49 protein-coding genes and 1 riboswitch (2 of these 50 running past the window's edge) are annotated in these 56,818 nt (G+C 66.5%); of the genes, 24 read left to right on the top strand and 25 right to left on the bottom strand.

Annotated elements, in window-relative coordinates:
- From ACR9Y6_RS10810 to ACR9Y6_RS10795, 4 genes are all read left to right on the top strand, one after another.
- Positions 1–1,152: the 3' portion of an aminotransferase class V-fold PLP-dependent enzyme gene (locus ACR9Y6_RS10810; RefSeq protein ID WP_481281284.1), read on the top strand. 96 nt of this gene lie to the left of the window's left edge; only the last 1,152 of its 1,248 coding nucleotides appear in the window; its start codon lies off the left edge, out of view; the stop codon is at positions 1,150–1,152.
- A gap of 17 nt (positions 1,153–1,169) precedes the next feature.
- The gene (locus tag ACR9Y6_RS10805; protein ID WP_481281283.1) at positions 1,170–1,703 is read left to right on the top strand and encodes a GNAT family N-acetyltransferase; all 534 of its coding nucleotides are present in this window, start codon (positions 1,170–1,172) and stop codon (positions 1,701–1,703) included.
- Positions 1,700–2,014, top strand: a complete 315-nt coding sequence (locus ACR9Y6_RS10800) for a non-heme iron oxygenase ferredoxin subunit (RefSeq protein WP_481281282.1) — start codon at positions 1,700–1,702, stop codon at positions 2,012–2,014. Before ACR9Y6_RS10805 ends, ACR9Y6_RS10800 begins: the two co-directional genes overlap by 4 nt.
- A gap of 100 nt (positions 2,015–2,114) precedes the next feature.
- Positions 2,115–2,897, top strand: coding sequence for a CPBP family intramembrane glutamic endopeptidase (locus tag ACR9Y6_RS10795; protein WP_481281281.1), 783 nt, complete (start codon positions 2,115–2,117; stop codon positions 2,895–2,897).
- On the opposite strand, the gene ACR9Y6_RS10790 is transcribed toward ACR9Y6_RS10795, so the two are convergent.
- Positions 2,894–3,658, bottom strand: coding sequence for a MipA/OmpV family protein (locus ACR9Y6_RS10790; protein WP_481281280.1), 765 nt, complete (start codon positions 3,656–3,658; stop codon positions 2,894–2,896). The genes ACR9Y6_RS10795 and ACR9Y6_RS10790 overlap by 4 nt on opposite strands.
- 133 nt (positions 3,659–3,791) lie before the next feature.
- Here ACR9Y6_RS10790 and ACR9Y6_RS10785 point away from each other — a divergent pair, with 133 nt between their 5' ends.
- Genes ACR9Y6_RS10785 through ACR9Y6_RS10770 form a run of 4 tightly spaced genes read left to right on the top strand, consistent with a single transcriptional unit; the run spans position 3,792 to position 7,833 of the window.
- Positions 3,792–4,505 carry an MtnX-like HAD-IB family phosphatase gene (locus ACR9Y6_RS10785; RefSeq protein WP_481281279.1) on the top strand — a complete coding sequence of 238 codons (714 nt, stop codon included), beginning with the start codon at positions 3,792–3,794 and terminating at the stop codon, positions 4,503–4,505.
- Positions 4,502–5,905 (top strand): aspartate aminotransferase family protein, encoded by a 1,404-nt coding sequence (locus ACR9Y6_RS10780; protein ID WP_481281278.1) that lies wholly within the window; start codon positions 4,502–4,504, stop codon positions 5,903–5,905. The genes ACR9Y6_RS10785 and ACR9Y6_RS10780 overlap by 4 nt, the downstream gene beginning before the upstream one ends.
- A gap of 16 nt (positions 5,906–5,921) precedes the next feature.
- Entirely contained in the window at positions 5,922–6,986 is a 1,065-nt protein-coding gene (locus ACR9Y6_RS10775) for a GNAT family N-acetyltransferase (protein ID WP_481281277.1), read from the top strand.
- Positions 6,964–7,833: an arginase family protein gene (locus ACR9Y6_RS10770; RefSeq protein ID WP_481281276.1), complete on the top strand. Its 870-nt coding sequence runs from the start codon at positions 6,964–6,966 to the stop codon at positions 7,831–7,833. Before ACR9Y6_RS10775 ends, ACR9Y6_RS10770 begins: the two co-directional genes overlap by 23 nt.
- 130 nt (positions 7,834–7,963) lie before the next feature.
- On the opposite strand, the gene ACR9Y6_RS10765 is transcribed toward ACR9Y6_RS10770, so the two are convergent.
- Positions 7,964–9,022: a YeiH family protein gene (locus ACR9Y6_RS10765; RefSeq protein ID WP_481281275.1), complete on the bottom strand. Its 1,059-nt coding sequence runs from the start codon at positions 9,020–9,022 to the stop codon at positions 7,964–7,966.
- 46 nt (positions 9,023–9,068) lie between these two features.
- Between ACR9Y6_RS10765 and ACR9Y6_RS10760 the strand changes: the two genes are divergently transcribed.
- A complete protein-coding gene (locus tag ACR9Y6_RS10760) occupies positions 9,069–9,944 on the top strand; it encodes a LysR family transcriptional regulator (protein WP_481281274.1) in 876 nt (291 codons plus the stop codon).
- Positions 9,945–10,048: 104 nt separating this feature from the next.
- Here ACR9Y6_RS10760 and ACR9Y6_RS10755 read toward each other — a convergent pair whose 3' ends face one another.
- The 5 genes from ACR9Y6_RS10755 to ACR9Y6_RS10735 all read right to left on the bottom strand — a co-directional run bounded on the left by ACR9Y6_RS10755 (position 10,049) and on the right by ACR9Y6_RS10735 (position 17,062).
- Complete coding sequence (locus ACR9Y6_RS10755) at positions 10,049–11,038, bottom strand: response regulator (protein ID WP_481281273.1); 990 nt, start codon at positions 11,036–11,038, stop codon at positions 10,049–10,051.
- Positions 11,035–11,604 (bottom strand): chemotaxis protein CheB, encoded by a 570-nt coding sequence (locus ACR9Y6_RS10750; RefSeq protein WP_481281272.1) that lies wholly within the window; start codon positions 11,602–11,604, stop codon positions 11,035–11,037. The genes ACR9Y6_RS10755 and ACR9Y6_RS10750 overlap by 4 nt, the downstream gene beginning before the upstream one ends.
- On the bottom strand, positions 11,601–12,440 hold the full coding sequence (locus ACR9Y6_RS10745) for a CheR family methyltransferase (RefSeq protein ID WP_481281271.1): 840 nt from the start codon (positions 12,438–12,440) through the stop codon (positions 11,601–11,603). Before ACR9Y6_RS10745 ends, ACR9Y6_RS10750 begins: the two co-directional genes overlap by 4 nt.
- A gap of 1 nt (position 12,441) precedes the next feature.
- Entirely contained in the window at positions 12,442–16,095 is a 3,654-nt protein-coding gene (locus ACR9Y6_RS10740; RefSeq protein ID WP_481281270.1) for a response regulator, read from the bottom strand.
- A gap of 61 nt (positions 16,096–16,156) precedes the next feature.
- Positions 16,157–17,062 (bottom strand): CPBP family intramembrane glutamic endopeptidase, encoded by a 906-nt coding sequence (locus ACR9Y6_RS10735; RefSeq protein ID WP_481281269.1) that lies wholly within the window; start codon positions 17,060–17,062, stop codon positions 16,157–16,159.
- A 133-nt stretch (positions 17,063–17,195) separates the two neighbouring features.
- Here ACR9Y6_RS10735 and ACR9Y6_RS10730 point away from each other — a divergent pair, with 133 nt between their 5' ends.
- Complete coding sequence (locus tag ACR9Y6_RS10730; RefSeq protein WP_481281268.1) at positions 17,196–18,854, top strand: FAD-dependent oxidoreductase; 1,659 nt, start codon at positions 17,196–17,198, stop codon at positions 18,852–18,854.
- A 25-nt stretch (positions 18,855–18,879) separates the two neighbouring features.
- Here the strand turns inward: ACR9Y6_RS10730 and ACR9Y6_RS10725 are convergent, their stop codons facing one another.
- Together ACR9Y6_RS10725 and ACR9Y6_RS10720 are read right to left on the bottom strand one after the other, a co-directional pair.
- On the bottom strand, positions 18,880–20,481 hold the full coding sequence (locus tag ACR9Y6_RS10725) for a peptide chain release factor 3 (protein ID WP_481281267.1): 1,602 nt from the start codon (positions 20,479–20,481) through the stop codon (positions 18,880–18,882).
- Between the two features lie 64 nt (positions 20,482–20,545).
- Positions 20,546–21,559 carry a cysteine synthase A gene (locus tag ACR9Y6_RS10720; RefSeq protein WP_481281266.1) on the bottom strand — a complete coding sequence of 338 codons (1,014 nt, stop codon included), beginning with the start codon at positions 21,557–21,559 and terminating at the stop codon, positions 20,546–20,548.
- 219 nt (positions 21,560–21,778) lie between these two features.
- Positions 21,779–21,891, top strand: a riboswitch (SAM riboswitch).
- 92 nt (positions 21,892–21,983) lie between these two features.
- On the opposite strand from ACR9Y6_RS10720, the gene metX reads away from it, so the two are divergent.
- From metX to ACR9Y6_RS10705, 3 genes are read left to right on the top strand one after another with little or no spacing between them, the layout of a single operon-like run.
- Entirely contained in the window at positions 21,984–23,021 is a 1,038-nt protein-coding gene (metX, locus tag ACR9Y6_RS10715) for a homoserine O-succinyltransferase MetX (protein WP_481281265.1), read from the top strand.
- Positions 23,022–23,024: 3 nt separating this feature from the next.
- Positions 23,025–24,218: a cystathionine gamma-synthase gene (metB, locus tag ACR9Y6_RS10710; protein ID WP_481281264.1), complete on the top strand. Its 1,194-nt coding sequence runs from the start codon at positions 23,025–23,027 to the stop codon at positions 24,216–24,218.
- Complete coding sequence (locus ACR9Y6_RS10705; RefSeq protein ID WP_481281263.1) at positions 24,215–25,282, top strand: homoserine dehydrogenase family protein; 1,068 nt, start codon at positions 24,215–24,217, stop codon at positions 25,280–25,282. The genes metB and ACR9Y6_RS10705 overlap by 4 nt, the downstream gene beginning before the upstream one ends.
- A gap of 81 nt (positions 25,283–25,363) precedes the next feature.
- Here ACR9Y6_RS10705 and ACR9Y6_RS10700 read toward each other — a convergent pair whose 3' ends face one another.
- Positions 25,364–27,034: an APC family permease gene (locus tag ACR9Y6_RS10700; protein ID WP_481281262.1), complete on the bottom strand. Its 1,671-nt coding sequence runs from the start codon at positions 27,032–27,034 to the stop codon at positions 25,364–25,366.
- A gap of 160 nt (positions 27,035–27,194) precedes the next feature.
- Here ACR9Y6_RS10700 and ACR9Y6_RS10695 point away from each other — a divergent pair, with 160 nt between their 5' ends.
- Entirely contained in the window at positions 27,195–27,575 is a 381-nt protein-coding gene (locus ACR9Y6_RS10695) for a hypothetical protein (protein WP_371022255.1), read from the top strand.
- Between the two features lie 122 nt (positions 27,576–27,697).
- Here the strand turns inward: ACR9Y6_RS10695 and ACR9Y6_RS10690 are convergent, their stop codons facing one another.
- Positions 27,698–29,080: an L-serine ammonia-lyase gene (locus ACR9Y6_RS10690; protein ID WP_481281261.1), complete on the bottom strand. Its 1,383-nt coding sequence runs from the start codon at positions 29,078–29,080 to the stop codon at positions 27,698–27,700.
- A 73-nt stretch (positions 29,081–29,153) separates the two neighbouring features.
- Between ACR9Y6_RS10690 and ACR9Y6_RS10685 the strand changes: the two genes are divergently transcribed.
- A complete protein-coding gene (locus tag ACR9Y6_RS10685) occupies positions 29,154–29,378 on the top strand; it encodes a glutaredoxin family protein (RefSeq protein WP_481281260.1) in 225 nt (74 codons plus the stop codon).
- A gap of 72 nt (positions 29,379–29,450) precedes the next feature.
- Here ACR9Y6_RS10685 and ACR9Y6_RS10680 read toward each other — a convergent pair whose 3' ends face one another.
- The 5 genes from ACR9Y6_RS10680 to ACR9Y6_RS10660 form a co-directional block, all read right to left on the bottom strand.
- Complete coding sequence (locus tag ACR9Y6_RS10680) at positions 29,451–30,794, bottom strand: DUF697 domain-containing protein (protein ID WP_481281259.1); 1,344 nt, start codon at positions 30,792–30,794, stop codon at positions 29,451–29,453.
- Between the two features lie 7 nt (positions 30,795–30,801).
- The gene (locus tag ACR9Y6_RS10675) at positions 30,802–31,362 is read right to left on the bottom strand and encodes a YceI family protein (protein WP_481281258.1); all 561 of its coding nucleotides are present in this window, start codon (positions 31,360–31,362) and stop codon (positions 30,802–30,804) included.
- A complete protein-coding gene (locus ACR9Y6_RS10670; protein WP_481281257.1) occupies positions 31,359–31,943 on the bottom strand; it encodes a cytochrome b in 585 nt (194 codons plus the stop codon). Before ACR9Y6_RS10670 ends, ACR9Y6_RS10675 begins: the two co-directional genes overlap by 4 nt.
- Positions 31,927–32,550, bottom strand: a complete 624-nt coding sequence (locus tag ACR9Y6_RS10665; RefSeq protein ID WP_481281256.1) for a YceI family protein — start codon at positions 32,548–32,550, stop codon at positions 31,927–31,929. Before ACR9Y6_RS10665 ends, ACR9Y6_RS10670 begins: the two co-directional genes overlap by 17 nt.
- 102 nt (positions 32,551–32,652) lie before the next feature.
- On the bottom strand, positions 32,653–34,107 hold the full coding sequence (locus ACR9Y6_RS10660; RefSeq protein WP_481281255.1) for a GTPase: 1,455 nt from the start codon (positions 34,105–34,107) through the stop codon (positions 32,653–32,655).
- Positions 34,108–34,220: 113 nt separating this feature from the next.
- On the opposite strand from ACR9Y6_RS10660, the gene ACR9Y6_RS10655 reads away from it, so the two are divergent.
- Positions 34,221–37,727 carry a hybrid sensor histidine kinase/response regulator gene (locus ACR9Y6_RS10655; protein WP_481281254.1) on the top strand — a complete coding sequence of 1,169 codons (3,507 nt, stop codon included), beginning with the start codon at positions 34,221–34,223 and terminating at the stop codon, positions 37,725–37,727.
- Between the two features lie 138 nt (positions 37,728–37,865).
- Here ACR9Y6_RS10655 and lptG read toward each other — a convergent pair whose 3' ends face one another.
- Together lptG and lptF are read right to left on the bottom strand one after the other, a co-directional pair.
- Positions 37,866–38,963, bottom strand: coding sequence for an LPS export ABC transporter permease LptG (gene lptG / locus ACR9Y6_RS10650; protein ID WP_481281253.1), 1,098 nt, complete (start codon positions 38,961–38,963; stop codon positions 37,866–37,868).
- Positions 38,963–40,066 (bottom strand): LPS export ABC transporter permease LptF, encoded by a 1,104-nt coding sequence (gene lptF / locus ACR9Y6_RS10645; RefSeq protein ID WP_481281252.1) that lies wholly within the window; start codon positions 40,064–40,066, stop codon positions 38,963–38,965. Before lptF ends, lptG begins: the two co-directional genes overlap by 1 nt.
- A 98-nt stretch (positions 40,067–40,164) precedes the next feature.
- Here lptF and ACR9Y6_RS10640 point away from each other — a divergent pair, with 98 nt between their 5' ends.
- Positions 40,165–41,655, top strand: coding sequence for a leucyl aminopeptidase (locus ACR9Y6_RS10640; RefSeq protein ID WP_481281251.1), 1,491 nt, complete (start codon positions 40,165–40,167; stop codon positions 41,653–41,655).
- A gap of 10 nt (positions 41,656–41,665) precedes the next feature.
- Positions 41,666–42,088, top strand: a complete 423-nt coding sequence (locus ACR9Y6_RS10635; RefSeq protein WP_426286975.1) for a DNA polymerase III subunit chi — start codon at positions 41,666–41,668, stop codon at positions 42,086–42,088.
- Positions 42,089–42,311: 223 nt separating this feature from the next.
- Here the strand turns inward: ACR9Y6_RS10635 and ACR9Y6_RS10630 are convergent, their stop codons facing one another.
- Entirely contained in the window at positions 42,312–45,065 is a 2,754-nt protein-coding gene (locus ACR9Y6_RS10630) for a valine--tRNA ligase (RefSeq protein WP_481281250.1), read from the bottom strand.
- A gap of 53 nt (positions 45,066–45,118) precedes the next feature.
- Between ACR9Y6_RS10630 and yoaA the strand changes: the two genes are divergently transcribed.
- Positions 45,119–47,044, top strand: coding sequence for a DNA repair helicase YoaA (gene yoaA, locus ACR9Y6_RS10625; protein WP_481281249.1), 1,926 nt, complete (start codon positions 45,119–45,121; stop codon positions 47,042–47,044).
- Positions 47,045–47,142: 98 nt separating this feature from the next.
- On the opposite strand, the gene ACR9Y6_RS10620 is transcribed toward yoaA, so the two are convergent.
- Positions 47,143–47,535: a cupin domain-containing protein gene (locus ACR9Y6_RS10620; protein ID WP_481281248.1), complete on the bottom strand. Its 393-nt coding sequence runs from the start codon at positions 47,533–47,535 to the stop codon at positions 47,143–47,145.
- Positions 47,536–47,741: 206 nt separating this feature from the next.
- Between ACR9Y6_RS10620 and creD the strand changes: the two genes are divergently transcribed.
- The 5 genes from creD (at position 47,742) to ACR9Y6_RS10595 (ending at position 53,364) form a co-directional block, all read left to right on the top strand.
- On the top strand, positions 47,742–49,079 hold the full coding sequence (creD, locus tag ACR9Y6_RS10615; RefSeq protein ID WP_481281247.1) for a cell envelope integrity protein CreD: 1,338 nt from the start codon (positions 47,742–47,744) through the stop codon (positions 49,077–49,079).
- On the top strand, positions 49,076–49,765 hold the full coding sequence (tsaB, locus tag ACR9Y6_RS10610) for a tRNA (adenosine(37)-N6)-threonylcarbamoyltransferase complex dimerization subunit type 1 TsaB (protein ID WP_481281246.1): 690 nt from the start codon (positions 49,076–49,078) through the stop codon (positions 49,763–49,765). The genes creD and tsaB overlap by 4 nt, the downstream gene beginning before the upstream one ends.
- Before the next feature lie 93 nt (positions 49,766–49,858).
- Positions 49,859–51,154, top strand: a complete 1,296-nt coding sequence (locus ACR9Y6_RS10605; protein WP_481281245.1) for an NHL repeat-containing protein — start codon at positions 49,859–49,861, stop codon at positions 51,152–51,154.
- Positions 51,155–51,245: 91 nt separating this feature from the next.
- Positions 51,246–51,881 carry a DUF1120 domain-containing protein gene (locus tag ACR9Y6_RS10600; RefSeq protein WP_481281244.1) on the top strand — a complete coding sequence of 212 codons (636 nt, stop codon included), beginning with the start codon at positions 51,246–51,248 and terminating at the stop codon, positions 51,879–51,881.
- Between the two features lie 190 nt (positions 51,882–52,071).
- Positions 52,072–53,364 (top strand): hypothetical protein, encoded by a 1,293-nt coding sequence (locus tag ACR9Y6_RS10595; RefSeq protein WP_481281243.1) that lies wholly within the window; start codon positions 52,072–52,074, stop codon positions 53,362–53,364.
- 18 nt (positions 53,365–53,382) lie between these two features.
- Here the strand turns inward: ACR9Y6_RS10595 and ACR9Y6_RS10590 are convergent, their stop codons facing one another.
- The 5 genes in view from ACR9Y6_RS10590 to ACR9Y6_RS10570 are tightly spaced (at most 38 nt apart) and all read right to left on the bottom strand, a layout consistent with a single transcriptional unit that may run on beyond the window.
- Positions 53,383–54,594 (bottom strand): DegT/DnrJ/EryC1/StrS family aminotransferase, encoded by a 1,212-nt coding sequence (locus ACR9Y6_RS10590; RefSeq protein ID WP_481281242.1) that lies wholly within the window; start codon positions 54,592–54,594, stop codon positions 53,383–53,385.
- Entirely contained in the window at positions 54,578–54,976 is a 399-nt protein-coding gene (locus ACR9Y6_RS10585) for a DMT family transporter (RefSeq protein WP_481281241.1), read from the bottom strand. Before ACR9Y6_RS10585 ends, ACR9Y6_RS10590 begins: the two co-directional genes overlap by 17 nt.
- Complete coding sequence (locus tag ACR9Y6_RS10580) at positions 54,973–55,332, bottom strand: EamA family transporter (protein ID WP_481281240.1); 360 nt, start codon at positions 55,330–55,332, stop codon at positions 54,973–54,975. The genes ACR9Y6_RS10585 and ACR9Y6_RS10580 overlap by 4 nt, the downstream gene beginning before the upstream one ends.
- 2 nt (positions 55,333–55,334) lie before the next feature.
- Positions 55,335–56,171, bottom strand: coding sequence for an alpha/beta hydrolase (locus tag ACR9Y6_RS10575; RefSeq protein ID WP_481281239.1), 837 nt, complete (start codon positions 56,169–56,171; stop codon positions 55,335–55,337).
- Between the two features lie 38 nt (positions 56,172–56,209).
- Positions 56,210–56,818 carry the 3' portion of a sensor histidine kinase gene (locus ACR9Y6_RS10570; protein WP_481281238.1) on the bottom strand. Its footprint extends 822 nt past the window's final position, so the window shows 609 of its 1,431 coding nt (coding positions 823–1,431); its start codon lies beyond the right edge, outside the window — the gene reads right to left on this strand; the stop codon is at positions 56,210–56,212.

Genomic DNA, 56,818 nt, shown 5'->3' with positions numbered 1-56,818 from the left:
TTGATCTATTTCGACAACGCCAACACCGGGCAGAAGCCGGTATCGGTGATCGAGGCGGTGGACCGGCACTATCGCGAGCACAACGCCAACGTGGCGCGTGCGGTGCACACGCTGGGCGAGGAAGCCACGGCGTCTTACGAGGCCGCGCGCGACGCCATCGCACGGTTCGTCAACGCGCCCTCGCGGGACGAGGTGATCCTCACCTCCGGGACGACGCAGGCGATCAACCTGGTGGCCTACAGTTACGCCTTGCCGCGACTGAAGGCGGGGGACGCGATCCTCACCACGGTGATGGAGCACCACGCCAACATCGTCCCCTGGCAGCTGGTGGCCGAGCGCACCGGTGCCACGGTGAAAGCCGCGCCGATCGACACGAACGGCGAGCTGATCGTCGAGAAGTACATCGAGATGCTGACGCCCGAGGTGAAACTCGCCTGCGTCGCCCACGTCTCCAACGTGCTGGGCACGGTGAATCCGGTCCGTGAGATCGCCCGCGAGTGCCGTAAGCGCGGTATCCCGCTGCTGGTCGACGGTTCGCAGGCGGCACCGCATCGCCGGATCGACGTCCAGGCGCTCGGCTGCGACTTCTACGCGATCACGGGGCACAAGATGCTGGCGCCCACGGGCACCGGCGCCCTCTGGGCGAAGCGCGAACACCTCATGGCGATGCCGCCGTTCTTCGGCGGTGGCGAGATGATCCGCGAGGTGCGCTTCGACGGCACGGTCTTCGCCGATCCGCCGCACCGGTTCGAAGCGGGTACACCGAATATCGCGGGCTTCGCGGGCATTCCGGCGGCGATCGCCTATCTGGAAGGTATCGGATTCGACCGGCTCAAGGCGTACGAGCAGGAGCTCCTGGCGTATGCCACCGACGCGATCGAAAACCTGCCGGGCGTACGCATCTTCGGCCGTGCGAAGGAGAAGGAGCCGGTCATTTCCTTCTTGCTCGAAGGAGCGCACGCCAACGACATGGCCACCTTGCTCGACCTGCAGGGCGTGGCCGTTCGCTCGGGCCACCACTGCGCCCACCCGCTGATGCAGTTTTTCGGCGTACCGGCCACGCTGCGGGCCTCGCTGGCCTTCTACAACACGAAGGCCGAAGTGGACGGCTTCATCGAGGCCGTCGGCCGGGTGCGCAAGCTGCTGCTCTGAACCGTTAAGATCCCCGCATGACCACCGACTACGCCTTCCGAATCGCGACCCTTGCCGACGTTCCCGTCATCGCGGCGCTCGTCGAATCCGCCTATCGCGGCGATGCCAGCCGCGCCGGTTGGACCACGGAAGCGGATTTCCTGCATGGCCGGCGTACCGACGCCACCGAGATACAGGAGTTGCTCTGGAGCGAGAACGGACGCTTCGTACTGTTCGAGCGGGAAGGTGACGTCGCCGCGTCCTGCTACGTCGAACGGCAAGGCGCGACCTGCTATTTCGGCATGTTCTCCGTGCATCCGCCGTTGCAGGGCACGGGAATCGGCCGGCGGGTGATCGAGGAAGTGGAGCGCATCGCCCGCGACGAGTGGGGTTGCGACCGCGTGGAAATGACCGTCATCGATATTCGCACCGAACTCATCGCCTGGTACGAGCGCCGGGGCTATGTCCGTACCGGGCGGACGAAACCATTCCCCTACGGCGACGAACGCCTCGGCCTCCCGCAGCGCGACGACCTGCGCTTCGAGTACATGGTGAAGGAACTGCGCACATGAGCGACTGGGTCAGGGTGGGCACGCGTAGCGAATTGCTTCCCGGCGAATACCGGGTGGTGTGGGATGGCGATACCGCGATCGCCGTGTACAACATCGACGGCGACCTCTACGCCATCGAGGACGTCTGCACCCACGATGGCGGCGAACTGGCCGGTGGGCCGGTGCATGGCTTCGAGGTGGAATGCGTACGGCACGGCGCGCGCTTCGATGTCCGTTCCGGCGAGGTTACCTGTCCGCCCGCCTACGAGCCGGTTCCGATCTTCCCGGTGAAGGAAGCCGAAGGCGCGATCTGGACTCGCGACGATCGCTGAAATCCATTCGCCGGCCCGTAAGCGGCGACCAAAATCCTATGGCGCGCAACGTCTTCGGGCCCTAAGCTTCGCGCAGGACAGACAACCTTCAGGGGATTCCATGGCACAGAGCGATCGTTGGCGTGCGGCACTCGCCTTCGCGATCCTGTTCGTTCTGTACCAGGCTGCCGAGGGGATTGGCGGGCGCTTGCTCGGCAGCTTCACGGTCCAGGCCGCCCTGATGGTGGCCGTGGTCGTGGCGGCCTGGCCGCTGGGTCGCTGGCTGGGTTTTCGTGGCTACGATGCCTACGCCCTGGAGTGGCGCCGGTCGGCCGGGGTCCTGCTGGCCGGCGGGCTCGCGCTGGCGCTGCTTCTCAAGTACGTGGCCGTGTGCATCGGCATGGTCTTCAACGTCTATGCCGCGCTAGCGCCGGAATCGCCACGGGTAGCCGCCGTCTCCTTCCTCTCGTCGATTCCATGGGCCCTTGTCGCGACCTTCGTGCCCTCCATCGCCGAGGACATCCTCACTCGCGGATTCCTCTACCGTGCGGCCCGTGTCCGCTGGGTGCCATGGGCTTTCGTACTCGTGTCCAGCGCGCTCTACGTGGCCAACCATATCTACCGGCTCGGTGCCGGCCCCGCGGAATGGGTGATGCTGTTCTGCTTCGGGCTCGCCTACGCCACGGCGGTGCTGCGCACCGGTTCGTTGTGGCTGGCGGTGGGCCTGCACTGGGGCTGGAACCTCGCCAACGTATTGATCGGCGACATCCTTCCTTACCAGGTGCTCTCGCAGGCATGGTCGCCGTTCCTTTCGGCCGCCGCCCACCTGGTGATGCTGGGCGTGCTGTTCGCGGTACCGGTGCCGCCGGAACGCGACGAACTGAATGCCGACGCCGCCGTCTAGAAGTGATAGACGAAGGCGAGGGTTTCCGTCACCTGCCGGGTCGAACCGAACTGGCGGACCAGCGGACTCTCCGCGGCGTTCCCGTATAGCCGTCCGTACGAAACGGCCAGGGCGAAGCCGGTCTGCCGCGAGGTGGGAATGAAGGCGTCGTATTCCAGGTCCGCCGAATGCCAGCCCGCCCCGGGACGCCATGCCTGGGTACCCAGGGTGGCCGCCTCGCCTGGGGTGATGCCGTAGAAGCGCCGCATCGCCGGGCCATTCATGCCCTCGACCTGCAGTTCGATCGAATGCTGGATGTACCACACGTCCGGCAATCGATAGTCGGCGTACAGCGCCGCATAGGCCCCCGCGCCGTTGGTGTCGTGGGCGACATGCCCACCCACGCTGAAGCGTTTGTCGAAGGCGTACTCCAGGTATCCACCGCCCTGGAAACGCGGCGACAGCGAGGCGATCTTGCCGCCGAGCTGCCCGAGGTCGCCGTGCGTGCGCCCCCATAACCAGTTGCCGTAGACGCCGCCGTGCCAGTGCTCGCCGGAAATCAGGTCGATGGTGAGGCCATCGGCGGTCGATAGTTCGCCCTTGCCGGGAAGATCGATGTCCACGTAGGGCAGCGGCTGGTCGCGCCGGTCCTTCGAGCCCTGCCATGCGGGCATCCGCTGCATGCCGGCGCCGAAGGCATAGCTGGGGGTGTCGTCGTCGCCGGCGTGGGCGGTCGCGGCCAGCAGGAGCAGGACGGGGAAAACGAGGCGCGAACGGCGCATGCGCGGAAACCGGAGCCGGATGAGCGCCGAAGCATGCCACACGGGTTCTTACATATGGCTTTCGATATGGGGAAAGGGCTTGGAAAGGATGCGGCTCTAGCCTTCGCTGCAAACTGGTCAACGGCGCATCCACGTGCTCAGCCCCTCCTGGAACATCCTCTGCGACTTCGACGGCACGATCGCCGTCGAGGACGTCATCGACTCGCTGCTGGACCGCTACGGGCGGCCTGGCTGGGAGATCCTGGAACGCGACTGGCGCGCCGGGACCATCGGCTCGGCGGTCTGCATGGCGGGCCAGGTCGCGTTGCTCGACATGAGCCACATCGAACTCCAGCGCCATCTCGGTGGCCTGCGCATCGACCATGGATTCGCCGCCTTCGTGAGCGCGACCGTCGAGCACGGCATCCCGATGGAGATCGTGAGCGACGGCATCGACCATGCGATCCACGCGATCCTGGCCAACCACGGCATTCCGCGCCTCCCTACGGTCGCCAACCACCTGCTGCAAGTCGGCGAGCGCGACTGGAACCTCACCTCGCCATACAGCGTGCAGGGTTGCCGCAGCGGTACCTGCAAGTGCGCGCGTGTCGACGCGGCGCGGGCGCGCGGCGGCAAGACCCTGCTGATCGGTGACGGCGCCTCCGACTTCTGCGCGGCCGACCGCGTCGATTTCGTCTTCGCCAAGAATCGCCTGATCGAGCATTGCCGCGCCGCCGGCATCCCGTATGCGCCCATCGCCAGCTTCGACGAGGCGCTCGAACTCCTTCCCGACCTTCTCGGCGGCCGCCTGCCACCGAGAACCGTCATGCCCATCCCCGCGGCGAACCCCCAGGAACTGCCTGCATGAACATCCTCACCAAGAACGCGCCCCTCGTCATCGACGATGCGACCCTGCTCGCCGACGAGGCGAAGTACTGCTCCTTTGGCGATACCGTGCATTACGTCGATCCGCCGAAGATCTTCCGTCACGCCGAAGGCAGCTACATCTACGACAGCGAGAACATCCCGTTCCTCGACCTGCAGATGTGGTACTCGGCGGTCAACTTCGGCTATGGCAACAAGCGGCTCAACGACACGCTGAAGGCGCAGATCGACCTGCTGCCGCAGGTGGCCAGCCAGTACCTTCACCAGGGCAAGATCGAACTGGCGAAGACCATCGCGGTCGACGCGAAGCAGAAGTTCGGTCTCGACGGCCGCGTGCATTTCAATGTCGGCGGCGCGCAGGCGGTGGAGGATTCGCTCAAGCTCGTGCGCAACGCGCGTGGCGGCAAGAGCCTGATGTTCGCGTTCGAAGGCGGTTACCACGGCCGCACCCTGGGCGCCTCCGCCATCACGTCCAGCTACCGTTATCGCCGCCGCTTCGGCCACTTCGGCGAGCGCGCGATGTTCATCCCGTTCCCGTATCCGTTCCGGCGCCCGAAGGGCATGACGGCGGAAGAGTATTCCGATGCCTGCGTGCGGCAGTTCGAGCGCCTGTTCGAAACCGAATACAACGGCGTGTGGGACCCGAAGGTCAACGAAGCCGAATACGCCGCCTTCTATGTCGAGCCGATCCAGGGCACCGGCGGCTATGTCATTCCGCCGAAGAACTTCTTCATCGATCTGAAGAAGGTGCTCGACAAGTACGGCATCCTGATGGTCGTGGACGAAATCCAGATGGGTTTCTGGCGCACCGGCAAGCTGTGGTCGATCGAGCATTTCGGCGTGACGCCCGACGTGCTCGTGTTCGGCAAGGCGCTCACCAACGGCCTCAACCCGTTGTCGGGTATCTGGGCCCGAGAGGAACTGATCAACCCGACGGTGTTCCCGCCCGGTTCCACGCACTCGACCTTCAACTCGAACCCGCTCGGCACGGCCCTGGGCCTCGAAGTGATCAAGATGGGTTACGAGCTCGACTACGGCGCCCGGGTGGCCGAGAAGGGCAAGCACTTCCTCGACGGCCTGCGCGACCTGCAAAAGCGCCACAAGGAAATCGGCGACGTGGACGGCCTCGGCCTGGCGCTGCGTGCCGAGATCTGCACGGACGACGGTTTCACGCCGAACAAGGCGCTGCTCGACCGCATGGTCGACATCGGCCTGGCCGGCGGTCTCACTCACGAAGGCAAGAAGATCGGTCTCGTGCTCGATGTGGGCGGCTGGTACAAGAACGTGATCACGTTCGCACCGTCGCTCGACATCAGCCACGATGAAATCGACCTCGCCATTGCGTTGCTCGACCAGCTCATCACGCTGGCCAAGCGCGGCTGATACCCGGCAGCCAACCATGGCGTTCGTGAACCAGCTCGAGCCGGATGCATTGCTCGGGCACTTCGAGCGTCATCCGCCGCACGGTTTCACCCCTGCCCGTGCGGTGGATGGCGCGCCACTTTTCGTGGCGCCGTTCGATCTGCTGACCACCGCCGACGACGACTTGCGGCGACGCGTGGCGGCCTTGCCCTTCCAGCGGCTGCTGAAGCGGCTGTTGACTCCCCGCACCTGCTTCGCCGGAACCACCGTCTCGGAGTATTCCCTGTTCGCCAGGGACAGCGATCCCGTCGCCGTCGCCGAGGCGCTGGCACGTGGTCCCGGTCGCGCGCATCCGTTGCTGGTGGTCAAGGATCTCGCCCTCGATTCGCCGTTGACCGGCATCGCCGACCGGGCGTGGACAGCCCGCTTCGCCGACGCCGCGCGTGCGCGCGGCTACCTGATCGTCGAGGGTCAGGCGCTCGCCTACGTGCCGATCGATTTCACCTCGATCGATGAATACCTCGGTCGCCTGTCGTCGTCGCGAAGGAAGAACCTGCGCCGCAAGCTTCGCTCGCGCGACCGGCTGGCTGTATCCGCGGTCCCTACCGGCGAGGCTTTCGCGACCGATGCCAGCGTGGATGCGTACTACGCGCTCTTCGAGAACGTGTATGCGCAGAGCGAAGTCCATTTCGACAAGCTCTCCCGGGATTTTTTTGCCGCCGCTTTGCGCGAGCCGGGTGGGGTGGTCATGTCCTACCATGCCGATGGCGCGTTGGTCGGGTGGAACCTTTGCTACGAACATCGAGGCAAGTTGCTCGACAAGTACGTCGGTTTCGCCTATCCAGCGGCACGCGAACTCGATCTTTATTTCGTGAGCTGGTTCGTGAACCTGGAATACGCGCTCGCGCGGGGATTGACCCATTACGTCGCGGGTTGGAGCGATCCCGCCGTGAAGGCGTCGCTGGGCGCGCGTTTTCACCTGACCCGGCATGCGGTGTTCGTGCGTAACCCCTTGTTGCGCTCGCTGCTGCGGCGCTTCGCGCATCGCTTCGAGCCGGATAGCCAGTGGGAGGTCCCCGATGCGGCAGCCCGTCGTACTTGACCTGGACGATTCCGTCGGGCCGTTGGCTGGGCGTGTCCTGTTGCCGCTGCGCGATTGGGAGGAGTCGATCCGCTTCGGTTGTTCCATGCGCCGGCTTCATCGCTTCAGCCAGTTGCTCGCCGGTACGCTGCCACGCGAACACGGCACCGTGTTCCTCGGCAGCGGCGATTTCCATCACCTCACGTTGCCGCTGGTGCAGCGCGTCCCCGGCGACTGGCGTTTCCAGGTGGTGGTGATCGACAACCATCCCGACAATATGCGCTTCCCGTTCGGCGTGCACTGCGGCTCGTGGGTGCGCCGGGTGGCCGCGTTGCCGCGTGTCAGCCACGTGCATGTGGTGGGAATCACCTCCGGCGACATCGGCCGCAAGCATGCGTGGGAGAACTACCTGGCGCCGTTGCGCGCGGGCAGGCTCACCTACTGGTCCGCTGGCGTGGATGTGGCCTGGGCGGCACGCTTGGGGCTGGGAGCGGCGTTTCGTTCGTTCGGCGGCACGGAGGCGATGGTCGAGGCTTTCGTCGACGCGCAGCGGGTTCAGCGCGAGCCGGTATACCTGTCGATCGACAAGGATGCCTACGCCCCCGATGTCGCGATGACGAATTGGGACCAGGGCACGCTGAGCGAGGCCGGCGGCGCGGCGATCATCGGTGCCGTGCGCGGCCGCCTCATCGGCAGCGATATCACCGGCGAGATCTCGCGGTATCGCTACAAGTCATGGTGGAAGAGGCGGTTGAGCGCGATGGATGGGCAGGTCGAGGCGGACGGGCAACGGCTCACCGAGTGGCAGGCGCAACAGCATGCGTTGAACCGGCGGTTGCTCGCCTTGATCGAGGGCAATCGCCGCTGAAGCGGCTCCCACCTTGGTTGCCGTGCCGTGGTAGCCCGCTACCGTTCCCGGGGCCGCCGCTGTTGTGAGAGCCGCTTCAGCGGCGATGCTCCCACATTACCGGAGGTAGCCGACCCTGTCGGCGATGCTCTTACCAGCGCCCGATAAGGTGCTGCACCAGCAGGCTCGTCAACGCCACCGCCGCCCAGACACCCAGCCCCAGCAGGATCGGCCGGGGCCCGGTCGACGCCATCCGGCGCAGGTCCGCGGACAAGCCGATGGCCGTGAGCGCCACGATGATCAGGCACTCGGCGGCGAAGTGGATCACGGGCAACACGGCCGCGGGAATCACACCCGCCGTGCGGATCGCCGATGCGACCAGGAACCACAGGATGAACCAGGGGAAGATCCTGGCCAGGCTGAAACCGGTGGCGCCGCCGCGCTTTTCGCGCCAGGCCACGACCAGGGCGATGACGAGGCAAATCGGAATGATCAGGGTCGCGCGCGTCAGTTTCACGATGGTCGCGTAGTCACCTGCGGCATGGCTGTAGCTGTAGCCGGCCGCCACGACGGAAGACGTATCGTTGATCGCCGTGCCCGCCCACAGCCCGAAGCCGAGGTCGGAGAGCCCCATCCAATGGCCGAGCGCCGGAAACAGCAGCACGGCGACGAGGTTGAACAGGAAGATCGTCGAGATCGCGAAGGCGGTGTCGTGTTCGTCCGGTTTCACGATCGGCACGATCGCCGCGATGGCCGAGCCGCCGCAGATGGCCGTGCCCACGCCGATCAGCAGCTTGAGGGTGTCGTGCACGCGAAGGAGACGGCCAAGCCCCCATGCCGCGAGACCGGCGGCGGCGACGGTCGCGAGGGTGACCGATAGCGACTCCAGCCCGGTACGGGCGACCTGCGTGATGCTGAGGCCGAAGCCGAGGGCGATGATGGACCACTGCAGGACCTGCTTCGACGCGAAGCGGATGCCGGGAAGGAAACGGGCCGACGGCGGTGCGAATTGGCGGACGAGGATACCCAGGACGATGCCGAACACCGCGCCACCCACCAGGGGCATGACGCGCCCCAGGCAGAACGCGACGACGGCCACGGCGAAGGCGAGGCCTATGCCCGGCAGACGAGAGGGGGAGAGGGAGGGAGCGGCAACGGCGGACACGGGACATCCTTGGCGGAGAACGAACCCATTCTCGGCGCCGGCCATCGATAAGCATATTGAAAATACCTTATCGAAGGTATAAGTATTACTGATGCATGCGATCAGCCCGCGCCAACTCGATGTCTTCGTGGCCGTGGCCACGGCCGGTAGCGTGCGCGCCGCCGCGGACCGGCTGTTTCTCAGTCAACCGGCCGTGAGCATGGCGCTCGCCGAGTTGGAACGGCAGATCGGCTCGCCGGTATTCGCCCGCGAGCGCGGGCGGCTGCGTCTCAACGATCGCGGTCGCGACCTGTTGCCGCTCGCACGCGAGCTGCTGGAGCGGCACGCGGAATTCGGTCGACGCGCGCAAGGCACGATCACCGAGCTCGCCGGGGAGATCGGCGTCGGCGCGAGCAATACCGTCGGCAATTACCTCGTCGGCGACCTGCTCGGGGCCTTCGCGGCGGCGCATCCGGGCGTGTCGCTTCGGCTGGGTGTCGCCAATACCGCACGCATCGCCCAGGGCGTGCTCGACCATGACTTCGACATCGGCTGCGTCGAGGGGCCGGTGGCGCATCCGGCGCTGGAGGTTCGACCATGGAAGGAGGATCGGCTGGTGGTTTGCGCGCGACCCGAGCATCCGTTGACGCGCAAGAAGCGGTTGCGCCGGGAGGATTTCGCCGGGGAGCGCTGGGTCTTGCGCGAGCGCGGTTCGGCGACACGCGCGTTGAGCGAACGCGCCCTGGCGGAACTGCCGGAAGGAAGCATCGTGCTGGAACTGGATCAGTCCGAGGCGATCAAGCAAGCGGTGATCGCGGGATTGGGCATCGCTTGCCTGCCCGAGGTGGCGGTGGGCGACGCGGTGCGGGCAGGGCGGATCGCGGTGCTGCCGACGCCGTTTCTCGACTTGCGGCGCACGCTGTCGGTGTTGCTGCATCGGCAGCGGTATCGTGGGGCGGTGCTTGAGGCGTTCTTGGCGACCCTGTAGCTCCATCGCCGACAAGGTCGGCTCCCACCAAAGCCTGCTCTGGTGGAGACCTGCTCTGTGTGGGAGCCGACCTTGTCGGCGATGGAGCCGCAGGTGGCTTCCGGTCACCCCAGGACGCAGCGGTTCTTCCCGCCGCGCTTGGCCTCGTACATCGCACCATCGGCCACGGCGACGATATCGTCGTAGCTTGTCCCCGCCTGGAACATCGTCACGCCGATGCTGGCGCCGACCCTGGCGGGGATGGGCATATCGCCCACATGCAGCATGTACGGTTCTCCCACCGCGTCGCATAACGCCTGGCAGCGCACGAGGGCGCCTTCCGCGTCGGCGGCGTCATGCAGCAGCACGGCGAACTCGTCGCCGCCCAGGCGGGCGACCGTATCGGTTCCACGCGTACGGGCGTCGATGCGTGCCGCGATCGCCTTGAGCAACTCGTCGCCGGCGGCGTGGCCATGGGCGTCGTTCACGCCCTTGAATCCATCGATATCGATGTACGCCAGGGCGAACGGTGCTCCGCCGCTGTCGCCCGCTTCGATAGCCGCTTCCAGCCGATCGCGGAACAGTACGCGATTCGGCAGGCCCGTCAGTGCATCGTGGGTAGCCTGGTGCCGTACCAGTTGCTCCATGCGCGTGCGTTCGGCCACCTCGCTGGTGAGCTGCCGGTTGCGCAGGGACAACTCGTCCAGCGCCTGCTGCAGCAGGGCGCGTGCGCGATAGAGTTCGAGGAAGATCTTGACCTTGGACTGCAGGATCACGTCGTTGATCGGCTTGGCGATGTAATCGACGGCGCCGGATGTATATCCCTTGATCCGGTTGATGTCGTCCGCGTAGGCGGCCGTGACGAAGATGATCGGCGTCTCGCTCAGGTGATCGGTTTCAGAGATGAACTGCGCCACCTCGAAGCCGTCCATCTCAGGCATGTTCACATCGAGCAACACCAGCGCGAACTGATGGTCCAGGCAGAGCGCGAGCGCCTCGTTGCCGCTGTTCGCCTCGAAGATATCGGCGCCCGCGCGGGCGAGAAGGCGACGCATGGCCACCAGGTTGGCGGGCGTGTCGTCGACGACGAGGATTTTGGGACGGAGCGGATTCATGGCAGGCACAATTGGTTGATCTTCGCGGCGATCGCGTCCAGTGGCAGGCAGGCATCCGCGCCCGCGAGTTCCAGCGCGGCCTGTGGCATCACATCGGCTTCGGCGGTCGCCGGGTCTTGTACGACAGCGTAACCGCCAGCCCGGCGCACGGCGGCGATCCCGTTCGCACCATCGGAATTGGCCCCGGTCATCAACACGGCGACCAATCGCTCGCGCCATGCCTCGGCGGCTGTTTCGAACAGCACGTCGATCGAAGGCCGCGCATAAGCCACGCGTGCATCGACGCTCAGGGAAAACCGGAAGTTATCCTCCACCAGCAAATGGTAGCCGCTGGGCGCCACATGGACCACGCCGGGATCGGCGGGCGCACGTTCTTGCGCTTCGGTTACCGGCAGCGGACAGACGCGCGCGAGCAACTCCACCAGCAGCGAGACATCGGACGAGCCCGTATGGCAACAAAGCACCACAGGCACCGTGAGATGGCGATCCAGGCCCGGCAGCACGCGTTGCAGCGCGGAGAGGCCGCCCGCACTGCAACCCATGACGACGGCTTCGTGCGTGATCATCGGGCCAGTGGCCTCGCACCCTGCCCACCTGCCTGATAGATGCGCATGGCCGGGTCGACATCGGCGAATCCCGCCGCCGCCGGGGAGAAATCGATGTTCTCGCGGGTGCCGAGGCAGAGGAATCCGCCACGGACGAGGCTGTCCCTGAACAGGCCGAGCGTGCGGTCCTGCAAGGCGTTGCTGAAATAGATCAGCACGTTGCGGCAGAGGATCAGGTGCGCCTCGCAGAACACCTTGTCCGTCACGAGATTGTGGTTGACGAAGGTGACATGGCGACGCAGATGCCGTTCGAGCTTGATGAACTCGTAGCGCGCGCTGTAGTAGTCGCTGAAGGAGTGCTTGCCGCCGGCTTCCAGGTAGTTGCGCGACCAGTCCCGCGCATCGCGCGCCGCATAGATGCCCTCGGCCGCGGCCGCCAGCGCGGCGTCGTTGAAGTCGGTGGCGTAGATCCGGGTGCGGTCGTAGAGGCCGGCTTCCTCCAGCATGATCGCCAGTGAATACACCTCCTGGCCGTGCGCGCAACCGGCCTGCCAGATATTGATCTCCGCATAGGAGGCCAGTACGGGGAACACCTTGTCGCGCAGGGCACGGAACACCGGCGGATCGCGGAACATCTCCGATACGGGGACCGACAGGCCTTCGATCGCCTTGCGCACGAAATTGTGGTCGTGCAACAAGCGCGTGGTGAGTCCACTGATGGTGCCGGCATCGTGCGTGCGCACGAGGTGCTGGATCCGGCGCTTCAGCGACGCGGGCGCATAGTCGCTGAAGTCGTATCCGTGGCGCAGCTGCATGGCGCGCACGAAGAGCTGGATCTCGATGTCCTCGACGTCCATGTCAGACCCGCGCCGGCAGCCATACGCGGATCATCGACAAGAGGCGGTCGACGTCGATCGGCTTGGACAGGTAATCGTTGGCACCCGCTTCGAGGCATTTCTCGCGATCGCCGCGCATGGCCTTGGCGGTGAGGGCGATGATCGGCACCTGCGACAGCGCGGGTTTCGCCCTGATGTGGCGCATGGTCTCGTATCCATCCATCACCGGCATCATGATGTCCATCAGCACGAGTTCGATGCCGGAGTCCTTGTCCAGCGTGTCGAGGGCCTTCCGTCCATCCTGGGCCATCACCACGTCCATGCCTTTCGCACGCAGCACCTTGGATAAGGCGAACAGGTTGCGCATGTCGTCGTCGACGAGGAGAAGGCGGTGGCCACGCAGGTCGCCGTCCTCGAGACCGTCCGCCGTGGCCGTTGCATCGGCGTGCGTCCTGCCACCATGGCGGATCGAATGCAGGAACAGGCTCACTTCGTCGAGCAGGCGCTCCGGTGAACGGGCGCCCTTGACGACGATGCTGTCGGTGTACTGGCGGATACGCATGCTCTCTTCGCGCGAGAGGTCGCGCCCCGAGTACACCACCACGGGTGGCGTGTGCCCGGCTTGCGACAGCCGTTCGAGGAACTCGAAGCCGGACATGTGTGGCAATCCGAGGTCGAGGACGATGCAATCGAACGGCTTTTCCGCGGTCATCGCGAGCGCTTCCTCACCGGAGGCCGCTTCCTCGATAAGGACGGAGTCATCCTTGAGCAGGCTGCGCACGGCGGCACGCGCGCTGGCGTCGTCGTCCACCACGAGGAGGTGACGCGTGCGGCCCTCGGCGAAATGCAGGAGGCGTTCGAAGGCCGCCGTGATCGATTCCCGGCTGACGGGCTTGGTGAGGAATCCCACGGCACCCAACTCCAGTCCGCGCGTTGCGTCGTCCGTGGCCGAGATGAAATGCACGGGTATGTGCCGCGTGGAGGGCTCGGCTTTCAGCCGTTCGATCACCGTCCAGCCATCCATGCCCGGCAACATCACGTCGAGCAGGATGCCGGTCGGGCGATAGCGCTTCGCCAGGGCGAGTCCCGATTCGCCGTCGGCCGCGGCGAGCACGCGATGACCCTTGCGGTGGATCATCGCCGCCAGGATGCGCGCGAAGGCCGGATCGTCCTCGACGATGAGGATGGCGGTGTCGCCGGGGTTCAACGACTCTCGATCGTCTTCGATCGTCTCGGCGAGCAGTCCGGGCGATATCGCGAGCGTGGCCTCCGCCGCGGCTTGCTGCAACGGGACGGGCGCCGGACGGCCGTCGCTTTCCGGTGCTTCCTCGGGCAGGTGGATCGTGAAGGTACTGCCTTCGCCCGGTGCGCTGCGCAGCGAGATGTCACCGCCTAGCAGGAGGGCGATACGCCGTGAAATGGCCAGGCCGAGGCCCGTGCCACCGAACTGGCGGCTGGTGCTGGCATCGACCTGTTCGAAGGCGTGGAAGACGCGTTGGAACTTGTCCGGGGGAATGCCGATACCCGAATCCGTCACGGCGATGGCGATCGCCTGTGCGGCGTCCAGCCCTTCCGGCAGGCGGGCATCGGCGGCCGGCCGCGAGATCGTCACGCCGACACGGCCGCTGGCGGTGAACTTGAACGCGTTGCTGAGCAGGTTGTTCACGACTTGCTCCAGCTTGCCGCCGTCGGTGCGTATCGTGGCCGGGAGAGCGGGATCGAGGTCGATCTCGAAGTCGAGCTTCTTCTCCTGGGCCACGTGCTTGAAGGTGCGCCCCAGCGTGCGCGCCAGGTCGGCCAGGGGAAGTGGTTCCACCACTAGTTCCATCTTTCCCGCCTCGACCTTGGAGAGGTCGAGGATGTCGTTGATCAGGCGTAGCAGATTGGACCCGGCATCGTGGATGATCCGTGCGGATTCGACCTGTTCGGCGTTGAGGTTTTCTTCGTCGTTGTCGGCCAGGCTGCGTGAAAGGATCAGCAGGCTGTTCAGCGGCGTGCGCAGTTCGTGCGACATGTTGGCGAGGAACTCGGACTTGTACTGGCTCGCGCGCGCCAGTTCCTCGGCTTTTTCCTGGGTCTCGCGCTGGAGCGCTTCGAGCGCATCCTTCTGCTGGTTCAGCGTGATGCTCTTTTCGCGCAACTCTTCGTTCGAGGCGTGCAGTTCCTCGGTCTGCACGCGCAGTTCCTCTTCCGAGGCGACCAGCCGTTGCGACTGCTCCTGCAATTCGGCGGTCTTGGCCTTCAGCTCTTCGTTGGTGCTGCGCAGGTCCTCCTGCTGGCTGCGCAACGCTTCCTCGGAAGCCCGCAGCTCGTCGGCCTGGCTTTGCGTCTGTTCGAGCAGGGCGCGGGTGCGCAGGGCGCGGGCGAGGTTTTCCAGCGATAGCGCGACGATGGGCGTCAACTCGTCGAGCAGGTGCTCCTGCACGTCGGTGAGATGGGTGAAGCTGGCGATCTCCAGCACGCCGAGCAGGGTGTCGCGCAGGAGCACCGGCACGACCACGACGCTGCGTGGCGGCGCTTCCCCGCTGCCCGAATGGATGCGCGTGTAATCGTCGGGGACGTCCTGCAGGACGATGCTGCGCCGTTCGATGGCCGCCTGCCCGACCAGCCCCTCGCCGAGGGCGTAGTCGGCGGTGACGTGGCGACGCTGCTTGTATCCGTAGCTGCCGAGCAATTCGAGCCGGCCGGTCTCCTCGCGGAAGACATAGAACACGCCCAGTCCGGCTTTCAGGCAGGGCACCAGTTCGGACAGCAGCGTATCGGCGAATTCACGATAGGAGGCGGTCGCCTGCAGACGGTTGGATATGCTCGTGGCGGTCGATTTGAGCCACGTCTGCCCGGCGGTCTCGATCGCCATTTCCTTGAAGATCTGGAGGGCGCGGGCGATCTCGCCGATCTCGTCCTTGCGTTCGAGCTGGCGTACCTCGATCGAATGGTCGTGGCCGGCCAGTCGCGTCATCAACCCGGTCATGCGCACGATCGGCCGCGTGATGAGGCGGGACGTCATGACGATCACCAGGCCGCCGATGACCACGCAAAGCACGAGCGAGGCGATGTCGACGTAACGGATCGCCTTGATTTCGGCGTCGAGGGCGGCATTTCGCTTGGCCAGCAGCGCGCGCTCGGTGTCCGCCATCTCGTGCATGTGCTTGCGGATATCGTCCATCAACACCGTTCGCTGCACGAAATAGCTCCGGCGGATAGCCTCGCGGGCGGCGACGCCTTCCGGTGTCGCCGCGTCGCCGATGGCCCGCATGGGTTCCAGCCCGACGGTCAGCACCTCCCTTTTCCAGTGGTCGAGCATCTCCTGCAGGCGGTCGATGCGGGACTGCTGCAAGGGATTGTCCGCGGTTTGCTGGCGCAGGCTCGCCATGTCGCGATCGAGTTCGCGATCGGCGGCCTCGAAATTGGCGTACTCGTCGTCCGATTGGCTGAGCATGTATCCGCGTGCGCCGGCCTGTCGGGTCTGCGCATCGTCGCTCACCTCGGCCAGCGTGAGCAGCACCATGTAGGTATGCGAGGACCATTCCCGCGAGTCGTCTTCCCGGCCCAGCGAGACGAGGTTGCTGATGCCGACCGCCACGAAGAGGATCAGCAGCATGCCGATGGCGAGCACGATCTTGCGCTGGAGGGGCTGGTTGGCCAGCCAGGAGTACTTCTTTTCAGTCGAAGGCATGGGACGGCCCAGGGAGGACGGAAGGGGCGTCTCGCCCCGGTTCATCAATTATCGAAGTGGCTCAGTCGGATTGCGCATGGTTCCGGCGCCACGGTGGTGGAACCAGTGTGCCACGGCGCACCGCGATGGCCAGGCAGCCTGCGGTGGCGACCGAACACAGGCACAGCGCCACCACGGATGCTTCGGCGCCGAACGCCCCGCCGGTGAGCCAGTCGGGCCCACGCATGTGCGAGGCAAGGAGGCCGTGCTGCTCGAAGCCAGACACGGGGACGCCGTAGACGGGTCCCTGCGCCACGTTCCAGGCCGCGTGCGCGCCCATGCAGATCCACAGCGAGCGGGTCACGTGATATAGCAGGCCGAAAAGCAGCCCCGCTTCGATGGCGATGGCGAGGGCGCTCCAGGCGGTGGCGTTGGGGTTCCACGCGTGCAGGCCGCCGAACACCGCGGCCGAGAGCAGCAAGGCGGCCCACGTGCCGAGGCCTTCCTCCACGATGCGGAAGATCACGCCGCGGCTGACGATTTCCTCGCCGACCCCCGCGCCGACGCCGAGGACCAGGATCGGGCCCAGCCAGGGCACGTCCTGGTTCACTCCGTCGACCACGAACGCCCCGAGGGCCCACAGCGCGCCTACGACGAGCGAAAAGAGCACGGCGCCGCCGGCGATGCCGAGGAGCACGTGTGGCACGGCCTTGCGCGGCGCGAGCTCGTCGACCCGACGGTTCTCGATGGTCCGGACCAGCAGCCAGTAGGCCAGCACCACCGGTGCCAGCCTGAAGAGTTCGATCAGCGGCGTGACGTCGCGGAAAGGGATGGCGCCCTTGGGCAGGCCGAGGCCATCGTAGATCCGGCCAAGGACCATGCCGATGAGGAAGGCTGTCACGGCGAAGGCCACGATCCGCCCCAAGGGGGAGCGGAGCAAGCGCAAGGGCAGGGCGGGGCGGGTCACGACGGTCGGATCGGCTGACATGGGCATCTCGCAGGGAGGGGCTTGCGCACGCAGTCTACGCAGGCATGATGGTGCTCCGATACAAGATAGTGCGATGCCGCTTCCGTTAAGGTCGCGGCCGTGGGCGGGCACGCCCGGACCTGGAATTCACGCGATGGCCATCCCCTCCGAAAACGACCCTTCCAGCCCGACGAACCGGCGCGAGCAAACGTTTCCCCATCTCAACGAAGAGATGGCGGCGCGCCTGGTGAAGTACGGGGTGGAGGAAGTCGTTCCGGCGGGTACGGTGCTGTTCCGGCGAGGCGACCGGCGGATCGACTATTTCTTCGTGATCGACGGTTGCATCGAGGTCTACGACATCGGCGAAGACGGCCATCCGAATGTCTTCACCGTCCATGGGCCGAACCAGTTCACCGGCGAGGTGGACTTGTTCAGCGAGCGGCAGATCATGGTGAACGGCCGGACCGGCTCCGATACGCGTCTGGTCCGCGTCGATCCACCGAGCTTCCGCAAGCTGGTCTCGGGGGAGCCGGACATCGGCGAGATCATCATGCGCGCCTTCATCCTGCGCCGCGTGGGCTTGATCCAGAGCGGGCAGGGCGGGGTGACCCTGGCCGGTTCCGCGCATGCCGCCGATACCGTGCGCCTGCGCAGCTTCCTGATCCGCAACGGCTATCCCTATCGCTTGCTCGATACCGACATCGATGAAGATGCCCGGCACCTGATCGATGGCTTCGGCTTGCATCCCTCGGAATGTCCGGTCGTGATCATGCCGGACCGCCGCGTGATGCGTTGCCCCACCACCTCCGAACTGGCCCATGAGCTGGGCATCACCATCGTGCTGGACAGCGATCACGTGCACGACGTGGCCGTGATCGGCGCGGGACCGGCCGGCCTGGCCGCGGCGGTGTACGCGGCGTCCGAAGGGCTGGACACCCTCGTGCTGGAGGCGCTTGCGCCGGGTGGGCAGGCCGGTACCAGCTCGAAGATCGAAAACTACCTCGGCTTTCCCACCGGCATCTCGGGCCAGGCGCTGGCGGGTCGTGCGCAGGTGCAGGCGATGAAATTCGGCGCGCACATGGCGATAGCACGCTCGGTGCAAGGCATGGATTGCTCCAGGCACCCCTACCGCCTGTTGCTGGACGACGGCACATCGGTGGCTGCCCGCGCGGTCGTCGTCGCCACCGGTGCGCGCTATCGCAAGCTCGACCATGTCGACTACGAACGATTCGAAGGCCAGGGTATCCACTACGCCGCCACGGCGATGGAAGCCACGCTTTGCGCGGGCGAGGACGTGGTGGTGGTCGGTGGCGGCAACAGCGCCGGCCAGGCGGCGGTGTTCCTGGCGCGCACGGTGGCCCATGTGCATATCCTCGTGCGTGGCGACGGCCTCGCCGCCACGATGTCGGATTACCTCGTGCAGCGCATCGCGCAATCGCCGCGGATCACCCTGCACACGCGCTGCCAGATCGACCACCTCGACGGCGATGCCTACCTGCGGGAAGTGGGCTGGAAATGTGCCGACGGGACGCAGGCGCGGATCAAGGCGGGCAGCCTCTTCGTGATGATCGGTGCCGAGCCGAACACGGGCTGGCTCGAAGGATGCCTCGACCTCGACCGCAAGGGCTTCGTCCTGACCGGGCGCGATGCCGACGGTTACGCCACGCCTTCACCGTTCGCGACGACCCTGCGGGGGGTGTTCGCGGTGGGAGACGTGCGCTCGGGCTCGATCAAGCGAGTGGCGTCCAGCGTGGGCGAGGGCTCGGTGGTCGTGCAGGCGATCCACCGATTCCTCAATCCGTCACCCGTTTGACCCTCGGGTTCGCCGGGCGGCGAACTCAGACTTCGACCGCTGACGCATGCTCGCGCGTGGCCGAGAAGCGCACCGCCGGCCAGCGTTCCTGCGCGAGTTGCAGGTTGACGCGGGTCGGCGCGAGGTAAACCAGTTCGCCCGCGCCATCGATCGCGAGGTTGCCGGCGTTCTTCTCGCGGAATTCCTCGAGCTTCCTGGCGTCGTCGCAATGGATCCAGCGCGCGGTGGCGACCCCTACCTGTTCGAACGTGGCATCCACGTTGTATTCGTCCTTCAGGCGATAGGCCACGACGTCGAACTGCAGCACGCCCACCGCGCCGAGGATGAGGTCGTTGGACATCAGCGGACGGAAGAACTGCGTGGCGCCTTCTTCCGACAACTGGGCGAGTCCTTTCTGCAACGCTTTCATCTTCATCGGATCGCGCAGCCGCGCGCGGCGGAACAGTTCCGGCGCGAAGTTGGGGATGCCGGTGAACGACAGCGGTTCGCCTTCGGTGAAGGTGTCGCCGATGGTGATCGTGCCGTGGTTATGCAGGCCGATGACATCGCCGGGAAAGGCGCGTTCGACGATCTCGCGGTCGGAAGCCATGAACGTGAGCGCATTGGCGATGCGCACTTCCTTGCCCGTGCGCGTCTGCTGCATCTTCATTCCGGCGGTATAGGTGCCCGAGCAAACGCGCATGAACGCCACGCGGTCGCGGTGGGCCGGGTCCATGTTCGCCTGGATCTTGAATACGAAGCCCGTGAGTTTTTCTTCCTCGGGTTTCACTTCGCGCGTGAGGGTTTCACGCGATCGCGGCGACGGCGCATGCTCGACGAAGAAATCGAGCAGCAGCTGCACGCCGAAGTTGTTCACGGCGGAGCCGAAGAACACGGGGGTCTGCTTGCCGGCGAGATAGGCGTCGATGTCGAACGGATTGGACGCGCCCAGCACGAGTTCGAGTTCGTCACGCAGTTCATCCAGCGCGGCCTGGCCGATGCGGCCGGCGAGGTCCGGATGATCGAGGCCCTTGAAGATGGTGGAGTCCTGGCGGGTGAAGTTCTTGCCCGGCTCGAAGACATGCACTTCGTCCAGCAGCACGTGGTAGACGCCTTTCAGGCGTGAACCCATGCCGATGGGCCAGGTGAGAGGCGCGCAGGCGATGCCGAGCACCGATTCGACCTCGTCGAGCAGTTCGATCGGCGGGCGGCCTTCGCGGTCCAGCTTGTTGATGAAGGTCATGATCGGCGTATCGCGCAGCCGGCAGACCTCCATCAGCTTGATCGTGCGTTCCTCGACGCCCTTGGCGCAGTCGATGACCATCAACGCCGAGTCGACCGCCGTGAGCACGCGGTACGTGTCCTCGGAGAAGTCGGCATGGCCCGGGGTGTCCAGCAGGTTGACGATGGCGTCGTTGTACGGGAACTGCATCACCGACGAGGTGACCGAGATGCCGCGCTCCTTTTCCAGCGCCATCCAGTCCGAGGTGGCGTGGCGCGCGGCCTTGCGGCTCTTCACCGAGCCGGCCATCTGGATGGCACCGCCGAACAGGAGGAGCTTTTCGGTCAACGTGGTCTTGCCGGCGTCGGGGTGGCTGACGATGGCGAAGCTGCGCCGACGGCGGGTTTCGGTGAGGTGTGAGGACATCGTTCTCGGGTCGCTGATTCTGGCTAACCCCCTATTCTATCAGGGAAGGTTGGGGAAGCCCGGGCTAGGGGAACGCCCGGTCCAGCCATTCGGGTACCGGGATGCCCTTGCCGCGCAGGAAGGACGGATTGAACAGCTTGGCCTGGTAGCGCATGCCGCCGTCGCAGAGCACGGTGACGATGGTGTGGCCGGGCCCGAGTTCCCGGGCCAGGCGCAGCGCGCCAGCCACGTTGACGCCGCTGGAGCCGCCCACGCAGTAGCCCTCGCGCTGGAGCAGGTCGTGCAGGACCGGCACGGACTCGGTGTCCGGGATCGTCCAGGCCAGGTCGACCGGGGCGTCGGCGAAGTTGGCCGTGATCCGGCTGCTGCCGATGCCCTCGCTGATCGAGGTGCCTTCGGCGACCAGTTCGCCGGTGTTGACGAAAGCCGCCAGCGCCGAACCGCCGGGATCGGCCAGGGCGATGCGGATCTCCGGTCGCCGGGCCTTCAAGGCCCGGCCCACGCCGGCCAGGGTGCCGCCCGTACCCGCGGCGCAGACGAAACCGTCCACCTTGCCGCCGGTCTGCTCCCAGATCTCGGGTCCCGTATGGGCCTCGTGCCAGTCGCGGTTGGCCGTGTTGTCGAACTGGTTGGCGAACCACGCGCTGCCCGGCGCCTGCTCGTTCATCTCCTCGGCCACGGCCCGGGCGACGTGCACGTAGTGCCCCGGGTCCTTGAAGGGAGCGGCGGGTACCAGCCGCACTTCGGCGCCGGTGACCCGCAAGGCGTCGATCTTCTCCCGGCTCTGGGTCTCGGGCATGACGATCAGCGTGCGGTGGCCCCGGCTGGCTCCGAGCAGGGCCAGGCCGATGCCGGTATTGCCGGCCGTGCCCTCCACCAGGACACAGCCCGGACGGATCAGGCCACGTCGTTCGGCATCGTCGAGCAGGCCCAGGGCGGTGCGGTCCTTCACCGAGCCGCCCGGGTTCAGGAACTCGGCCTTGGCCAGGATCTCGCAGCCGGTGGCCTCCGATGCATGGCGCAGGCGAAGGAGCGGCGTCTGGCCGACGGCGGCGGCGAAGGAGGTCTGGATAGGCATGGCCGGATGTTAACCCGCCCGGCCGTGAGCCGCCCAAGGCGCGCCCTGGTGGGAGCCGACCCTGTCGGCGATCCCGCGGCAGCGGGCCAGGTTACGGCAAGCACCCATCGCCGACAGGGTCGGCTCCCAACGGGGGTTGTTGGCAAGAAATGGAAGTATGGACATCTGGACGTCTAAACGTCTGTTGACACCCACCATGTCCAGGCGTATCGTCGGTTCCACTCATCGAGACCGGCTGAGGGACAGGCCCTTTGAAGCCGGGGCAACCTGCGGATTTCCGCGACGGTGCCAACTCCTGCGGGGCGTGTTTCACGTCAGCCGATAGATGGGATGTCCGTTTCGGGGCACGCCACCGCGTACCCGCCACGCCGACAGTCCGTACACGGTATCCGCAGGGCTCGATCCCGAACGCAGGAACCCGGACATGTCAGCTGAGCCCCTCAAAGTGATCTCCCTCCCCGAAGCGGCCGTCCCCGCCGCGCCGCGTTGCGCGGCCGATCTCACCGAACAACGCGGTACCCGCCGCGTGTCCTTCACGCCGAAGTACGGCAGCGACACCGTCGCGGTGGACGTGCGCTACCTCTGGTGCGGCGCGCCGCATGCGCCGACGGTGATCGTGCAGGGCGGTATCTCGGCCGACCGCGACGTCTGCGCCGGCCGCGAGCGCGCCGCCGGCTGGTGGCAGGAACTGGTGGGGCAGGGCGCCGCGATCGATCTCGCGGCATGCCGCGTGCTCTCGATCGACTGGCTGGTGCCGGCGGACCTGGGCGACGTCGCCTCGGTCTCCAGCGAAGACCAGGCCGCGGCGTTGGCCGCGCTGGTCGATGAACTCGGCATCGGCCGCGTGCATGCCTTCGTCGGTTCCTCGTACGGCGCGATGACCGGCCTGGCCTTCGCGGCGCTGTACCCGGAAAAGTTGAAATCGCTGGTGCTGCTCGCCGGCGCGCATCGCCCGCATCCGCTGGCGACGGCGCAACGTTCGGTGCAGCGCGGCATCGTGCGGCTGGGCATCGCTTCGGGCCGTACCGACGAGGCGCTGGCGCTGGCACGGCAGCTGGCGATGACCACCTATCGCGGCAGCGAGGAATTCTCGCGCCGCTTCGCCGCCGGCCCCGAGTTGCGCGACGGCCGCTTCCATTTCCCGGTGGAAGACTATCTGGAACACGCAGGTCGGCGTTTTGTCGAGCGGTTCGAGCCGGAGCGCTTCCTCGCCTTGTCCGAGTCGATCGACCTGCACGACATCTCGCCGGAATGTATTTCCACGCCAACCACGCTCGTGGGCTTTCCGTCGGATCGTCTCGTTCCGCTGGCCGACCTGTGTGAGTTGCAGCGTCGCCTAGGCGGCACCGCCACCCTCGAAGTCGTGGATTCGCCCTATGGCCACGACGCTTTCCTGAAAGAAACCGTGCAGCTCGCCCCCGTGCTGCGTCACGCACTCAACGACTGTCGCGGAGACCGCTAAGCCATGACCGATTCCCGTCTTTGTACCCGCGCCGTGCGCGCCGGCATCGAATCCGATACGCAGCACGGCGCGGTGGTACCGCCCCTGCATCTGTCCACGAACTATTCGTTCGACGGCTTCGGCCGCAAGCGCGCGTATGACTATTCGCGCAGCGGCAATCCCACCCGCGACCTGCTCGCGGACGCCCTCACCGAACTGGAAGAGGGTGCCGGCGCCGTCGTCACCGGTAGCGGCATGTCGGCGGTGGCGCTCGCGCTCGAACTGGTTCCCGCTGGATCGCTGGTGCTTGCCGCGCACGACTGCTACGGCGGTACCTGGCGCCTGCTCGATGCGTGGGCGAAGAAAGGCCGCTTCAGCGTGCGCTTCGTCGACTTCACCGATCCCTCCGCCCTTGCCGAAGGCCTCGCCGCGAAGCCTTCCCTGGTCTGGATCGAGACACCGTCGAACCCCCTGCTGCGGATCACCGACGTCCGCCATGTCGCACAGGCCGCGCATGCCGTGGGTGCGCTCGTGGTGGTCGACAACACCTTTCTTTCACCCGCGCTGCAGCAGCCGCTGAAGCTCGGCGCCGACCTCGTCGTGCACTCGACAACGAAGTACATCAATGGCCACAGCGATGTCGTCGGCGGTGCGGTGATCGCCGTGGACCAGGCCGTTGCGGAACAGCTGAAGTGGTGGGGCAATTGCAATGGCCTCACCGGCTCGCCGTTCGACAGCTACCTCACCCTGCGTGGCGTGCGCACGCTGGCCGTGCGCCTGCGCGCGCACGAGGAGAATGCGCGTCGCGTCGCCGACTGCCTCGACGCGCATGGCGCCGTGCAACGGGTCTACTATCCCGGCCTTGCCTCCCATCCCGGCCATGCCCTGGCACAGCGCCAGCAAGGGGGCTTCGGCGCGATGCTGAGCTTCGAACTCGATGGCGGCACCGATGCCATCGAGGCCTTCGTCGACGGCTTGCGCTTCTTCTCGCTGGCGGAATCCCTCGGCGGCGTGGAAAGCCTGGTGGCGCACCCGGCCACCATGACGCATGCATCCATGGCGCCGGAGGCACGCCGTGTCGCCGGCATCTCCGACAGCCTGCTGCGCCTGTCGATCGGTATCGAGGATGGCGACGACCTCATCGCCGACATCGAAGCCGGCCTGGCTCGCGCCGCCGCGGTGGCCTCGGCGACCTCCAAACGCAAGGTCGGCGCATGAGCGCGGTGGCGATCGCCCCGTTGGCCGAGCCCGTACCGCGCACCGCCATCGTGCTCCTGGGAACCGGCGTGGTCGGCCGCGCCTTGCTCACCTTGCTCGGTACGCCCGCGGCACGTTCGCTACGCCTGGTGGGCGCGGCGAACTCCCGGCGCCAGCATGTGCTGCCCGATGGCGTCTCACCCGGCGAGGTGGCCGAGCGCCTGGGCAAGGCCCGCGAGGGCCGGGACAACCTGCCCTTGCTGGCCGCGCTCGACGCGGCCGGCGCGACAAGGAAAGTCATTGTCGACGCCACCGCCTGCGCCATCGAAGCGAGCCGCCACGCCGAGTGGCTCGCTGCCGGTTATCACGTCGTGACCGCGAACAAGGCCCTGGCGGGCGGACACCTGTCCGGCTGGCGCGCGCTGCAAAGCGCGACGACGGGTGGCGCGGTATACGGCGACGCCGCCACGGTCGGCGCGGGATTGCCCGTGCTTTCGACCCTGCGCCGGCTACGTCATTGCGGAGATGCCCTGCTTACCCTCGAAGGCGTCTTTTCAGGCTCGCTGTCGTGGTTGTTCAACCAGTACGACGGCACCCGTCCGTTCTCGTCGCTGCTGCGCGACGCGCGGCGGTTGGGGTTCACCGAGCCCGATCCGCGCTCTGACCTCTCCGGCGAAGACGTGGCGCGCAAGCTGCTGATCATCGCGCGCAATGCGGGCTTCGCCCTCGGCAGCGATGAAGTGGAAGTGGAAAGCCTCGTGCCGGAAGCGTTGCGTGGCGTGGACACCAAGGCGTTCCTCGACCGCCTGGAAGAACTGGACGAACCCTTGCGTGAACGCCACGCGCAAGCCCGTGCGAACGGCAAGGTGTTGCGTTACCTGGCGCGGCTGAACCAGCGCGGCCGTGCGCGTGTCGGCCTGGTCGAGGTCGGCCACGATCATCCGGCCTCGCGGCTGTCGGGCACCGATAACCAGTTCGCGCTGACGACCACCCGCTACCACGCGACGCCGCTGGTCATCCAGGGGCCGGGGGCGGGGCCGGAGATCACGGCCCAGGCGTTGCTCGGCGATGTTCTGGCGCTATAAGGATCACTGACCCCGCCCGGCAAGCGAAACCTGGTGGGAGCCGACCCAACAAAAAAACCGCCCCGAAGGGCGGTTTTTTTGTTACCGGTGGCCGGTGATCTTCTCGGCCTCGTCCGCGCTTGGCGGAAGGTCCGGTTCACCCGGCTCCAGCTCGTCGTGGTGGAAGCGCGCGGCTTCCACCATCGGCGTGCGCCAGCCCGTGGCGATGCCCCAGAAGTAGAAGATCGCGCCGAGCACGGCGACCACGGCGAGGTCGTAGCCATAGGGAATGTAGTCGTGTCCGCCGAAGGTCTTGCTGCCCGCATAGGAAACCAGCGCGATCACCGGCAGGTAGACGATCAGCCACCACGCGCCCTGAAGGTGCCGGCGGAAGTCTTCCCATCCGCTCTTGGCGGTGTAATAGAAGTAGATCGGCAGGGCGACGACCATCAGCAGGATGATCTCGCCCGTGAGCGGCCACTTCGCCCAGTAGAGCAGTTCGGTGGCGAAGATGAAGGCCAGCGGGGCAAGTACCGACAGGCCGGGGATGCGCAGCGGGCGTTTCAGTTCCGGGGCGGTGCGACGCAGGGTCATCACGCTCACCGGGCCGGTGAGGTACGAGATGATCGTCGACACCGAGATCACCGCCGCCAGCGTGCCCCAGCCGCGGAAGAAGAACAGGAAGATGAAGCTCACCACGAGGTTCAGCCACATCGCCGGGCGGGGGATGCCGAAGCGCGGATGGATGTGACCGAAGATCTTCGGCAACTGGCCGTTACGCTCCATCGCGTAGATCATGCGTGCCGTGGTGGCGGTGTAGGTGGCGCCGGTACCGCTCGGGCTGACGAAGGCGTCGGCGTAAAGCAGGATGGCCATCCAGTTGATCATCAGCGCGGTGGCGAGCTGCGCGAACGGCGATGCGTATTCGAGGCCGGCCCAGCCGTTGCCGAGCTGGTCGGGCGGAACGGCGCCGATGAAGGCCACCTGCAGCAACACGTACACCACCGTGGCCAGCAGGATCGAACCGATCACGGCGAGCGGCACGTTGCGGCCCGGATTGCGCGCTTCCCCGGCGAGGTTCACCGGACTCTGGAAGCCGTTGAAGCTGAAGACGATGCCCGAGATGGCGACGGCGGTGAGGATCGACGAGATGTCGATCGCGTGGGTGCCGCCGTGGGCACCGATGTGGAAGTTGCCGGGGTTGTAGCTTGTCGCGATCAGCGCGACGCCGGTGGCCGCCGGGACGACGAGCTTGAAGACGGTGATCGCCGTGTTGCTCTTGGCGAACAGCTTCACGCTCCAGAAATTGAGGAAGAAGTAGACCAGCACCAGCAGGACGGCGATGGCGAGGCCGGGTGGCGTGAGCTCGCCATGGCCGTTGGTGACCACGTACAGGTCCTTGGTCCACGCGGCCCATTCCCACGGCCACGAGGCCATGTACTGCACCGAGGCCTCGGCTTCCACGGGGATCACCGAGACGATGGCGATCCAGTTCGCCCAGCCAGCGATGAAGCCGACCAGCGATCCGTGTGAGTAATGGCCGTAACGGACCATGCCGCCGGATTCCGGGAACATCGCTCCCAGTTCAGCGTAGGTGATCGCGATGAAGAGGATGATGACGGCGCCGATGATCCAGGCGTAGACGGCACCGGGGCCAGCCAGCTGGGCGGCGTGCCAGGCACCGAACAACCAGCCTGAGCCGATGATCGAGCCCAGGCCGGTAAGCATGAGGGCAAAGGCGCCGACGTCGCGGCGAATAGCGCTATGAGACATGGTGACTCCGGTCGGACGGGACGGGTGGACCCCGGCCCAGGGCGGCACAAGGGCCGGATGATGACAGCCCGGGACCTCCCTGTCAGCCAGTGATGGCCGTACCCCAACCGGCACCGCGTCGATATACACTGGCCGACGCGGTAGGGATCAAGGGGTTCGGATGCGTTCGAAGGCGGTCGCCAGCACCATGTTGTTCGTTGCCATGACGGCATGCGGCGTTGCCGCAGCCGCCGAGCAATGGAGCGACAAGGGCCGGCTGATCGATTCGGAGTCCTACGACCGTACCGCCAAGGGTTTTTACTTCACCCTGTACCCCGGCGAAGACCCCGTGGAAGCCGTGCGGCGCTGCGCCATCGCGATGCGTGAACTCGGCCACCTGGCATCGGTCTCGTGCTTCGCGTACACGAGCAAGCAGCGCTTCGATACCCGCCGGGGGAAGCTGCGCATCTGCTATACGGCGGTGGCCAACTGGTGGGGGGAAGACCAGCCTGTACGGGTCGAGACGGTCGACAGGCTGCCGAGGCTGTGCCCGTCGCGCTGAGGTTCATCGCAATCGCGGACAGGGTCCGCTCCCACCAAGGCAGAAGAGCACCGCCGGCTAGCCGGCTTCCCACCAGGTAACGGCTAACCCGGTGGGGGCGGACCCTGTCCGCGATTGCGCGGTCAGCACTCGATGACGTTCACCGCCAGGCCGCCACGCGAGGTTTCCTTGTACTTGTCCTTCATGTCGCGACCGGTGTCGCGCATGGTGGCGATCACCTTGTCGAGCGACACATGGTGCTTGCCGTCGGCCTTCAACGCCATGCGGCTGGCGTTGATCGCCTTGACCGCGCCCATCGCGTTGCGCTCGATGCAGGGGATCTGCACCAGGCCGCCGATGGGGTCGCAGGTGAGGCCGAGGTTGTGTTCCATGCCGATCTCGGCGGCGTTCTCCACCTGGGTCACGGTGCCGCCCAATGCCGCCGTGAGACCGCCCGCGGCCATCGAGCAAGCGACGCCCACCTCGCCCTGGCAGCCCACTTCGGCGCCGGAAATCGAGGCATTTTCCTTGTAGAGGATGCCGATGGCGCCCGCGGTGAGCAGGAACTCGACCACGCCGTCCTCGTTGGCGCCCGGACAGAAACGCCGGTAATAGTGCAGCACGGCGGGGACGATGCCCGCGGCGCCATTGGTCGGCGCGGTGACCACGCTGCCGCCGGCGGCGTTTTCTTCATTCACCGCCAGCGCATAGAGGTTGACCCAGTCGAGGATGGTGAGCGGATCGCGCAGCGCGGCTTCCGGCTGCGAGCGCAACTCGGCGGCCATCGTCGGGGCACGGCGGTTGACCTTGAGCCCACCCGGCAAGACGCCAGGGGAGCGAAGGCCACGCTCCACGCAGTCCTGCATCGCTTTCCATATCCTGAGCAGGCCGGCACGGGTTTCCGCCTCGGGACGCCAGATGCTTTCGTTGCGCATCATCAGTTGCGCGATCGTGAGGCCGTGTTCCTTGCACAGCGCCAGCAACTGGTCGCCGGACGCGAACGGGAACGGCTGCTCGCTGGTGTCCGCCACGATGCGATCTTCCGCCGCTTCGTCCGGATTCACCACGAAACCGCCGCCGACGGAGTAGTAGTCGCGCGTGGCCAGCTCGTTGCCCTCGGCGTCGTAGGCCGAGAACCGCATGCCGTTGGTGTGGAACGGGAGCTTCTGCCGCTTGTTGAAGACGAGGTCGGCTTTCTCGTCGAAGGCGATCTCGTGGCGGCCGAGGATGCGGATGCGCTTGTCACCGCGGATGCGCTCGAGTGTCGCCGGGATCGTGTCCGGATCGACCCGGTCGGGCCACTCGCCCTCCAGACCCAGCAGGACGGCCTTGTCGGTGCCGTGGCCACGGCCGGTCATCGCCAGGGAGCCGAACAGCTCGCAGCGGACGCGGGCCACGCGATCCAGCACGCCTTTTTCCTCCAGCCAGTGCTCGACGAAACGCGCCCCGGCACGCATCGGCCCCACGGTATGGGACGAAGACGGGCCGATACCGATCTTGAAGAGGTCGAAGACGCTGACTGCCATGGCTGCGGGAGGATTGGCTATGGGGAGCCCGCTATTCTACGCTGCGAGGCCCGACGACCCCATACACCGGCGCATGTCCCATTTCACCCTGTTCCAGCGCGACGATTGCCATCTCTGCGACCAGGCTCTGGCGGTACTGGCGGAGGCCCGGTTTCCGGATTTCGTTTCCGTATGGATCGACGATGACGACGGGCTGGAGGCGCGTTACGGCGCGCGGGTGCCGGTGCTGCGGCGGGGCGACGGGGTGGAGCTGGAGTGGCCCTTCGATGTGGAGGCGGCGCGGCGGTTCGCGGCCTGAATCGGCGACCGGGTCGGGTTCCATGGGGGCAGGGCAAGCACCCATCGCCGACAAGGTCGGCTCCCACCATGCCTACTTGCGCAGCCGCCGCAGGATTTCCTCGCGCGCTTCGCGCAGGATCGAATCCCGGTCAAGGCTGGCGACGATGTCCGCCACGGCGCGCTTGGCGCCGTGTTCGCCCCAGGATTTCCCGGTCACGAGGTAATGCTCGGCGGCACGGCCGATCAGTACCGTCGCATACCAGCCCAGGGCGCCCTGGGCCGCCGCGGTGACGACGACGGACAAGCCGCCGCTCAATCCTTTCAGTGCCGAGGCCACCAGTTGCACGCCCCAGACCGCGCCCATCAATGCGGCGAGCTGCGTGGTGATCACGGCGACCAGCCGGCCCGATTCGCTCCGCGTCAGGGGCAGGCCGTAGACTCGGCCAAGTTGCACGACCATGGCCGCGTCCAGCCCGCCGGCGAGCAGCAGGTCGGCCACCGGCACGGGATTCAATGCCACGGCGACGGCCTTGGCGATGCAGTACTGGCGGATGACGCCGGAGGCCACGTCGCGCCGGGTCGCTGCGATGCGTTCGCTCACCTGGTCGGTGAGCCGGCCAGCGAACAATCCGGCGTTGATCGCGGAGAGCGCCTTGCCTTCGCGTTCGGCGATGGCAAGCAGGCGCGCTTTCAATGCGGCCACATCGGCTCCCCGGGGCACGCCGACGCGATGTTCCTTGCCCGCCGCATCGACTTCCACGACATCGCGCGGGGACGGTCGCGCCGCCACCGCGATGACGTCCTCGCGCCGGACCAGGCCGGCCGCATGCTGGCGTAGCCGTTCCAGCAGTCCCTCGCGTTCATCGTCGTTATAACGGTCGGTCTTGTTGAGGGCCAGCAGCAGCGGACGGCGGGTGGAAGCCAATGTCCGCAACGCGTCGCGTTCCTCGCGGGTGAGGTCGCCGTCGGCGACGAAGACGATCAGGTCGCTCACCTCGGCGACCTCGAAGGCGAGTTTCTCGCGTGCTTCCCCGCCCAGTTCATTGATACCGGGCGTGTCGATCAGGACGAGGCCGGCACTGGTCGCCTCGTCGAGGCGCGCCGCGTCGGCTTCGGTGGTGGTGCCGTGGAGCACGCCCACTTCGAACGCCTCGCGGCCGAGCAGGGCGTTGCCCAGTGCGGACTTGCCGGCGGAAACGCGGCCGAACACGGCCACGTGCAGTTCCTCGTTCTCCAGGCGGTCGAGCATGCGCTCGACGCGCTGGAAGTCGGCGGCCATCGCCTCGCGGACATTGGACGGTATCGAGGGGTCCTCGAGCAGGCCGCGAAGGCTTGCCGCGACCGCGCCGCCACGTTCGTCGGTGGCGGGCAGGGCATTCCCGCCGCGGCGGAAGTAGCCGGCGATGCCGCGCAGGCGTTCGCGCCAGGCCGTCATGCGCCGCTTACTTCGGTTGCAGGTTCAACGTGCCGTTGACCAGCACCTCGTTGGCGATCGTCGAGGTGTCCTTGTAGTCGCCGCTGCCGACGCCGAAGTCGAGGCGTTTCAGCGTGCCCGTAACCGAAAGCCGCGCACCGCCGGCATTCGGCGAGAAGAGCACCTTGAGCGCCACCGGCCTGGTCACGCCGTGCAGGGTGAGGTTGCCGTTGGCGATGACATCGCCCTTGGCGTCCTTGCTGAAGCCGGTGGTGACGTAGTGCGCCTTCGGAAACTTCGAGGCGTCGAAGAAGTCGCTGCCCGGCAGGGCGCCGTCACGGTCGTTGTCGCCGGTCTTCGCCGTGGCGACGTCCACCGTCACGTCGAACTTCGCGATGGCGAGGTTGGCCGGATCGTAGCTGATCGCGGCGTCGAACTTGCCGAAGGCGCCATCGAACTGCTGGCCCTGGAACTTGCCGCTGAAGCCGAGCGTGCTGCCGGGACCGACCTTGTAGTCGGCGGCGGAAGCGGCGAAAGGCAAGGCCATTGCGAGACCGAGCACGGACAGGCGGCGGATCGTCGGATTCATGGCGTATCTCCGGGAGAAGTGGGGGTGGTTCGCTTCACGCGGCCGAACGGCAGCATGCGGCGGAGGGTGTCGTCGCGATCGATGATGTGGTGCTTCAGCGCGCCACCCACGTGGGCGACGAGCACGAGAAGCAGGAACCAGAACAGGTATTCGTGAACCGTACCGAGGAGATTGGAAAGTGTTTCGTTCTTCTCCAGCAGGGCCGGGAGGTTGAACTGCTTGAAATACTGCAGGGGATAGCCGTGCGCCGAATTGTACGCCCAGCCCGTGAGCGGGATCGCGACGATCAACAGGTAGAGCAACCCATGCACGACGTGCGCGGCGGCCTTCTGCCAGCCAGGCGCGGGTTCATCGGACGGGCGGCGATCGATCGTGCGCCAGAGCACGCGCAGCAGGAACAGCGCCAGGACGGTCAGGCCGATCGATTTGTGCAGCGCGAACATGTTGATCTTGTTCAGCGATGGCTTGAGGCCATCCATCCAGAAGGCGAACGCGCCGTTGCCCAGGATCAACAAGGCCATCGTCCAGTGGAAGGTCTTGGCGACGGGACTCCAGCGGGTCTGATCACCGCGCAGCGGCATGGTTCGTCTCCTTGCTTTGGTCGGCGGATTCACCGCCGCGGATGCCTTCGATCTCCAGCCATACCGACACGGCGGTACCGATCGAGTTGCGGTTGGAGGTCATGCCGTAGGTGGTGCGGTCGAGGATGACCTGGGCCGAGAAGCCGGCCACGGTGTGCAGCCCGTAGATCGTCTTGCCGATGCGGTTCACGCGGAACGGAATGTCCAGCGGCAACGTCGTGCCGCGCAGGGTGAGCTTGCCATGCACGACGCCCTCGTCATCGTTTCGTTTCTCCACGGATTCGCTGACGTAGCGTGCTGTGGCGGCACGGTCGCTATCGAGCAGGCTGGACCCGCGTACCGCCTTGTCCCATTCGCTGTCGCCCATGTCCACGGAAGTCAGGTCGATGGTCGCGTCGACCGACGACTTCGACCAGTCGTCGCGATCGAAGACGATCGTGCCGCTCGTGATGCGCAACCGGCCGAACGATCGTGAAAACCCATTGTGGTCGACATTGAAGACGACCTGGCTGTGCACGGGGTCCATGCGATACGTGACGGCTTCCGCGTGGGCCACTAGCGGCGCGGCGGCCAGCGCGAAAGGCAGGATGGAACGGACGAGACGCATGCGGGGTAGCCTGCTGCCTGGGGGCCGCCAGGCGGCCGATGGAAAGAGTGTGGCCGAGCCGCACGGCCTTGTCAGCCCGGTTGCCGCGAACGGATCGTTCACTCAGCGATCCCGCAAGACTTCGCCGGTCAATTCGGCGAGGCGGCGCAGGCGGGACGTCCCGGCGTCGGCGAGCAGTTCGCGCATCCGCTCGCTCGCATCGGCCTGGTCCAGCGTGCGCCGGTCCGCCAGCGTCGCCGCCAGGCCACGCCCGAAGCTGTCGAAAATGAGCGCGTAGGCAAAAGCGTGCAAGACACCGCCGCCAAGCGTGCCCAGGCCCGGGAAGGCCTTCATCGCGTTACCCGCCACGGCGAGCACCACCGAGGTTCCGGTGCGCAAGGTCATGCGAACCTGGCGCAGGAGATTGTCGATCTCGACATCGGTCACCCGGACGCCGTGGAGGTCGGCGAGGGCGCGAACCATGCCCGTGGCGAGGATGCCCTGGATGACCAGATCGCTTCCCGGCGCGACCGCGGCCATCGCGCCGACGACGGCGCGTCGCGCGTAGCGGTGGACGATGCGCTCCGACTCCACGGCGCGGTACGCGGCCTCTTGTTCCGCCGTGCGTTCGTGCAGGCCGGCGAGTACCGCGTTTTCGCGCAGCGCCTCCAGCGCCGCCGCGCCCGGCGCCAGGAGTCGGCGCAGCGCATCGAGCAGCGGCTGCACGTCGGCGGCGCGCCTCCGGGTGACGTCTTCGGTATCTCCACCGGGCAGGCGCCGCGTGAAGCGTTCCTCTCCACCGGCGCTGATCGCGACCACGGCATCCGGTATCCCGGCGGCCTGTTCGCGAACGCGGGCCAGGATGCGCTCGCGCTCGGCCGGTCCCCACTGGTCGGCCTTGTTCACCGCGAGCAGCAATGGCTTGCCGAAGTCGCCCAGCCAGCGCAATTCATCCGCCTGGGTGCGGGTAAGATCGCCTGCGCAGACGTAGATCACGGCGTGCGCACGCAACGCTTCGTGCCGGGCAAGCCGTTCGCGCGATTCACCATCCGCCTCGGCGGAGCCGGGCACATCGGCGATCGTCCAGCGTTCGCCCGCCGGGGTGTCGCCCTCGTAATGCGCGATTTCCCTCGTGGTTCCCCCGAGCACGTCGCTGGATGGCGAGGCGCCCGGTACTAGCGCCGCGATCAGCGTCGATTTGCCTGTGGATATCTCGCCGAACACCGCGACATAGACGTGCGCGCTCTCGCGGCGACGGTCGAGTTCGTCCAGTTCACTACGAAGTTCCTCAACGCCGGCGTCGGTTTCCCGCAACCTGGCGATACGCGCCTCGAGGGACGCACGGTCCGGTGCGACGACGGGGGCGCGTGGCTTGCGAGGGCGCAGCCACCATGTGGCGAGGCCCGCGCCGAGGACCGCCAGGGCGACCAGAAGACCGCCGACCACCCAGCGCAGACCCTCGGGCAATCCCATGAAACGCTGGGCGAGCGCGACTGCGCGGTCGAGTGCCGCCAGCAGCAGCCAGACAACGGCGGCGAAACCGATGGTTGCGACAAGGAGGCGGAGTCGGCCGGACATTCCCTCATTCTACGGGTAGCGGGTAGGCACGCACCTACACCCTCAGCCAGAGTCCGCCCATTTTGCCCCCGTCGCTGCCATGGCATCATCGGGCTCGTACCGGGAACCTGCGTATGCATCACACGCTCATCACGAGATGGATCCTCGTGGCCACGATCTTCGTGATCGCGGCCCCCCTCGCCACCCAAGCGGCCACCATGCCGCCGGTCCCCACGCCGCAGTTCCGCAGCTACGGATTGCATGAAGGCCTGCCCAGCAGCAAGGTCCAGGCCGTAGCCCAGGACGCCCGGGGCTTCATCTGGGTAGGCACGTCGGTCGGCCTGTCCCGTTTCGATGGCGTCGAATTCACCACCCCTGGCATCGGCCCGGACTTCACCCACCCGTTACCCACCGGTGGCGTGGTGGCCCTGCTGGTGGATTCCGCCGATCGCCTTTGGATCGGCGGACCCGAAATCGGACTCGGACGCTACGACCCCGCAAGCGGCGGTTTCGTGCAATGGCACGATAGCCTGGCCGACAACGACGTTCGCGCCATCGCGCAGGCGCGCGACGGTTCGATCTGGATCGGAACCGGTGGCGGTCTCGCCCATATGCAGGCCGACGGCAGCGCCTTCGAACATCGTCATGCGGGCGCCGATGGGCCATCGTCGGCATCGATTCGTGCCGTCCACGCGTCCGACGACGGTCGTGTATGGATCGGTTCGGACGGCGGCGTGGATGTCGTCGATGCGTCCGGCCGGATCGACCGCGTGCCCTTCGAAGATGGAAGCCATCCACGCGTACTGCGGATCGACGGCCACGCGGCGGAGTTACGCTTCGCGACCGAACGAGGCCTTTACCGCCTGTCCCACGACGGTCAGTTGCGCCGCGACCGCCGCCTCCCCGTGTCGACCGCCTATGCCTCCCTTGTCGACAGCCACGGCAGCTTATGGCTCGCGGGCGTGGATGGCTTGTCGATGCTCGATCGCTACGGACGCCTGCACGCCGTACCGGGCTCCTGGACCGCATCCGGAGGACTACCCGGACGTAGCGTGCGCGGCATGTTGGAGGATCGGGAACATGGCCTGTGGTTCGCCTTGAGCGATGGCGGGCTGGCTTACCTCGGTCCGGCCTGGGAAGACTTCACCCGCTTCGCCCATGTCGCTACCGATCGCTTCAGTTTTCCCGGCCGTTCGGTCACGGCCGTGGCCGCTCACGGAAGCACGCAACTGTGGGTCGGTGGCCTGCGCGGATGGATACGACGTTTCAATCCCGCCACGGGGCGCACCGATGAAGGATTCGATATCGGGTCCGTACGCGTGCAATCGTTGCTCGAAGTATCGCGTGGCCTGTTGATCGGCACGGTGGACGGCCTGTCGCTCGCGCGGCGTGGACGCGCGTGGCCACTGTTGCGGGCAAGCATCGACCGGCCCGTGACCACGATAGTCGCGGGAAACGACGGAACCGTCTATGTCGCTTCGTTGGGCCAGGGCCTCTTCGCGCTCGACGCCAAGCTCACCCAGGCCACCGCGATTCCCTTCGCCGAGTTGCGGCGCGGCGCGGCGGATACGCGCCAGATCGAGATCGTCGCCGGCGAACTCTGGCAAGCCAGCCTGGCCGGTCTCGCGCGACTCGACCGCGGTTCGGGCGACATGCGTTTCATCGAAGGTGTCGCGCCCGGCCGGGTCAATGCCTTCGAGCCCGAGGAGGACGGCTTCTGGGTCGTACGCCCGGATGCCCTGGAACACTACCGCTGGGATGGCCGGCGAGCGCAGCGCGATCGCCATGCCGGTGGCGTGGATGGATTCCCCTCGTCGGATATCCTCAACGTGCGCCGCGACGTCGTTGGCCGCATCTGGCTGTACGGTCACACCGGGGTGTGGCGCTTCGATCCGGGCAGCGGCAATTTTCGTCCGTTCGGCCTCGCCGACGGATTGGCCAGCGGCGAGTTCACCAACGCGACAACCGTGCTGCTCGATGACGGCACGATGTACGGTGCCACCCTCGGGGGCCTCGTGGGGTTCAGGCCCGATCGTCAGCGCGACCACATACGGGCGCCCGCCATCGCGGTGCTCGGCGCCACGGTGTCGCGCGGCGGCGTTCGCCAGGTCGTGCCGGTCGAAAACGGATCATTGCGCCTTGCCTGGAACGATCGCGAACTGATCGTACGGGCGCGTGCCCTTTCCTACGTCAATCCGGATCGTAACCACCTGGTTTTCACCCTCCAGCACGATGGCGGTACGACGGTGTTGCGCACGGGAAAGGATGGCGAGCGTAACTTCGGCCCGCTCCGTGCGGGCACCTATCGGCTGGTGATCTCCGGCTCGGGGCGCGACGAAGTGAATGGATCGCTTCCCGAGCCACTGATGATCATGGTCGATGCGCCGCCGTGGTTTCGCTGGTGGGCATGGCTCGCCTACGTGGTCACCCTGGGTGGTGTCATCCTCGCCATCGTCGTCAGTACGCGCCGGCGCGTGCGCCAGGCCATGCGGCTCAAGCTTGCCGAACAACAGAAACGTCTTGCTGAAGAGGCGAACGCGGCAAAGACCGATTTCATGGCGACGCTCGGCCATGAGATCCGTACGCCGATGACCGGCGTGCTCGGCATGGCGGAACTGATGGCGAGAACCCCGCTCGACGATACCCAGCGAAGCTATGTCGAGGCGGTTCGCCGCTCGGGGGCTACCTTGTTGCGGCTGGTCAACGATGCGCTGGACATCACCCGCATCGAGTCGCGCCGCTTGGTTCTCGAGTCGGAATGTGTCTCGCTACGCGCCATCGGCGAGGAAGTGGTCGCATTGGCCACCGGCGGCGCGGGGGAGAAGGGCCTGGTGCTTTCATCGACGATCGATGCCGGCGTACCCGAGGCCATCCGCGGCGATGCGATCCGTCTTCGTCAGATTCTTCAGAATCTCGTGAACAACGCGGTGAAATTCACCGAGCGCGGTGGGGTGTCCTTGCACATGGGGCGCGATGGCGGAACCCTGGTCATGACGGTGAGCGACAGCGGCCCGGGCATGTCCGCGGCATTGTGCTCACGTGTGTTTTCCCGGTTCGAGCAGGGAGGGTCACCGCAGCGTGCCCAGGGATGCGGGCTGGGCCTTGCGATCTGCCACGAGCTCTGCATCCTGATGGGCGGTAGCATCCGTGTGAGCAGTGAGCCAGGGCGGGGAAGTTCCTTCGTCGTGCAACTGCCGTTCGAGGCCTGTACGTGCGAGGGCCACGCCGGCAGCTCCGTTCCATCGTTCGCCCTCACCGGGAAACGGCTGCTCCTGGTCGAGGACGATGCCCTCGTCAGCGAGGTGATCGCTGGCTTGCTGGGCCGGCGTGGGCATGTGGTCACGGCGGTCGCCGACGGACTCGCCGCCATGACGGAATTGTCGCGCGGCAGCTTCGACGCGATGCTGCTCGACCTGGACTTGCCGGTGGTCGACGGTTTCCAGGTGGCGCGCCTCGTCCGCCGCATGGAACACCTGGATGGTTTGCCGATCATCGCCGTCACGGCGCGCTCCGCCGGTGATGAACTGGCGGCGATCCGCGAGGCGGGCATGGATGCCTTGTTGCGCAAACCCATGACGGGCGACGACCTGGAAGCGGTGCTGGACAGCGTCTGTCACGCATCGGCCGCCGCGATGCAGTGATGGTTTCTTCCTCGGGTGGGAGCACTCTGGTGGGAGCCGACCCTGTCGGCGATGGGTGCTTGCTTGAACCCGACCCGCTGCCGCGGGATCGCCGACAGGATCGGCTCCCACCAGATCGGTTCCGCTGGAAAACCCGCGCTAGCCGAATCGCCGGAAATAGGCGAGAGCGCCCACGACCAGTAGTGTCGTCGGCAGCAGGTTCGCCAGCAGCGGCGGCATGCCGTACACGGTGCCGAAGTTGACCATGGCGCCTTGCAGGAAGTACCAGCCGATCGCGAGGATGATGCCGATGAAGAGACGCTTGCCCAGGCCGCCCGAACGGAGCGAGCCGAACGCGAACGGCATGGCGCACAGGACCAGCACGAGCGTGTTCACCGCGAACAATGCACGCCCCCAGAAGGCCACGGCGTAGGCGCCGGGATTCTGCCCGTTGGCTTCGAGATAGCGCATGTTGCGGCGCAGGTCGGCCATCGAGAGGTATTCGGGGTGGATCACCGATTGTTCGAGCACGTGCGGATTCAGGCGTGAAGCCCAGGTTTGCGTGTCTTCGTGCGAGGAATGCGTGCCCTGGGCGTCGAGCGTGGTGGTGCGCACATTGGTCATCACCCAGCGGTTGCCATCGTGGATGGCGCTGTCGCCGTGCGAGAACACACTCACCTGGCCGTCCGGCGTGAAGGTGTAGACGCGGACATCGACCAGCTTCACCGTGGTGCGGTCGCCGTCCTGCGTGGCGATGGCCGACTTGGCGTTGATGATCTTGCCGCCATCGCGTGCCCATAGGCCGCTGCTGGTGGAGCCGAGGTTGCTCGAACGCATGCGTACCTGGATCGCCTGGGCATGCTGGTCGCCATAGGGTCCGGCGGTCTCGCCCATGATGACGACCCCGACGGTGAGCACGGCGATCACGCCCGCCGCCGAGGCGGCGATGCGCAGCTTCGACATGCCCGCGGCGCGCAATGCGGTCAGTTCTCCCGTGGCGGCGAGGCCACCCAGGCCGAGAAGGCCGCCGATCAACGCGGCGTTGCTGAACATCTGGTACAGGCGCCGCGGCACCGTGAGCATGATGTACGCGATGGCGTCGTACAGCGTGAAGCCGTTCTTGCCGATATTGCCCAACTGGCGGACGAACTGGGTGAGCGCGTCGAAGCCGGTCAGCACCAGCCAGACGAGGAGGAGGGTACCGAGGACGCTGGCGCCGATCAGCCGGTCGGCGCGCTTGATCGTCAGCGTGGCCATCAGTGGGCTCCCTTCACGCGCCGGGCGCTGTTCTGTCGCCAGAAATACCAGGCCGCCACGCCGAACACGATGGCGTGCAGCACCCAGATGGGAGCCGAGGTATGCAGGTGTCCCTTGATGATCTGCGCGCGGGCGATCAACTGCCAGACCACGTAGAGGAAATACGCCAGCACGGCGATCAGCAGGCGTCCGTAGCGGGCGTCGCGCGGTGCCTGGCGCGACATCGGCAACACCATCATCATCAGCACCAGCGTGCTGACGGGAGCGGCGAAGCGGGAAACGAGTTCGCCCAGGTTCTCCGGCGTGATGTCCTTGAACAGGTCGGTGGTCGCCGATTCGTGGGCCGGATCGGTGTCGTCGTCATCGTCCGAGATGGAGGAGAGCGATGCATCGTTGCGCTCGTATTTCATCCGCCGCCAGTTATCGCCGGCAAGGGGAATCTCGAACTGCCAGCCGTCGTACAGGGCGAGGAAGCGGTTCTGGCCGTCGCTTTCCTGATACATGCGGCCACTCTTGGCGCTGATCACGCGGACCTGTGGACGGCCTTCGCTGTCCGTGCGGTCGGTGGCCAGGAAGGTCTTGCCCAGCACGGTGCCGTCGCGGCTCAGCGTGTCGACGAAGATGATGCCGCCCTTGCCGGGCAGTTCGGTGAAGCGGCCGGCGTCGAGGCCGGCGGCGATCACGGATTTGTTCGCCGCGGCGATCACCTGGTCGGCCGTGCGCGCCGAAAGGGGGCCGAGCCAGAGCGACACCAGGCCGACCACGATGGTGGACAGCACGGCCAGCAGGGTGACGGGGCGGAGCATGCCGCGCGGGCCCATGCCCGAGGAGGCCAGCACGTGCATCTCGCTCTCTCGGTACATGCGGCCCAGGGCGATCAGGGTGCCGAGGAAGGCCGACATGGGCAGCAGGGTGGAAAGCAGGTCGACCATCTGCAGGCCCAGCACCTCGAACATCACGCTGGGCTGGATGCTGCCGTTGGCTACTTTCTGCAACACGGTCGCGAACGCGCCGCCGGCGAAGATCACCAGTAGCACGATGGCCGTCGCGAGCACCCCGTAGGCAAGTTCGCGCAGGAAATAACGGTCGAGGATGCTGAGCATTTGATAGAATTGGCGGTTCGTGCCGCGTCAGTCCCGGCCGGCAAACCATAAGTCTAGCCTGTCCGGACCCCCGGCGGGCTTTCGCAGGACAGTAAGCTATGACGGTTCAGTTCAGCCTCGGTTCCAACGCTCCCGAATCCACCGCCACCCCGGTGGCGGTGGTCGGCGTCTACGAGAACGGTGTCCTGACCAGCGCCGCGGCGCGGATCGACACCGCCGCGAACGGGGCGATCAAGCGCCTGGTCGAGGCCGGGGACGTCACGGGCAAGGTCGGCAACGTCGTCACCCTGCTGCAGCCGGCGGGCGTGGCCGCCGCCCGCGTGCTCATCCTGGGCCTGGGTGCGCAGAAGTCCTTCGACGCCGCCCGCTACCAGCGGGTCACCCAGGAAGCCGCCCGGGCGATCGGCCGCTTGCCCGTCACGGAAGCCGTCAGCTGGCTGCCCGAGATCGACGTGCCCGGCCGCGACGCCGCCTGGCGCCTGCGCGTCGCCGCCCTGGTCACCGACCATGCCGCTTATCGCTATACCGCCACGCTGAAGCCGCGCGACAAGGCGCCGCCGGAACTGGCCTCGGTCACCCTGGTCGGTCCCGCCGAAGGCGAGGCCGGTCTCGCCGAGGCCCGCGCCATCGCCGAGGGCGTGCGTTACGCCCGCGAGCTGGGCAACCTTCCGCCGAACATCTGCAACCCCGACTACATCGCCGATCAGGCGCGTGCCTTCGCCGACGCCCACGAGGGCGTCACCTTCGAAGCGCTCGACCGCGCCGACATGGAGCGCGAGGGCTTCGGCTCGCTGCTCGCCGTGGCGCGCGGCTCGGCGAATGCGCCGCGGCTGGTCATCCTGCAGTGGACCGGGGGCAAGGAAGGCGAGAAACCCTACGCCTTCGTCGGCAAGGGCATCACCTTCGACACCGGCGGCGTCAGCCTCAAGCCGGGCCCGGGCATGGAAGAGATGAAGTTCGACATGTGCGGCGCGGCCGGCGTGCTCGGCGCCTTCGTCGCCGCGGTGAAGCTCAAGCTGCCGGTGAACCTGGTCTGCGTGGTCCCGGCGGTGGAAAACATGCCGGACGGCGCCGCGTATCGTCCGGGCGACGTCCTCACCAGTCTCTCGGGGATCACCATCGAGGTGCTGAACACCGACGCCGAGGGCCGGCTGATCCTCTGCGACGCGCTCACCTACACGGGCAAGCGCTTCGATCCCCACACCATCATCGACGCCGCCACCCTGACCGGCGCCTGCGTCGTCGCCCTGGGCAAGCACGCCAGCGGCCTGATGACCAAGGACGAGACGCTCTCCGCCGAACTGCTCGCCGCGGGCGAGGCCACGCTCGATCGCGCATGGCGCCTGCCGCTGTGGGACGACTACCAGAGCCAGCTCGAATCCGGTTTCGCCGACGTGGCCAATATCGGCGGCAAGTACGCCGGTGCGATCACGGCCGGTTGTTTCCTCGCCCGTTTCACCGAGGGCCGCCGCTGGGCGCACCTGGACATCGCCGGCACCGCGTGGGACGAAGGCCGCAAGGGCATGGCCACGGGCCGCCCCGTGCCGCTCCTGACCCAATGGTTGCTAGACCGCGTCGCCGCCGGCTGATTCCGCTCCGATGCCGCGTGCCGATTTCTACCTGATCGACAAGCCTCGGTTCCGCGAGGACCCGCTGCTCCTGGTCTGCGAACTCGCCAAGCGCGCGTTCGCGGCCCAGCAGCCGACCCTGATCCTCACCCGCGATTTCGAGCAGGCCGAGGCGGTCGACGAATACCTGTGGTCGTTCGACGAGGACAGCTTCATTCCGCACCAGCTCGCGGGCGACGATGACGACGCGAACACCGCGGTGCTGATCGTGCCGCCGGGCGTGGAAACCGCCGACCGGCCGATGGTGATCAACCTGCGCGATACCTGCGCGCAGGGCCGCTTCGACAGGGTGCTGGAAGTGGTCGCTGCCGATCCGGCGGAACGCGAGGGATCGCGGGTGCGCTGGACGGAATACAAGAAGGCGGGTTTCGAGGTGAACAAGCACGACATGTGAGCCGATGGCTCGCGTGTCGCCGCATCGCCGACAAGTCGGCTCTCACCCCGTTGCCGCGACCTGGCCCGCTGCCGCGGGATCGCCGACAAGGTCGGCTCCCACCGAAGCGCCGGGCTTCCACCAGACCGCCGGGTTCCCACCGATGCGCCGGGCTTCCACCGAGCCGCCTTAGCCCGGTGGGAGCCGACCCTGTCGGCGATGCTCTTCGGCGAGCAGCGGTGCCTCAGCCCAGCTTCCGCGCCTGCTCACGCATCGCATCGGCCTGCCTGGTCCAGTCGGCGATGCGCTGGCGCTCCTGCTCGACGACTTCCGCCGGGGCGTTGGCGACGAAGTTGGCATTGCCGAGCTTGGCCTCGCATTTCCTGATCTCTCCCTCGACACGGGCGATCTCCTTGGCGAGGCGCGTCTTCTCCGCGCCTACGTCGATCAGTCCTTCCAGCGGGATCAGCGCACGCATGCCGCCGACCACGGCGACCGCCGCGGCGGGTTCTTCGCCATCCACCCAGGCCGGCGACTCGACCCGGCCCAGGAAGGCGATCTGCGCCGCGAACTTCGCCGAGCGCTCGCGATCCGTCGCATCGCCATCGGCAAGCAGCAGCGGGATGGTCTTGCCGGGCGCGATGTTCATCTCGGCACGGATACGGCGGACGCCGGTGAGCACGCCCTTGACCCACTCGATCTCGGCGGTGGCCGTATCGTCGCCTTCCACATCCGAGGCTTCCGGATAAGGCCGCAGCATGATCGTCTCGCCCTCGATGCCGAGCAGCGGGCGCACGTGCTGCCAGATTTCCTCGGTGACGAAGGGAATCAGCGGATGCAGCGCGCGCAGCAGCGTCTCCAGCACGTGGACCAGGGTGTATCGCGTGGAAGCCACGGCCACGGCATCGTCGCTGCCGAGCGCAGGCTTGGACAGCTCCAGGAACCAGTCGCAGAACTCGTTCCAGGTGAACTCGTACAACGCCTGTGCGGCGAGGTCGAAGCGGTAGAGCGCGAGTTGTTCCTTCACCGTCGCCAGCGTGTCGCGAAGGCGGGTGAGGATCCACCGTTCGGCTTCCGTGGCTGGCTTCGTCGGCGCGATCGCCTCTTCGCCGAGGTTCATCAGCACGAAGCGCGAGGCGTTCCACAGCTTGTTGACGAAGGCCTTGTAGCCGCCGCAACGCTCCAGGTCGAACTTGATGTCGCGTCCATGCGTGGCGAGCGAGGCGAAGGTGAAGCGCAGCGCATCGGCACCGAAGGCGGGGATGCCATCGGCGAACTCCTTGCGCGTGGACTTCTCGATCTTCTCGGCCATCTTCGGCTGCATCAGGCCGCGCGTGCGCTTGGTGAGCAGCTCGTCCAGGGTGATGCCGTCGATGAGGTCGAGCGGATCGAGCACGTTGCCCTTGGACTTGGACATCTTCTGGCCATCCTTGTCGCGGATGAGGCCCGTGACATAGACGTCCTTGAACGGGACCTCGCCCGTGAAGTGGTCGGTGAGCATGATCATGCGCGCGACCCAGAAGAAGATGATGTCGAAGCCGGTCACCAGCACGCTCGACGGCAGGTAGCGGTCGAAGCCCAGTTCGGCCTGGCGTTGCGGGTTCGGCCAGCCAAGCGTGGAGTGGCTCCACAAGCCGGACGAGAACCACGTTTCGAGCACGTCGTCGTCGCGGCGCAACGCACCGGTATAACCCTGCGCGGCGGCCCTGGCGGCGGCCTCGTCCTCGTTCCGCGCGACGATCACGCCGCCATTGTCGGTGTACCACGCGGGGATGCGATGACCCCAGGTCAGCTGGCGGCTGATGCACCAGTCCTGGATGTTGGCCAGCCAGTGGCGGTAGGTGCTGATCCAGTTCTCGGGCACGAACTTCACGTGGCCCTGTTCGACCAGTTCCAGGCCACGCGCGGCGAGCGTGTCCATCTTCACGAACCACTGCCAGGTGAGGTACGGCTCGATCACCTGGCCGCTGCGATCGCCACGCGGCACCTGCAGCTTGTGCTTCTTCGTCTCCACCAGGAGACCTTCGGCCTCCAGGTCGGCGAGCACGGCCTTGCGCGCGACGTAGCGATCCATGCCACGGTATTTTTCCGGCGCGGCGTCGTTGATCCTGGCATCGTCCGTGAGGATGTTGATCATCGGCAGGTTGTGGCGCTGGCCGATGGCGTAGTCGTTGAAGTCGTGGGCGGGCGTGATCTTCACGCAGCCGGTGCCGAAGTCCTTCTCGACGTAGTCGTCGGCGATGATCGGGATCTGCCGGTTCGACAGCGGCAGCGTGAGCATGCGCCCGATCAGGTGCGCATAGCGCTCGTCTTCCGGATGCACGGCCACCGCGACGTCGCCGAGCATGGTTTCCGGACGCGTGGTGGCGACGACCAGTTCGCCCGATCCGTCGGCCAGCGGGTAGCGGATCGACCACAGCGAACCGTCTTCCTCTTCGCTGACCACTTCGAGATCGGAGATCGCGGTCTTCAGCACAGGGTCCCAGTTGACCAGCTTCTGGCCGCGGTAGATCAGCCCTTCCTCGGAGAGCCGCACGAAGGTCTCGATCACCGCCTCGGACATGCCCTCGTCCATGGTGAAGCGCTCGCGCGTCCAGTCGCCCGACACGCCCAGGCGGCGCATCTGGCGGCCGATCGTGTCGCCGGACTCGGCCTTCCATTCCCAGACGCGGGCGATGAACGACTCGCGGTCGAAATCCGAACGCTGCTTGCCCTCCGCGTTGAGCTGGCGGGTCACCACCATCTCGGTGGCGATGCCCGCGTGGTCGGTACCGAGCTGCCACAGCGTGTCGTAGCCGCGCATGCGGTGGTAGCGCACCAGGGTGTCCATGATCGTGTGCTGGAACGCGTGGCCCATATGGAGCGTGCCCGTGACATTGGGCGGCGGCAGCATGATCGTGTAGGGCGTGCCCTTGCCGGACGGCTTGAAATAGCCGTTGGCCTCCCACTGGGCGTACCACTTCGATTCGATCTGGCTGGGCTCGAAACTCTTGTCCATGCGTGGGCTCTCGGACGACGAAAAAGACCGCCATTGTAGGCGATACTTGGCGGATGACTGAACTCGAAGTGGCCGCGATCCTCGGCGCGGAGGGCCCTTTCGCCCGTGAAGTACCGGGTTTCGCACCGCGCGAGGCCCAGCAGCGCATGGCCTCGGCGGTTGCCGGGGCCATCGCCGAACGCGACGTCCTGATCGCCGAGGCGGGCACCGGCACCGGCAAGACCTTCGCCTACCTGGTGCCAGCCCTGATGTCGGGGCGGAAGGTCATCGTTTCCACCGGCACCAAGGCCTTGCAGGACCAGCTGTTCTTCCGCGACCTGCCCCGCGTGCATGCGGTGCTGGGCAGCCGGGCCAGGGTGAGCCTGCTCAAGGGGCGGGCCAACTACTTGTGCCTCTACCGCCTGGACCAGGCGGTGCGCGAGGGAAATCCCGACCGCCAGCTGGTTTCCCAGTTGTCCGCGATCCGCGCCTGGTCGGCGCGGACGCGTCGTGGCGACCGCATGGAAATGGTCGATATCCCGGAGGATTCGGCGGTCTGGCCCCGGGTGACCTCCACGCCGGAGAACTGCCTGGGATCGGAATGTCCGTTCTTCGAGGATTGCCACGTCGTGAAGGCGCGTCGCGAAGCCATGGAGGCCGACCTGGTGGTGGTGAACCACCATCTGCTGATGGCCGACCTGGCCCTCAAGCAGGAAGGCTTCGGCGAGATCCTGCCGGGTGCCGATGCCTTCATCCTCGATGAGGCGCACCAGATTCCCGAACTCGCCGGACAGTTCTTCTCGCAAAGCGTCAGTGCGCGGCAGCTCGTCGATCTGGGCCAGGACGCGCTGGCGGAGGCGCACGGTGTCACCGGAGCCACCAGCCAGTTGCTGGAACCGGTCGAGGCCATCCAGGACCTCGTGAAACGCCTTCGCCTGGCGATGGATGCGTTGCCGCCGAGAGGGCCCTTCGGGGCGCTGGATCGTGACCCCGTGGTGCACGGGGCGCTGCTCGAACTGCGCGATGTGATGGCGGCCATGGCCGACTTGCTCGCGGCACTCGGCGAGCGCTCGCGCGGGCTGGCGAACGTCCACGAACGGGCGCAGATGCTGAGCTTGCGCCTCGACCGCATCGCGGAAGAACACTCCGCCAGCGACGTGCGCTGGTACGAGACATGGCCGCGTGGATTCGCGTTGCATGCCACGCCGCTGGACCTGGCCGCGCCGTTGCGCGCGATGCGCATGTCCACGGATGCGGCGTGGATCCATACCTCGGCGACCTTGTCGATCGCGGGCGACTTCGGCCATTTCGCCCGCCAGCTGGGGCTGGAAGATCCACGTACGCTGCATGTGGAAAGCCCCTTCGACTATCGGCGCCAGGCACTGGCGTATTTGCCGGCGAATCTCCCCGATCCTGCCGCTCGCGACTACACCGACCGGGTGGTGGATGCCGTCCGGCCCGTCCTCGATGCCTCGGATGGGCGGGCCTTCCTGTTGTTCACCTCGCATCGCGCGCTGCGGCGCGCGGCCGAGCTGTTGGAAGGCCGCGTGCCGTGGCCACTGTTCGTGCAGGGGAGTGCGCCGCGGCACCGCCTGCTGGAGGAATTCAGGGCGAGCGGACGCGGCGTATTGCTCGGCGCGGCGAGTTTCTGGGAAGGCGTCGATGTGGCGGGTGAGGCATTGAGCGTGGTGGTGATCGACAAGCTGCCCTTCGCGATGCCCGACGATCCCGTGCTGCAGGCGCGGCTGGAGGCATTGGAGGAAGCGGGTATCAATCCCTTCATGGGGTGGCAGGTACCCACGGCGGTGATCGCATTGAAGCAGGGGGTCGGCCGCCTGATTCGCGACGTGCACGACCGGGGGGTGCTGGTGCTGTGCGATCCGCGCTTGAGCACGAAGGGTTATGGACGGTTGTTCCTGGCCAGCCTGCCGCCCATGCCGAGGACGCGGGAACTGGCGGATGTGGTGGGGTTCTTCGCATCGGGCGCCGCGGCGGATTGAATCGCGGACAGGGTCCGCTCCCACCGGGTGGTGGCGTGTCCGGCACTCGGTTTGGCTTGACTCGGCTCGGTGGGAGCGGACCCTGTCCGCGATGCTCTTCAAGCCCCCGAAGCGGCCGCCCGATCTCCACCGGCATCCGTATAGAACACCACGACGGTCGCTCCCCGCGGCCCGGCCGTTCCACCCCGCATGACATCGCCGCTGCGACCGATCGAGTCACCCGGCCGTATCACGCGCGGCATTCCTTCCGGTGTCGCCAGGTGCAGTTCCCCTTCGAGCAGGTAACCCGCGTCCGGTACGGTGTTCCGGTGCCAGGGAAGGGAGGCGCCGGGCTCGATCGAGATGCGCAGCATGCGCATTTCCGGTTGTCCGTCCGCCCATGTCTGCGTGGCGGCTGGCGGGGTTTCGTTTCGGGAGGGATCGGTCGTGGCGGCGATGGCGGCTCCTACGAGGATGGCCAGGGGCATCGCTAGCTGGACGGGAAGCATCATGCGGTCCTTGCGTGGGTGATCAATCGATCCTGCACGCGGGAGAGGTCGCTTGTCTTGAGAACACTCTCATTCGCATGACTTATTCAGGCACAGGCAGGCAATGCTCCGCATTTCGCCCTCGTTCGCCCCGTGCAGGACAGAAACCGACCTTTCCCCGCGCCCTTCGCCGTTCAATGATCGTCCCACCGCCGACGACGGAGAAGCCCATGTTTCGCTGGATGCAATCGATCACCGCCAAGGTGCTGGGCATCGCCATGCTCGCGCTGGTCATGCTCATACCGCTGTCCCAGGCCGACGGTCTCGTGCGCGAACGGCAGGCCATGCGCGATGCGGCTTTCACGCGTGTCGCCGAGGGTTGGGGTGGACCGCAGACCATCGGCGGCCTCGTCCTGGCCGTGCCCACGCGATACGAGACGCAGGGTAGCGATGGCAAGGTGGTGAGCGTGCGTGACGGCACGGAAATCGTGCTGGCCGACGAACAAAGCACCGTGGCGGACCTTGCCGTGGACCGGCGGCGCGTGGGCATGTACGAGGTGCCGGTCTACACGGGCGAGGTGACCATCCACGGCCGCATCCTGCCCGAGGACCTTCGCCGCTTCACCACCGATACGGGAGCGGCGTGGTACCCGGCCAAGGCCGAGATGCGCCTGCTGATCGCCGACACTCGCGGCTTGCAGGGCATCACGGCGCTGACGGTCGACGGACACACCGCGCGCTTGTCGTCTTCCACCGCGCGAATGGGGCCCTATACCGTGCTTTCCGCACCGGTGCCGGTCGACCCCGCTCGCGACACGCCACTGGATTTCGCCCTGACCCTGCGCATCGCCGGTACCGGGTCGTTCTCGGCACTGCCCCTGGCGCGTACGAACACGTTGCGCATCCGTTCGCCGTGGCCCGATCCCAGCTTCACCGGCGCCTTGCTGCCCGGCCAGCGTAGCGTCGGCGCGCGAGGGTTCGACGCGACGTGGCGGGTACTCGATCTCAACCGGGCCTATGGCCAGCATTGGGACGCCTCCGATGCGAACGTGGCGGGCCGTCTCGAACCATCCGCCTCCGGCGTGAAGCTCTACCAGCCTGGCGGCGTGTACCAGCAGAACGATCGTGCCGGCAAATACGGCCTTCTCTTCATCGCGCTCACCTTCGTCGCCTTCTTCCTCTTCGAGATATTGAAGGGGCTGCGCCTGCATCCGGTGCAATACCTGCTCGTGGGCGCGGCCATGACCAGCTTCTACGTGCTTCTGCTGGCGTTGTCCGAGCAGATCGGCTTCGGCCCCGCCTATCTGGTGGCGGCCGCCGCCGTGGTGCTGATCGTGGGTGGCTATGCGATGGCGGCCCTGCGTGCCCGCGCGGCGGGCCTGGCCCTTGGCGGCGTGCTCGCCTTCGTTTACGCGATACTGTATGGCCTGATCGGCGCGGAGCAGTACGCGTTGCTGATCGGCTCGATCGTGCTCGTCGCGGTGATCGCCCTGCTGATGTACCTGACCCGCCGGATCGATTGGTACGCACAGGGTGTACCGTTTACTTCCTCGCTGGATACGCCATGAACTTCCTCGCCATCGAAACCTCCACGGAAGCCTGCTCGGTCGCCCTCGTCCATGGCGACGAAGTGATCGAACGCAGCGAAATCGCCCCGCGCCGCCACGCCGAGCTTGTGCTGCCGATGGCCGACGACCTGCTCGCCGAGGCTGGCCTGAAACGCGGGGCGCTCCATGGCATCGCCGTGGGCCGCGGCCCCGGTGCGTTCACCGGCGTGCGCCTTGGCGTGTCGTTGGCACAGGGCATGGCGATGGCGCTCGATGTTCCCGTCGTCACCGTGTCGTCGTTGCAGGCGCTGGCGCTGGAAGCGCTCGAGGACGATGCGGCGATCCTTTCGATCATCGATGCGCGCATGGGCGAGATCTACGTCGCCGCATGGCGGCGCGAGGACGATGGCGGCATCGTCCTGATCGACCGCGAGCGCGTCGACACGGCCTCCGCGCTGGTGTTGCCCGACGTGGCGGCATGGCACGTCGTTGGCACGGGCTGGGCCACCTACGAGGCGATCCTGCGCGAGCGCATCCTGGCACCCATTCGCTCGGCCGATGGCGCGCGCTATCCACAGGCACGGCACGTCGCGCAAGTGGCGGCGCGGCGTTTCCGCGATGGTGAAGCCGTGGCGCCGGAGCTGGCTTTGCCGGTGTATCTGCGCGACAAGGTGGCGCTTACGCTGGTGGAACAAGGCCGGGCCTGAGCGCGCCTACGACGTTGGATGTATGGCGGGAATATCGTTCCGGACTTATCTTGCGTAGCCACGGATAGCGACACGACGACAAGGATATCGACCATGAACGGACGCGGGCTGCGCGAGCAAGGCGACATCGATACCTCGTTCGGCAACGAGGGCACGGCTGAGCTTCGGTTCGAGGATTATGTCATCGAGCCGGGTGCGAGCGAACCGCTTCGCGCATTGGCACGGACGGCGGACGACAAGATCATGCTGGCCATGGGCTGCCGCAGGCCCTTCGGCGGTTGGCAATATGGATTGGCGCGGCTCATGCCCGATGGAACCTTCGACCCTTCGTTCGGGGTGGAGGGTGTCGTGATCGAACCTCCCCTGCCCGAGGAAACCCTGCAAGGTGCCCAGCCTTTGCCGATGGCCGGTGGGGCGACGGTACTGGTACTCAGGTCCATGAACGGGGAGACATGGATGCTGACACGCAGGAATGTCGAAGGCGTGCTCGACGATACGTTCGGCATCGGCGGTTATGTGAATCTCGATGGCATCCGTCCGCCGGGCGAGCCCCTCGTCGTGAAGGGTTTCGTCATCGCGGGGTCGGACGACGGTTGCTTTTTCATCGGTACGACCAGCGCCGCCGAAGGCGGTTATGGTGGCATCGTGTTCTGTTTCGACGCGCAGGGCAAACTCGATCCCACATTCGCCGGCAAGGGCTATGCCCTGGTCGATGTGCCGTTGGGTGCATCGGGCAGGATCACCGATGCGTTGCTGCAAGATGACGGGAAAATCGTTCTGAGCACGGCAACGATTTCTGGAAACTCACGAATCGTGCGCCTGCTTCGGTCAGGCGTCCCCGACCCGGCGTTCGGGGAAGCAGGACACGTCGTGATCGATGGAAACGACAGTGCCGATCGCATCGAAATCGAAAAACTCGCCTGGTCGAACGACGCCGGCCTGTGGGGAGCGGGAAGCATCATGACCCGCCGTCCGCGAGTCGGCGTGTTGGTTCGACTGGACGATAAGGGAGCGATCCCCCCGAGCTTCAACGGGGGCAGGCCGCTGGAAATCAACTACGGGAACACCGACGACGATGGCGGGCTGGCGCTTCCCTTGCATATCGCGGTTTCGGCCGAAGGTGGCGTCACCGTGGTCGGCAGTGCCGATTACGACTGGACAGATATAAAGCGGTTGGTTGTCGGACGTCACGTTTCGTCGGGCGAGCTCGACTCGTCGTTCGGCGATCGCGATGGATACTTCACCATCGACCCGGCCCTCGAAGGTTTCAACTTCATTTTCTTCGGCATCGATGTAACGAACGATCATCTGGTCTTCGAGGTGTTGAGCGGTAACGGTGTGGGCAGTCCCAATCCCGATCGCGTACTCGTACAGCGATACTTCGCCTGAGGAACCTCCGGTAAGATACGACGCGTCCGTTCGGACAGATGCTCAATGGATGTTTCACGGCCGTATCGGCCGTTTCAGGAGAATCAACTCAGTGCGTCGTACCCCCTTGTTTTCCAGCGCCAGCCTTGCCTTGCTGGTGCCCCTGGCTTCGATGGCCGCCGACTCGGCCAGTTTGCAGGTAAAAGGCAACCTTTCCCCTTCCTCGTGCGGTGTTTCCCTCAGTGGAAGGGACACCGTGGATCTCGGTCCCATCCCGGTAGGCTCGTTCGTTCCGGGCAAGGACAACGTGCTTCCGGAAACGGCGGCTTTCCTGACGGTCGACTGCGCCGGGGTGCCGGCGAAGTTTCGCCTGAAGGCAACCGATTCCACCGGCGCCACGGCGTCGACGGCGGGGCCCGCCAACTATGGCCTCGGCATGACCGGCGGCCGGCCGATCGGCTATTTCACGCTGAGTATCGCCGCCGATATCATGACCCAGAACGAATTTGTCCTGAAATCGACGGATGGCGGCGCGGGCAACGCGTGGACCGTGCCGGTGCATGGCAAGGTGCCGTTCGACCACGATGGCGAAGCATTCGCTTTCGCGGCGAGCGAGATGGCCGTCGAACCGGCCGCCCTGACGGTGCTCGTGGTGCCGTTGAGTATCCAGCCGGTCCTGGCCAGGAATCCCGTGGTGAACGACGACGTGACACTCGCCGGTCAGGTGACGCTGGAACTTTCCTACTGACCGATGCGCGGCATCCTCGCGCGAAACCGGAACAGGTATCCGGGTACACATCACCCGGTGCTGAAAGTGTTCGAGAGAAGGCCCGGCGCTTACAACGTTCGATGTATTGCCGGGCCACCGGGCCGGACGTACCGTGGCTTCGCATGGTGGGTCTTCGCCATTCGTTCTTCACGCGTCAAGGAGAGACACGATGAGTGCAGGCAAGGATGCCGGGAAGGGCATGCTCTCGCCGGGCGATCGCGATCCGTCATTCGGTGATGACGGAATCGTGACCTTGGTGATCCCCGGTCACGATGAAGCCCACGCCCGATGCGTCGTCATGCTCGACGACTATCGCCTGGTCGTTGGCCTGAGTGCCGTGCCCGCGACGGGCAACTATCGCACCGAGTTCGTCCTGGTCTGCCTGAATGCAGTGGCAGGCAGCATGGACCAGGGCTTCGGCGAAGAGGGATTCGCATTCGGACGCTTCTCAAGCGCGCCATCCAACCTGCCGATGGGTTTCCATGTTCTTCCCGACCGTCGGATACTCGTGTACGGCGTCACGAGCTGGGTGGAAGATACGCTCCGGTTACGCCGGATGGCCGCTCTCGCGTTGTATTCCGACACAGGCGCGCCGGACCGGGGGTGGGGCATCGACGGCACGCGTGCAATCGATTTACCGGGAGACTTCCTGCTGGATCGTGCCAGGCCGATCCTGGGACCGGACGGACGGCTGACGCTCATCGGCGCGGCGTATAGCGATAAGGGGGCCACGGAAGGCGTGATCGCCCAGCTCAACGCGAAGGGGTGGCTGGACGTCGACGCTGCCGGAACGCGCGTCGTGCCATTCAGTTTCCCGGGAGGCGTCGATACCACAGTCCATGGTGTCAACGATTTCACGGTGGAGGATGCGGGCCGGTTCATCGTGGCGGGAAGTACCTCCGGCAGGGGCGTCGTTTCTCGCATCGACGACAAGGGCACGGTGGACAAGTCGTTCGGACAAGACGGTCTCGTGTTCATCGATCCACCGGACATCAACCTGGACAGGACGGGGATCGAGCGAATCGTCGGATTGAGCGACGGTCGCTTGCTTTGCGTGGGAATGGGTGAGATAGGCGAGGAGGATGATGATCTCGGGATGCTCGCGGTACTCACTGGCGAGGGTCTTCACGATCCCGGGTTCAACGACGGCGTCATGCTGTTTTTGCGCGACCTTCCACCATGCCGTCTCACCGATGCGGCCGTCGACGGCGAAGAGCGCTATGTCGTGGTCGGAGAAGCCCGTGCCACATCTGAAATCGTCGTGGCGCGTATTCTTCCCTCGGGCGAGCCGGACAGGTCGTTTGGCGACGGAAAAGGGTACATCGTCGACAACCTCGGTGGAGGCTTCGACCATCTGGGTGGCATGACGATCGCTCCCGACGGCAAGATCATCGTTTGTGGGTGGACCGTCGGTGATGGCTCGGGTGGCTCCAAGCCGCGAGTCGTTCGCTACCTGGCCTGATGCCAGGTGGCGGCGCACTCAGTGGGCGACGAGCACCGCCTCGATCACCGCGCACACATGTTCGAACGAGATGTCGTCGAGCCATGGGCTATTGGTAATCGTAAGCGTGCGTGCGGCGAAATCGCGAGCGTTGGCGACGTCGTCGCCGCCGGGCATCGAGGCGAGGTAACGGTAATCAGGCAGCGCATGCACGAACATGCGCGCCACGCCGTGCCGTGATGACCAGAGGCGTTTGAGCACGGCGTCGCGCGTGATTTCGTCAGGCAGCAGAAGCATCAGGTAGGGCCAGGTTCCGCCGCTGTCGGTGAAGGTGTGGACACCGGGGATGGCGGCGAGCCGCGGGACTCTGATGGCGGCTTGCCGGGTCGTGGCCGCGATGAAGGCAGGCAGTCGATGGAATGCGCGCGCGCCCACCGCCTGGCGCCACCGGCCGACGGAATGCAGCGGGAAATTCGCCTCGAAATGCTCGCCCGCCGCGCCAAGAAGATCACCACGGCGCAACGCTTTCCGCAGCGGGCGGCCATACGCCAGGCTGAGTCCCTGGGGTCGATAGAACATCGCGTAGGCCGCCAGTTCAAGCGACCGGCGCATTTCCCACCCAGGGTGCCAACGCGCGATGCGTTTCGCCACGCGACGAAAGCGCGCGCGGAGGCCTTCGTCGCGGCCGACGAGCAAGCCGCCTTCGAAGATCGACAGGCCCTTGCCGGCGGCGAGGCTATAGAAACCGATGTCGCCACGCGTGCCCGCGAAACCGCCGTTGCATCGCGCGCCGAGTGCCTGCGCGGCGTCTTCGATGGTCACGGCACCGGCGCGATGCGCGATGGCGTTGGCTGTATCCACGTCGGCGATGCGCCCGCCCAGGTGCGTGGGCATGACGGCGAGCGTCTGCGGGCCGCATGCGTATGCGAGGCGTTGCGGATCCATATCGAAGTGGTCGGCCTTGAGGTCGACGAGCCTCGGCACCAGGCCGGCGCGACGAATGGCGAGCGGTACGAGCGGGCACGTGAACGCGGGTATCGCCACTTCGTGGCGCGACGGCTCATGCTCGGCGAGCGCTGTCAGCGCCACCGTGAGCGCCGCCGTGCCCGAACATTCGAGCTGCACCTCTTCGACACCCAGCCATGCCGCGGCGAGCGCGGTCAGCGGTGCGGGGACAGGACCGCCGAGGTCGCCGAGGAGGAGCGACATCCCGGCGGTCGGTGGCGCCTCGTGTTCAGGCAGGAACGGCATCGGCCGCCGCCTCGCCGCCATCTTCCGCGATCGCCAGGCATACGATCCCCGCGACGATCGCCAGCGCGCCAACGATTTGCGTCGCCGTCACCGGCTCGGAGAACATCCACCAGGAAAGGAGCATCACGCTGACCACTTCGAGATGCGAGGCCGCGAAGGCAGGCCCGATGGGCGCGTGCTTGAGCAGGCTCATCCAGGTCACGAAGGCACCGATGTATCCGATCACGGCACCGTAGATCCATGGATGCGAGAACACGCGGGCGACCCACGCCGCGCTCATTTCAACGGGCAGGGCATGCGTGCCGGCGATCTTGAAGCAGATCAGGTTCAGCGTATCGAAGGCGAGCAACATGGCGAAGCCGATCAGGTAGAACCGTTTCATGCGCCGGCTCCCACGATGGCGACGCCGGCGGCTACAAGCAGGATGCCGGTGACGCGTAGAGGGCTCAGGCGCTCGCGGAACAGGAAACGCCCGGCGATCATGATCGCGACGATGTTTATCGAGCCGAGCAGGACGCCCTCCGACAACGGAACCAGGGAGAGGAAGGCGATCCAGACCAGGAACTCGGCCACGTAGCAACCGATGCCCGCCCAGATCCACGGGCGCCCGAACATATAGCGCCAGCGCGCCAGGCCGTCGCCGGCACGGTCGTCACCGGCGGCCGCCTTGAAGGCCAGTTGGCCGCCGGTGTCGAGCAATACATTGGCCAGCCACAGGCCGAGGACGAGACCGTGCATGATCAGGCCGCCATGCGCACGGGCCGCGCGTCGCGTGCGATGCGGCCGAAGAAGTCGGCGGTGCGTTCGATCAGCGTGCGCCGTTCGCGGTCGATCGTGATCATGTGGTAGCTGTCCGCGAGCAGGAGCATTTCGATCGGCCCGCGGACGCGGCGCGCCACGAGGTCGGCGTTGGCGACGCTGGCGACGTCGTCGTCCGCCGCATGGGCAATGAAGCACGGAGCGAGCACGTCCGGGAGGCGCCGGCGCACGTCGCGCGAGAGCTTCACCATCTCGGCCAACGCATGCCACGGATTGCCGGGCAGGCCGGCTGCCTCGCTGTCGCCGGAGAACATCGCCGCGCTCACCTGGGCGCGCAGGCGCTCGTCGCGGATGCCGTAGGGCGGCTGCTCGATGAAGCTGCGCTGGCGACCGATGCCGAGACGCTTGAAGATCGGTAGCAGGAACGATAAGCGTCCGGTCCAGCCGATCGACCAGCCGTCGTAACGGAAGGTCGCACCGTACACGCCGACGCCGTCGATCCAGCCGGGCCGCACGGCGGCGAGGCGCAGGGCGAGCAGGGCTCCCATCGACAGTCCCGCCACGAACACGCGGTCGACTCGTCCACGCAAATCGTCGGCGGCGGCCTCCACGCTGGCGTACCAGTCTTCCCAGGTGGTGGCGAGGAGGTCTTCCTCGTTGCCGCAATGACCGGCCAACCGGACGCCCACGACGGTGAAGCCGGCACGGTTCAGGCCCTTGCCGACCATGCGCATCTCGGTGGGCGTACCGGTCAGCCCGTGGATCAGCAATACGCCGTCACGTCCGCCTTCGAACTGGAATTCCGCGGAATGGTTCACCCGACGCCTCGCGTCCTGCCTACGATGGACGAATGGTCTCAGGAGGTGGTTTCAGCGGGCTTTCCGGAAGCGACCGCAGGAAAATGCAGTTCGACGCGCAAACCTCCCGATGCCGCGTGGAGGAAGGCCACGCGCGCGGCGTGCCGTTCGGCGATGCTCTCGACGATGGCCAGGCCCAGGCCGGTACCGTCCTCGTCCCCGCCCGGAACGCGGAAAAAACGTTCGCCCAACTGGTCGAGGAAAGCATCCTCGACACCCGGCCCATCGTCCTCGACGGCCAGGACCACTTCCCCGTCGTCGCGGCGCAAGGACACCGTGACGGCGTGGCCGTGTCCGGCGTAGTGGAAGGCGTTGTCGACGAGGTTGTCGATCACCTCCTGCACCTGCAGCGCATCGGCACGGACGGGGCAGGCGCTGCCGTCGCTTTCATAGCCGAGGTCGACGCCGAGGGTGAGGGCCTGGTGCACGCGCATGGCCACGGCCTCGGGCACGACGCTGGCGAGGTCGATAATGGCCATGCCGTCGTGGTCGGGAAGGTCGGGCGACTGCGTGCGGGTGAGCGCGAGCAACTGTGCCGACGTGCGTGCCGCGCGTGCGGCGAGACGATGCACATGGCCGAGCGCATCCACGCGCTGTACCGGATCGTT

The sequence above is a fragment of the Luteibacter sp. TLI7-4A genome (assembly GCF_056754745.1).
The sequence above is the reverse complement of the archived record's forward strand: the minus strand, read 5'-3'. Positions and strand labels throughout refer to the sequence as shown.

Coding starts and splice junctions, on each gene's coding strand:
- ACR9Y6_RS10635 (WP_426286975.1), top strand. CDS start 41,666: ATGCCGCGTGCCGATTTCTACCTGATCGACAAGCCTCGGTTCCGCGAG.
- lptF (WP_481281252.1), bottom strand. CDS start 40,066: ATGCTCAGCATCCTCGACCGTTATTTCCTGCGCGAACTTGCCTACGGG.
- creD (WP_481281247.1), top strand. CDS start 47,742: ATGTTTCGCTGGATGCAATCGATCACCGCCAAGGTGCTGGGCATCGCC.
- ACR9Y6_RS10705 (WP_481281263.1), top strand. CDS start 24,215: ATGAGCGCGGTGGCGATCGCCCCGTTGGCCGAGCCCGTACCGCGCACC.
- ACR9Y6_RS10750 (WP_481281272.1), bottom strand. CDS start 11,604: ATGATCACGCACGAAGCCGTCGTCATGGGTTGCAGTGCGGGCGGCCTC.
- ACR9Y6_RS10680 (WP_481281259.1), bottom strand. CDS start 30,794: ATGACGGCCTGGCGCGAACGCCTGCGCGGCATCGCCGGCTACTTCCGC.
- ACR9Y6_RS10790 (WP_481281280.1), bottom strand. CDS start 3,658: ATGCGCCGTTCGCGCCTCGTTTTCCCCGTCCTGCTCCTGCTGGCCGCG.
- ACR9Y6_RS10665 (WP_481281256.1), bottom strand. CDS start 32,550: ATGCGTCTCGTCCGTTCCATCCTGCCTTTCGCGCTGGCCGCCGCGCCG.
- ACR9Y6_RS10605 (WP_481281245.1), top strand. CDS start 49,859: ATGAACGGACGCGGGCTGCGCGAGCAAGGCGACATCGATACCTCGTTC.
- ACR9Y6_RS10675 (WP_481281258.1), bottom strand. CDS start 31,362: ATGAATCCGACGATCCGCCGCCTGTCCGTGCTCGGTCTCGCAATGGCC.
- ACR9Y6_RS10685 (WP_481281260.1), top strand. CDS start 29,154: ATGTCCCATTTCACCCTGTTCCAGCGCGACGATTGCCATCTCTGCGAC.
- yoaA (WP_481281249.1), top strand. CDS start 45,119: ATGACTGAACTCGAAGTGGCCGCGATCCTCGGCGCGGAGGGCCCTTTC.
- ACR9Y6_RS10595 (WP_481281243.1), top strand. CDS start 52,072: ATGAGTGCAGGCAAGGATGCCGGGAAGGGCATGCTCTCGCCGGGCGAT.
- metX (WP_481281265.1), top strand. CDS start 21,984: ATGTCAGCTGAGCCCCTCAAAGTGATCTCCCTCCCCGAAGCGGCCGTC.
- ACR9Y6_RS10745 (WP_481281271.1), bottom strand. CDS start 12,440: ATGGACGTCGAGGACATCGAGATCCAGCTCTTCGTGCGCGCCATGCAG.
- ACR9Y6_RS10735 (WP_481281269.1), bottom strand. CDS start 17,062: ATGTCAGCCGATCCGACCGTCGTGACCCGCCCCGCCCTGCCCTTGCGC.
- ACR9Y6_RS10580 (WP_481281240.1), bottom strand. CDS start 55,332: ATGCACGGTCTCGTCCTCGGCCTGTGGCTGGCCAATGTATTGCTCGAC.
- ACR9Y6_RS10725 (WP_481281267.1), bottom strand. CDS start 20,481: ATGTCCTCACACCTCACCGAAACCCGCCGTCGGCGCAGCTTCGCCATC.
- ACR9Y6_RS10795 (WP_481281281.1), top strand. CDS start 2,115: ATGGCACAGAGCGATCGTTGGCGTGCGGCACTCGCCTTCGCGATCCTG.
- ACR9Y6_RS10760 (WP_481281274.1), top strand. CDS start 9,069: ATGCATGCGATCAGCCCGCGCCAACTCGATGTCTTCGTGGCCGTGGCC.
- metB (WP_481281264.1), top strand. CDS start 23,025: ATGACCGATTCCCGTCTTTGTACCCGCGCCGTGCGCGCCGGCATCGAA.
- ACR9Y6_RS10695 (WP_371022255.1), top strand. CDS start 27,195: ATGCGTTCGAAGGCGGTCGCCAGCACCATGTTGTTCGTTGCCATGACG.
- ACR9Y6_RS10640 (WP_481281251.1), top strand. CDS start 40,165: ATGACGGTTCAGTTCAGCCTCGGTTCCAACGCTCCCGAATCCACCGCC.
- lptG (WP_481281253.1), bottom strand. CDS start 38,963: ATGGCCACGCTGACGATCAAGCGCGCCGACCGGCTGATCGGCGCCAGC.
- ACR9Y6_RS10805 (WP_481281283.1), top strand. CDS start 1,170: ATGACCACCGACTACGCCTTCCGAATCGCGACCCTTGCCGACGTTCCC.
- ACR9Y6_RS10590 (WP_481281242.1), bottom strand. CDS start 54,594: ATGCCGTTCCTGCCTGAACACGAGGCGCCACCGACCGCCGGGATGTCG.
- ACR9Y6_RS10690 (WP_481281261.1), bottom strand. CDS start 29,080: ATGGCAGTCAGCGTCTTCGACCTCTTCAAGATCGGTATCGGCCCGTCT.
- tsaB (WP_481281246.1), top strand. CDS start 49,076: ATGAACTTCCTCGCCATCGAAACCTCCACGGAAGCCTGCTCGGTCGCC.
- ACR9Y6_RS10755 (WP_481281273.1), bottom strand. CDS start 11,038: ATGAATCCGCTCCGTCCCAAAATCCTCGTCGTCGACGACACGCCCGCC.
- ACR9Y6_RS10770 (WP_481281276.1), top strand. CDS start 6,964: ATGCGGCAGCCCGTCGTACTTGACCTGGACGATTCCGTCGGGCCGTTG.
- ACR9Y6_RS10585 (WP_481281241.1), bottom strand. CDS start 54,976: ATGAAACGGTTCTACCTGATCGGCTTCGCCATGTTGCTCGCCTTCGAT.
- ACR9Y6_RS10720 (WP_481281266.1), bottom strand. CDS start 21,559: ATGCCTATCCAGACCTCCTTCGCCGCCGCCGTCGGCCAGACGCCGCTC.
- ACR9Y6_RS10740 (WP_481281270.1), bottom strand. CDS start 16,095: ATGCCTTCGACTGAAAAGAAGTACTCCTGGCTGGCCAACCAGCCCCTC.
- ACR9Y6_RS10780 (WP_481281278.1), top strand. CDS start 4,502: ATGAACATCCTCACCAAGAACGCGCCCCTCGTCATCGACGATGCGACC.
- ACR9Y6_RS10670 (WP_481281257.1), bottom strand. CDS start 31,943: ATGCCGCTGCGCGGTGATCAGACCCGCTGGAGTCCCGTCGCCAAGACC.
- ACR9Y6_RS10655 (WP_481281254.1), top strand. CDS start 34,221: ATGCATCACACGCTCATCACGAGATGGATCCTCGTGGCCACGATCTTC.
- ACR9Y6_RS10700 (WP_481281262.1), bottom strand. CDS start 27,034: ATGTCTCATAGCGCTATTCGCCGCGACGTCGGCGCCTTTGCCCTCATG.
- ACR9Y6_RS10630 (WP_481281250.1), bottom strand. CDS start 45,065: ATGGACAAGAGTTTCGAGCCCAGCCAGATCGAATCGAAGTGGTACGCC.
- ACR9Y6_RS10730 (WP_481281268.1), top strand. CDS start 17,196: ATGGCCATCCCCTCCGAAAACGACCCTTCCAGCCCGACGAACCGGCGC.
- ACR9Y6_RS10800 (WP_481281282.1), top strand. CDS start 1,700: ATGAGCGACTGGGTCAGGGTGGGCACGCGTAGCGAATTGCTTCCCGGC.
- ACR9Y6_RS10775 (WP_481281277.1), top strand. CDS start 5,922: ATGGCGTTCGTGAACCAGCTCGAGCCGGATGCATTGCTCGGGCACTTC.
- ACR9Y6_RS10620 (WP_481281248.1), bottom strand. CDS start 47,535: ATGATGCTTCCCGTCCAGCTAGCGATGCCCCTGGCCATCCTCGTAGGA.
- ACR9Y6_RS10660 (WP_481281255.1), bottom strand. CDS start 34,107: ATGTCCGGCCGACTCCGCCTCCTTGTCGCAACCATCGGTTTCGCCGCC.
- ACR9Y6_RS10765 (WP_481281275.1), bottom strand. CDS start 9,022: ATGGCCGGCGCCGAGAATGGGTTCGTTCTCCGCCAAGGATGTCCCGTG.